Consider the following 57671-nt stretch of genomic DNA (forward strand, 5'->3'; position numbering starts at 1 on the left):
GTATTGCCATCAGCATCCGTCACAATGATCGTGCTTCCAGCTTCACCTGTACCTGACAAACTTGTGCCATTTTCTGTGATTTCTGGAACGTCAACATGTTGATCACCACCGACAAGCTCAGCTTTCCCTGACTCATTGCCATTGGTGTCTATCGCTTCGATCGTACCAAGCTCACCTTCAGTCAATGGATTTTCTGGGAAGGTCCAATGACCATTCTCATCAACCACAGTCGTAGAAGTATTGCCATCAGCATCCGTCACGATGATCGTACTTCCAGCCTCGCCTGTGCCTGACAAACTTGTGCCATTTTCTGTGATTTCTGGAATATCAACGTGTTGATCGCCACCTATTAACTCAACTTCACCAGACTCATTACCATTGATGTCTATCGCTTCAATACTTCCAACTTCACCTTCTGTTAATGGATTTTCTGGGAAGGTCCAATTGCCATTTTCATCCACCACAGTTGTAGAGGTATTGCCATCCGCATCTGTCACGATGATCGTGCTTCCTGCCTCACCTGTACCTGACAAGCTTGTGCCATTTTCAGTGATTTCTGGAAAGTCCAATGACCATTTTCATCCACCACAGTTGTAGAGGTATTGCCGTCAGCATCCGTCACACTGATCGTGCTTCCAGCCTCACCTGTACCTGACAAACTTGTGCCATTTTCTGTGATTTCTGGAACGTCAACGTGTTGATCGCCACCAACGACAGGTGCCGTTCCAGACTCATTGCCATTTGTGTCAATCGCTTCAATGCTTCCGACTTCACCTTCTGTTAATGGATTTTCTGGGAAAGTCCAATGACCATTTTCATCCACCACAGTTGTAGAGGTATTGCCATCAGCATCCGTCACAATGATCGTGCTTCCAGCCTCGCCTGTACCTGACAAACTTGTGCCATTCTCATCAACAAGAGGTTTGTTTACTTCTACAGGATCTACTGGATCAACAGGATCAATCGGGTCTACTGGATTCACGGGATCAATAGGATCCACTGGATCAACTGGATCAACTGGATCAATCGGATCCACTGGATCAATAGGGTCCACTGGTTCAATAGGGTCCACTGGATCAATTGGGTCCACTGGATCAACTGGGTCCACTGGTTCAACAGGATCAATCGGGTCTACTGGATCAATCGGATCAACTGGTTCTACAGGGTCGACTGGATCAATCGGATCAACTGGATCTACTGGTTCTACAGGATCAACTGGATCCACAGGATCGACTGGATCAATTGGGTCCACTGGATCAATAGGATCGACTGGATCAATTGGGTCCACTGGTTCTACAGGATCAATCGGATCTACTGGGTCAACAGGATCTACTGGTTCTACAGGATCAACTGGTTCTACAGGATCTACTGGTTCTACAGGGTCAACAGGATCAATCGGATCAACTGGATCTACTGGTTCTACAGGATCAACTGGTTCTACAGGATCAACTGGATCCACAGGATCTACTGGATCGACTGGATCAATTGGGTCCACTGGATCAATTGGGTCCACTGGATCAATCGGATCGACTGGATCAATTGGGTCCACTGGTTCTACAGGATCAATCGGATCTACTGGGTCAACAGGATCTACTGGATTCACTGGATCAATCGGTTCTACAGGATCAATCGGGTCTACAGGATCAACAGGATCAATCGGGTCTACTGGATCAATCGGGTCTACTGGGTCAATTGGATCAACAGGATCAATTGGGTCTACTGGGTCAATTGGATCAACTGGATCAACTGGGTCCACTGGTTCAACAGGATCTACTGGATCAATCGGATCTACTGGATCTACTGGATCAACTGGATCAACAGGATCTACTGGATCAATCGGATCTACTGGTTCTACAGGGTCGACTGGATCAATCGGATCAACAGGATCAATCGGATCTACTGGATCTACTGGATCTACTGGATCAATCGGATCAATTGGGTCCACTGGATCAACAGGATGAACAGGATCTACAGGATCAATCGGATCTACTGGGTCTACAGGATCTACTGGATCAATCGGATCTACTGGATCTACTGGGTCGACTGGATCAATCGGATCTACTGGATCAATTGGGTCTACTGGATCAACTGGGTCAACAGGATCTACTGGATCAATTGGATCTACTGGATCAATTGGATCAATTGGATCAATTGGATCAATTGGATCAATTGGATCAATTGGGTCTACTGGATCAATCGGATCTACTGGATCAATTGGGTCTACTGGTTCTACAGGGTCAACTGGATCAATAGGATCAACAGGTTCTACTGGATCAACAGGATCAACTGGATCAACTGGGTCAATTGGGTCAATTGGGTCAACAGGATCTACTGGTTCTACAGGGTCAATAGGATCAATCGGATCAACAGGGTCAATAGGATCTACTGGATCAATCGGATCAACAGGGTCTACTGGTTCTACAGGATCAATTGGGTCTACTGGGTCAATTGGATCAACAGGATCAACTGGATCAATAGGATCAACTGGATCAACTGGATCAATCGGATCGACAGGATCAATCGGATCAACAGGATCAACAGGATCAACAGGATCAACAGGATCAACAGGATCAACAGGATCAACAGGATCAACAGGATCAACAGGATCAATTGGATCAATTGGATCAATTGGATCAATCGGATCAATCGGATCAATCGGATCAATCGGATCAATCGGATCAATCGGATCAACCGGATCAATCGGATCAACAGGATCAACTGGATCAACTGGATCAACAGGATCAACAGGATCAACAGGATCAATAGGGTCAACTGGATCAATTGGATCAATTGGGTCAACAGGATCTACTGGATATACTGGATCAATCGGATCTACAGGATCAATTGGGTCCACTGGATCAACTGGATCAATCGGGTCAACTGGATCTACTGGATTCACTGGATCTACAGGTTCTACTGGATCAATAGGATCGACTGGATCAATCGGGTCAACTGGGTCCACAGGATCTACTGGATCAATCGGATCAATTGGGTCCACTGGATCAATCGGGTCTACTGGATCAATAGGATCTACTGGATCAATAGGATCTACTGGGTCAATAATTTGATCACCACCTATAATTTGCCCTTGTCCAGACTCATTACCATTCGTATCAATTGCTTCGATCGTACCAAGCTCGCCTTCGGTCAATGGATTTTCTGGGAAGGTCCAATGACCATTTTCATCAACGATTGTTGTAGCAGTATTACCATCTAAATCAGTTACGATGATCGTGCTTCCAGCCTCGCCTGTACCTGACAAACTTGTGCCATTTTCTGTGATTTCCGGGATATCAACGTGCTGATCACCACCTATAATTTGCCCTTGTCCAGACTCATTACCATTGCTATCAACCGCTTCGATGCTTCCGACTTCACCTTCTGTTAATGGATTTTCTGGGAAAGTCCATTTGCCATTCTCATCAACTACAGTTGTAGAGGTATTACCATCGGCATCTGTCACAATAATCGTGCTTCCAGCATCACCAGTGCCTGACAAGCTCGCACCATTCTCATCAACAAGAGGTTTGTTTACTTCTACAGGATCTACTGGGTCAATTGGATCAACAGGATCAACAGGATCAACAGGATCAACAGGATCAATTGGGTCTACTGGATCAACAGGGGCTATCGGATCGACTGGTTGAACTGGTTCTTCTGGAGTAATTGGATCAATGGGTTGAGATGGTTCTACTGGAACAACTGGAGTTTCAGTAGATTGCTCTTCTTTAGAGTCAGAACTACCTGAACCACCACTCGCTGCAATTGCAGCAGCTCCTAAAACACCAGCCCCGCCAGCAAACCACCAAGGATTCAGCAACATAAATCCTGAATCATCATGGTACAAAAGTGGCTCAACATCATCTAAAACTTGATATGGAATAGAGTTATCCATGACTTGCAAGTCTTCTAAATGTTGAATCCATAAAAGACGCTGATCATCATCTAGAAAAACAAGACTATTATCAGAATTTTCCTGATTATTGTAGAAATTTGTTATTTTTAGAACTTCGTCACTATCATTAAAATGGATAAATAAGTCATTACCAATTCTTTCAATTTTTTTGATTTGTTTAGTTGAAACTTCAACGAGTACAACTGAATTTTCTTGAATATCGAAGTCGTACTTTAACCCCGAATCAATAATTTGATGAGACGCTTTAGATATAATACTGACGTTATTCATGATTAATAATTACCATTGGTTACACTATTATTATTGTACTTTTATTAACCCCACACTTTTAAACTGTTTAAATGATCTAAATTTAATATATGAAAAATTATTTAAATATAAAATATAATCAATAATTTATAAAAAAAATCTTAGTTCACATTTTATTCATAATTATAGGATATTTATAAACATTCTATTTTTTTGATAAATTACGAAGACAAACATATCTGAATAAACATACAATAATAAATATATTTACAAGTGATTTACTTTGAATTAGGTATTTTGCGAATTTTTATTTATCAATTGATAAAAAATAACATGTAAAATGTATTAAAAAATTTTAAAAGTGCTATTTACCGCTCATTTTCCACTCTACAACCTTTGAACTATCACAATAGTTTTTATTTATTAATACAAAGTATTTATAAAAATAAATAAAAGAAAAACACTCATATAAATTTATGATAATTTAGATTTTATAATTATATTTTTATTGATAATTATTATAAAAATTCACATCTAAATTAACGATCATTTTTGGTTTTATTTCTCTTTGGTATCATCTGAAATAAGTAAAAACCAGTAAAAACTTTTATTTTTTACTGGTTCTATCTTTATACAATCCCAGAAATATCTTTCAATATCTTGATAAATATATCTTTTTCACTATCAGGATACTTTTTAAATACTTCATTTTGATGGCTATCGGCGATATCAAAGAGATAGTGTGCGGTCTTCTTACCTTTTTCAGTTAAATAGTAAAATCCGTCATTTTCCGTTAATAATCCATCATTTTTTAGGATACTTGCTGCTTGCTCGACTTCATGCATAGGCATCGCAATATCACGTGGTAGCTCAGATTTATTGGATGCTGTACCACTTCCTAGGACCAATAACATTCGTGCTTCGCTGGTTCTAAATCCCGTCACCAATTGTTTTGGAATATAGTCAGTTTGGTAGAATTTAAACGCTCGGCTCATCAAATAACACACATTGCTATGTAAATGCCCGTGATGCATTTGCCCTACATCCTCAACTTCTTGGCTATCTTTAAGTTGCAATAATGGATGTGGTGTGACTGCCGAATACGCACCTTGATGGTAAAGCAATGGGCTACGACCTTCATCATGAAAATTGACCACTTTTCCAATAATAATCCAGTGATCTCCACCTTCAATAATTTGATGACGTTCACACTCAAAAACTGCCGAGCAATTTTCAAGTAATGGCGCTAAACCCGCACCTTCAAGATGATTTGTACCCTCGTATTTGTCCAAGTTACGGCGAGAAAATTTGTTTGATAGTTCAATTTGTGAACCCGACAATACATTGACTGCAAAGTGTGTCGCTTGTTCAAACACTGGAAAACTTGATGATTTTTTATCAATACTCCACAAAATCAAAGGTGGGTCTAATGATACAGAGTTGAAGCTATTTGCTGTCACACCGACTTTTTCGCCCTGTTCATTTTGCGCTGTCATGATGGTCACTCCAGTCGCAAAATTACCCAAAGCTCGTCTAAATTTCATTGGATCGATCTGTACTTCATCCATGTTTTTCAATACATTCATCATTCTCTCCTGAATTTCAATCTTATCTAATTTTTGTCTTTAAAATCTCTGCCAAAACTTGTCTTGATCTCTTGCCATCTTAGATTTTTATTAGATATCAAGGACTAAACGTGCAGATTTAGAACGTGAACAACACACCAATATTTGTTCATTACTGGCTTTTTCTTCATCGGTAAAATATACATCTCGATGATCAGGTTCACCCTCAATCACATCACACATACATGTGCCACAGACACCTTGTTCACATGACATTTCAATTTCTATGCCTTCTCGTGCCAGCGCTTGTAAAATCGTTTCATCACCATTGACCATGACAATTTTGCCACTTTGCTGCGCAACGACTTCAAAAGAATCTCCACCCGTTTCCACTTCGACTTGGAAATATTCTTTGTGAATATTGGCGCTTGGAAATTGTTGAGTTTCTGCAAGATTGATCACCCAATCCATAAAACCATTTGGTCCACATGTGTAAATGTGGCTTTCTTTGTCTATGTTATGAATCGCTGTTTCAAAAAACTCGCGGTGACTTGCACCTTCTGATTTAAAGTGAAAATGACTATGTGCAGCCAGTACACCATTTTTGATTTCGTCTACAAATGCACAGCGTTCAGGGCTTGCACCGCAGTAATGCAATTCAAATGAAGCACCTTCATGATGTAACTGATATGCCATGGTAATCAGTGGTGTAATACCAATCCCGCCACCGATGAGAACACTATGTTTTGCTTTCACTAATGGAAATAAATTGCGCGGTTCACTGACTTGGATTTGCATGCCATCTTGGATGTCATTAAATGCTGAAAGTGAGCCACCTCTCGATTCAGGATCATTTAAAATCCCTAATCTAAACATCCCTTGTTTGCTTGGATCTTGGCACAGTGAATACTGGCGTATCATCCCATTGGGTAAATGCACATCAATATGTGATCCAGCTTCAATTTTTGGTAATTGCGTGCTTGTTGCAGATTCAAATTCCATTACTGCAACATTGCCGCCTTCTACATGGCGGTTTTTGACGATGACATGATAAAGTGCTGTCATTTTGCAAACTCCATTTGTTTTCTATACCACCCAAAAACTTTGAATCATAAATTGACTACGCTTTGCGTCTTTTCAAAATATTCCCAATGTCTGGATTTTCCTAAAGCCACGCCCACATATGTGATTTAAAATGCAGGCTCAAGCTAATTGTTTGATCAAATCGTTATTTAACTTAGCTCAAATAAAACGATTTGATCGTAGATCGTTGCGCCTTAGCGCATGAACAATCCACCATTAATATCCCAAGTTGCACCTGTCACAAAGGCAGCATTTGGACTTGCCAAAAGCGCACATGTTTCAGCGATGAACTCCATACTTCCCAAAGCTTTGACTGGAATGTTTTGGATAAACTGCGCCATTTTTTCATCTGACACAACGCTATGCACAATCGGCGACTCCATTGGACCTGGTGCGATTGCATTGACTGTGACACCTTTGCCAGCAAATTCTTTGGCAAAAATTTTGGTTAATATCACGATTGCGCCTTTGGTTGCAGCATAATGCGCGCCCGTTGCTGTACCGCCATTTTGACCTGCAAGCGAAGCCATATTGACGATACGGCCATTGCCTTGGTCTGCCATAAACTTACCAATGATTTGACAAGCTTGAAATGTGCCACGCTGATTGACTTGCGTTACCCAATCAAAATCACTCGCTGTAATTTCCAAGACAGGGGTTGCTTTGGTCACAGTCGCGTTATTGATCAAAACATCCAATTTTCCAAAGTTGTTTTTGATCCAATCTACTGCCGCAATAAAATCACCTTCAACTGAAATATCGAGTTTCAGCGGATAAATATTTTCAGCATGCGCACTTTTTTGCTTAGCATTTTCAGCTTTTTCTAAAGTACTTGCAGACAAAATCACTTGATGACCTTGAGCTGCAAAATTCTCAGCGATGACATTTCCAAGCCCAGATGCTGCACCTGTAACTAAAACAACTTGTTGCATATCTCGCTCCTAAAGAATGTAACTAATACCAGCCAAAGTATCGGTAGAGTTGACTAAATTGATAATTTTACGATTGATTTTGAGACCATCTTGATCACGTACCAAGTGATATGTCACGTCTGCGGTATAGTGCTTAAGATTTTCCTTACGAAACTCACGCAGGTTTTGCGCACAACGTAAAACGATTTCATTGTCTTGATCTTGAATGACTCGTACACGTGAAATGCTACGCACCGTATTGGCTTTCGGTGCAGTTGAAATCGCTTCACCATTTTGTAAACGTTCAACGCGCAGCTTACGCATATGATGATCGTCATAAGCATAGTTCAAATGATTTTCATAATCCGTCAACTTTGGATCAATCGGAATAATGTATTTACCTTGTTCATTCCAAAGATCCAGCCATTCGTTATATTCTGAATGATCCAACATATCTGCTTCAGCCCAGATGAAAGCAGTCACTTCATTGAGTAAATTCAAATTGATATTCATTGCTCTCTCCTTAAGCCGTCATCATCTTTTTCCACTGCTGATATGCACCACGCATACCCGTCTCTGCACTCACATCACTTTTTAAACCGTCTTCTGTTTTTACTTCGCCCGGCAAACCGCGATTGAGCATGATCCAGAGATCATTCCCTGCATTGGCACCATGTTGTACACGCTCCCAAGCTTCTGCATCATCTGGCGTACCAAAACCAAATGGTCCTTGGAAATGTTCATGCAAACGTAGGCGGTATTGATTTGCGATTTGTGGTCCGCCATCCATGGTAATTACGGAGTGGTGAATTTCTGTTTTATCCACTGCCAATGGTTGCATCACTCGGAAGAACGCCATTGAGCAAGCGATGTTTGGGAATATATTTAAGTTAAATCCTGAACCACCTACCGCACGAACGATACGACGAACCTCAAGTTCAGCATGACCTTCATCACGTAATGCTTGTGCCAAATCTTCGAAACGCTCTTGAATCGGACGCTCCATCAATTCTTCATCCAAATCAACCAATTCAGGAATCATCACCATTACGCTATGACCATTGCCCAAATCTTCTACAAAACCCGGTTGATTTTCAAAGTTAAATAACTCTTCTGTTTTTTCGTCAACAGAGCTTAAAAATGATTTGTGTACCAATGGGAAATGGTAAGCATCCGTTGTATTTTCAAGTTGGATTTTCCAGTTGCCTGGGAAGGTAAAGCGATGTTCACCCAACACTTTGATCGGATAACCTGCACCCTGTTTCATGAATAAATCAATCCATTTTTTTGCAGGTCCAAGAAATTCTTCTAGTGGCTGAATATCTTCTTTAAATGACGCGAAAATCATGCCGTTATATTCTTCAACACGTAGGCTAATCAGTGGAAATTCTGATTTGTCCAAACATTCACCGTAGCTTTCTGGTGAAGGTACGCCACGTAATGAACCATCCAGTGCATAGCTCCAGCCATGGTATGGGCAGACAAAACTATTGGTTTTGCCTTTTTTATGTTCACAAACAGTTGCAGCACGGTGGCGACAACGGTTTAAAAGTACGTGAACTTTCTTTTTACGGTCACGTACCGCAACAACAGGTTGCTTACCAATATTCATGGTTTTATAGCTACCTGCATCTGGGATTTCACTGGCATGTGCAACCCAGACCCATGTGTTATAAAAAATCTTTTCCATTTCATCTTCAAAGATTTTTTCGTCTTTATACAAAGACGTATGCACGCGATCATCTTGTACCAGCTGGCTATAATCCACTTCTATATTTTGCATTGGGATAAGGCTATTCATGTCCATTTTCCTTTTTCATTTTCCTTTGAACAAAACCACTCGGCTTTGCTATTTTCTTTCAATCATTTGTTAATTAATTTTCGGTACAGGCAATTCTGCATCGCTATGCCAATGATCCACTGGACGACTAAAAATATTTTCCGTTTGAAAATGTTTAATCTTCCAAGTGCCATCTTTTTGGCGTTTAAATTTGACCTGCAATTTGGCTGCATTGAGATGACTACGACCATCTCTAAATGTTGAGGTTTGCAGCATGAGCCATGAGGCTTTAGCACTATTTTTTTCAATATAAATCTGTTCAGAACTGACAAAGTGCGCATTCATCACAAAATGTGATTCTTTATGCATGTAGCTTTGAAACATCTTTCGGATCTGCTTTGATGTTTCATAGCGTCCAAAGGATTTTGCATATTTTTCACCAATGCCTTCCCAAATACTGTTTGTATCAAACAGGTTCATCAACGCATCAAGGTCAGTATTGGCATCCAGTGCATCACAGATTTCCATATAAAGATTGATGCAATTGCGGATCGCACTTTCTGCTTCGAGATGTTCGAGGCGTGTGATGATTTTTTGCATTTCCTTGTCATGCTTCATTTTCAAACATCCTTATATTGAAAATAAAATCTTATAAATAACCCGGCATTGGATCTAAACCAAAGCTCACCAAACCTGCATTTTGTAAAGTCGCCTCACCCATAAAGGCATGTTGCGTTACGACATTTGCATCATTTACAAAACGGCTAAATGGGTTCTGGGTATAAATCGCAGTCATCCCTGCTAGCATTTGCATTTTGCGAGCCACTTGAGCTGATACGCGAGCAGCATGCGTACATGACAAACGCATATCGCTGATGTGTTGTTTCGTCGGTTTTTCACCTGCCAAAATCGTATTCCAAACCACATCAATCGTGTGATAGAACCAGTTACGTGCTGCCAAAAACTCACCTTCAGCTTGTGCAAATTCATACTGAGTGACTGGACGATTGGCGATTTCATTGCCCCCAGTAATCGAAGCTTTACCCGGTGCAAGTTTTTTAAATTCTTCTAACGCTGCTGCTGCAACACCGATCCCCACTACGGTCAAAACCTGAGTTGCCAATGACAATGATGGATATTTAAAAAATGGCTCAGGCAGTTTTGATGGCTCACCACGTACAAAGGTCCATTCTTTGGTTACAAGGACATTGTCCACGACCAAATCATGACTACCTGTACCTTTCAAACCTACCGTGTCCCAAGTCATTTCAATTTTGGCTTTCTTGGCAGGCAACACAGCCAAACGTGGTAGACCCTGCGTTTCATTATCTTTACGAGGAGAAATCCCGACACCTAAAATATCTGCACCCATACAACCACTTGAAAACTTCCAGCGACCTTTTACAAGCACACCTTCATCCGTTATTTCGGCTGGTTGCGGTGGGAAAATACCTGCAGCAAAGACAATGTCAGGACTGTCTTTATAAAGTAGTTGCAAGGTTTCTTCAGGCAAACTTCCAAGATAAGCGGGGCTCATACCAAAACTTGCCACCCAGCCCACTGAACCATCAGCTTTAGAAAGGATTTCAATCAACTCACAAAATTCACGAGGTGATTTTTCATCGCCACCAAAACGCTTTGGTACAAATGCTCGGTACACGCCTAGTGTTTTTAAACGATCAATCACGTCTTGGCTAATATAAGCTTGCTTGTCAAACTCGCCCTGACATGCGCGCTCTCGAATTTCCTGACAGAACTGATCAAGATTAACTGTGTCTTGTGCAAAATCATTTGACGATAAAACATTCATGTTTTAACTCCCTGTCTATATTTTTTTAGTATCCAACTATTTATCTAAACGCGCTTACTGTGCTGCTTTGAGCAAGTCCTCAGCAAGTGCACATAACATTTCATCTGCATTTTGATTTGCAACAATTTGCAAACCTACAGGCAATCCATTTGCTGTTTCGAGTGGAATCGACATGGCTGGATGACCCGATAAGTTAAAAGGTCGTACCAATGCCGTTAAATTTAAAAATGCTGTGGTATTTTCAGCATCAACGACTTTGGGCGGAATTTGAGGAAGCGTAGGTAAAATAATCGCGTCAAATTGCTGTAAAATTTGATCAATTTCTTGACTAAATTTCTTGCGAATCTGTTCCGCATTTTCAACATCAGTCAATGTGGTTTCTGCCGCTTTTAATAAACGATTGTTGACATCAGCCGCCACTTTTCCTGTTTTGGTCAAAGCGCCATACGCTTGCCAATTTTCATAATTAATGATTTGCATACCTGCGCGATAAGCATCATTAAATGACTGCACCTCAACCTTTTCAGACACGGCTTGAGCCTGATTTAGAAAATCATGAATGCTTTGCCAAATCTCCTCATCTGCTGCAACATCTAAAATGGCAAAGCGAGGTGTTTTGCTTAGGCTAAAATCTTTTTTAAAAGTCGGATCAATAATTTGCATTGCAGTTTTGATCATGCTCACCGAGTTTGCAAAAGGTCCTACACAATCCAAAGAACTCTGTGCTGGCACTACACCGATACGGCTCACACGGGCAAACGTTGGTTTTAAACCATAAACCCCACAGCAAGCTGCTGGCATACGGATCGAACCACCTGTGTCTGTTCCTATAGAAAAATCTGCCAAACCTGCTGCAACCGCCGCAGCCGAACCACTTGAAGAACCACCTGGAATTAATTCTGGATATTTAGGATTGATCGGCGTACCAAAGTTTTTATTGATACCTGTGATACCAAAAGCCAATTCATGCAAATTGGTTTTTGCGGTGATTTGACAATCCGCATTTAAAATATGATCTACAATTTGTGCATTCTGCTCTGCAACAGGGCTGTCTTGATAAGCCAAGCTGCCTGACAATGTTTGAAAGCCTGCAATATCAATAGAGTCTTTCACCATGACTTTGAGAGAACCTGAACCTTTTGCAACGTCCTTTGCAATAATGTTCATATTTATAGAATTCATTCACTTTTCCATGTAATTTTAATCTATGCACTAAATATCGTAAAAATAAATGTAATTGTCAAGTAATTTTCATAGATGTATATCAAAGTATTTATTTCAAAGTGTGTATATAATGTTGCATCTTTTATTTCTAAGTTGTGGCTTTGAAGATGCTAACTCATTTAGAACAATTCCTACCAAATAACGAACCTGATAGTTTAAAGAACTTCCCTTTTTTCTGGGTATCGCAAGTCAATGGAAAATATTCTCAACTTATTGAAAAATCGATAAAAAAACTAGGTATAGACAATACCAAAAGAAAAATTATTTTAAGTACCAATGCTTTAGGTCAAGCAAGCATTACAGATATTGCCAATCTTTCAACAACTAAGCTCACCACAGCGACCAAAGCGGTATATCGCCTCGTTGAAGATGGGATTGTAGAAGTATTTTCATCTGAGTCCGATGAACGTATTTCGATGGTTAAATTGACCGATAAAGGTCAAGAACTGGTTGAAAAAATCAATCAGATCAGTATCGTAACCCTATCGGGTATCCTCAATTCTTTTGATGAAGACGAGTTAAAAGACCTCAATCTAAAGCTTAAAAAGCTCTATGATTTGATGTAGAAGATTCTCTTATTAAATATCATTTACTTATAAAAGAAAAAGGTGCTTAGTCACGTATAAGCACCTTTTCCGAAGACAATAAAAATCTAGTTTATTGCCATTTCAATTTTATAGAATATGTTCAAATCATATCCAACGGACTAGATTGTGATCAAACCTATTCAATAAAATCAAAAGCTTAATATAATGATTTAGAAATTTCCTAAAACATTAACCAATAAAATTTCAATCTTTTGCAATATCAAATTTCGGCTTTAATTTTGACATTTCGATACGATCTGAAAAATGGCTAAGTACTTGCAATTTATACTGTTGCACATCCATATTTTGATAATCGTAAAAGCCTTGCATCTCACGCATACCATTGCGATTGTTTTGCATATTATCCACGATGATCTGCGGAGATTCGTAACGCTGTCCGAGTTCTTTTTCTAGATACTGCGACGCATAATACAAAATATCTCCGCCCCCCCAGTCGATAAACTCAAGTAAACCCAGTACCGAAAAACGCAGTCCAAATCCGGTTCGAATCGCAATATCAATATCTTCTGCAGATGCTACACCCTCTTCAACCATTCTCGCGGCTTCGTTCATGGCAAGTGCTTGAATGCGAGGTACGATATAGCCTGCTTTGGCATTGCAGACCACTGGAACTTTGCCGATATTTTTCAGGAAGTCTTTTAAAACGTCGACGACTTGATCGGAGGTCTGTTCTGATCGGCTAAGCTCAACCAGTGGAATCAAATAAGCAGGATTGAGCCAATGTGCATTGATCACACGTTCAGGATGGGACAACATTTGAGCGATATCACTCACTAAAAATGTCGAAGTCGTTGAAGCCACGATACAGTCTTTTGAGATTTCACCATCCAGCCATGAAAATAGTGCTTGTTTTGCCTCTAAAACCTCTGGCACACCTTCCATAATCAATTGGCATTTTTGCAAATACGCTGACGAGCTTTGTTTACTCATCAATTGAATTCGATCAAAAATAACCTGTTTTTGTGTTGCTTGAATAAAGTTAATTTTCTCAAGAAGATTCAACTCTTGTAATAAATCTTGAGCCAGATTTTCCTGATATTTTTTAAATTGGTCTTCGCTTCGATCCTTGGCATCAATCAGTACAGCATCCAATCCCGCATAGGCAAAGGCAATTGCGATTGCCTTCCCCATACGTCCAGCACCAACGATCGCGATATGCTGAATTTTTTGCATATTAGATTCCTTCATTGAGCAGTGATTTGAGTTGCTGTTTGGATAAATTTGCCAAACCTAAATCTTCTAAAGTACGCCCTTCAGCATATAAATCTTTGGCTGTCACAGCCGATGCAATATTGAGCAAACCTTCGGCAACTGGTGTTTTTACGCCTGCAAAACGTCCAACCGAAACTAAAAATGATAAACCTAAACGTGTATCTTCAAGCATATAGCGATGCTTTTCTAAATCAATGTCTTCACGCCAATCGCCACTATCGGTCAATTTACCGTGTGCGCCACGACCATACATCCACTCATCACCCTCACCTTCTTTATTATAATGATCAGCCAATGGGAAATGCGGTGCGCCATAACCTAGCGCTTCTCGGACACGCATGCGCTCAGCATCAAGTTGATTAGTAACACGTCTGATCGAAGGTTGGGTTCCTTCATTATGAATATCCCATGCTTCAAAATGCTCTAAAGGTCCAGCATTCATCATAATTAATGGTGGATGAATCACAGGACCAGCATTCATCAATGCACCACTTAAACCATCTTCAATCGCTTCAACACTTGGGTATGTTTGTTTTAAAATCTTAAATGCATGCTCAGATAGCGCACTAGGAAAAACGCCTGTAGGTAAACGTGTCGCATAGCCACTCACAACGATGTCATTTACCCCATGTTTACGCACTAAATACGGTAATGTTCCAGTTTCAGCAAAAGCAACCTTGGCATTATTTCCTGCATCTTTCATTGCTTTGGCGAAAATAAAACTACCAAAAGTACCCGGTGGTAAGAACACCACTTGCCCATCTTTAAAATAAGGTGCTGTTTGTTTAGATAAATCTGTATGTGTTGTTGCTGGCAATGGAATAATAATCAGTTCAGCATGTTGAATGGCTTGCTCAAGATTTGTTTTTAAAATAATTTGTGCATTTTCAAAGCCAACAGTGACCGAGCGTGTCCCTTGATAATCTTTTACATTTAACTGAGCGGCTTGATTGAGTGCTTCAAATGCTTCACCATCACGACGCCATAAAACAACATCATGTCCTTTTTCCGCCATTTCTACTGCTGCTGCATAACAACCGTGACCACCACCGAGTACTGTAATTTTCATTAGAATTCTCCTTTATTCTATAAGAGAATATTAAAAAAATTGAATGCTCATTACTTCTCGAAAAATGCATCACTTATTCAAATTGCGCAAACAAATGCAAAATATATTAGGCAAATAGATTATGTTGATTTTTTAATGTTTGCGATGGAACACAACCATAACGCTTTTTATATTGTGCTGAAAAATGTCCTAAACTATTGATTCCATGTTTCATTAATATATCAGTAACAGAAATATTGCCCTGACTATTTTCCAGTTCAAAATGAATTTTTTCTAAACGTTTGTCCTTGATATATGCCACAGGACTTTGATTTAAATATTGTTTAAACCCCAATTGCAATGTACGTACAGCAACGCCGACTTTGTCACTGATCTCTTGTAAACTCAGCGCTTGATCCAAATTGGAATCAATGTATTTTTGCGCTTTCTTGATATAGCTTGGCAGCAACTGTTGATGTGCGGAGTTTAAAGCTTGACTAAAATTATGTGGAAGATTGAGCAAAATGAGCTTAATCAGATAATCATTAAAGCTATCAGTTAAATATTGCCAATTTTGCAAGGTATAGTAGGACTGACATAGATAATTTAAGGTTTGTATAAACACCTGTATTGCATCAGAAGAACAGCCGGAACCTGCATCAAAAATCAAAGGTTCATGCACGGTACGTCCAATCAATAACTGTAACTTTTGCTCTAAATCTTGACGGCTTATTTTCAAAATAATATTGCGGCACTTGCCGTCAGTGGTGATCTTATTTTGACTAAAAGGTGAAGAAATACTCATCAAACCCGGAACTTGTCTTATCTCTTGCTGATTCGACTCAACACTACATTGCCCCTCCAAGGTGATCCGAAACAAATAATACTGCATATTTTCGATACATATTGAGACAGGCGCGTTATAACGCAAATCTAAAAGTGCCGAATTTCCAAATTCAAAACCATTTAAAATCGTCTGGACAGGGATATATTGATCAACTTCAAACTCATGTGGGCAAAGATAATGACTGATATTGTCTTTGATAATTTTATAATCATCCGAATCCAATAACACAGAATGGTCAAGTTGATCTAAATAATCCAATTTGATATGTGTTTGATGATCGTTGTTATGTTCGGTATGGGTTGGAGATTGCGTATTTTCAGTCGATTTTTTCTGCTGATTCATGTTCATGAATAATCACTTTATCATGATCTTTTTCATACAAAATTTAAGCATAATGTTGAAAAAATTGTTCTTTTAAAATAGATAAATTCCACCTACGAATAGATGGAATTTTCAATATACACGATTATTTATTCAGTTGAATATTCACGCTTCATACTTTCACGGAATTTCTTACAACCTGCACGCAATAATAGCGCTGCCAAGACCGCAGAAATACTCGCAACAATGGTAACCGAGTAGCCAACAGCTTTTGGTGAACCAAACACTTTGTCAGTAATCAGCGCAACTAAGGTCGTACCAATACCTAAACCGATCAAATTACTAATTAACAAGAAAATTGAAGAGATTTGCGCACGTAATTGATTAGGTGCAAGGTGTTGCATCGCAGCAGTTGACGTTGGAATTGGGAAGGATGCAAAGAACATCGCAGGAACCAATAAACATACAGATAACCATAACTGATCAACCAAAGTAAAAGTCGCAATTGGAATAATCATACATGCAGCGCCGATTGCACCAACTAAGATTGATGCATCTTTACGCCCTTTTTGCATAAACCAATCTGTAAGCCAACCTGCAGTTAATGCCCCTAAAGTATTGGCAACCAATAAAACAGTACCGAGCATATAACCGACTTCTGTTGGGGATAGACCAAATTTACGGATATAAAATGCAGGTGACCAGCTGGTTAGGCAAAATAATGCCATTGCATAAAATGAGAAACCTAAATAGTGACAACTAAAAGTCCCACGATGTTTAGCGACAAATTTAAAACTATCTGAAAGATTAACTTTTTGAACTTGCCCATTGGCATCTAAGCGCTGCCCTTGACGTTTTGGATCACGAACTGTCAGGATAAACAAAATTCCAATCAGGATACCCGGCAATCCTACGATCAAAAAAGCCACCTGCCATGCTTTCATTAAACCAAATAATGGCACATCAATAAGTGCGGTATTTTTCAATAAACTAATCACATAACCGCCAACCAGAAATGCAATACCACCACCTAAGAAAGCACCTGTAGAATACACACCGACAGCTTTGCCCAGTTTTTCCTTGGAAAACAAATCACTGAAAATAGAATATGCCGCTGGAGAAAGTGCGGCTTCACCTGCACCCACGCCAATTCGACATAAAAATAATTGCACGAAGTTTTTACTTAAGCCACATGCTGCTGTTGCCAGACTCCAAAAAATAATCCCAGCAGAAATCAGTTTTGGACGCGAAAAACGGTCAGCAATATAGGCTAAAGGTAAGCCCATAAAGGCATAAAACAGTGAGAATGCCAGACCATGTAATAAACTAAATTGCGTATCAGAAAGATTTAAATCTGCTTTGATTGGCTCAATCATCAATGCCAAAATCTGCCGATCAATAAAAGAAAAAATGTAGGCAATCATGCACAACATCACAACATACCAAGCATATTTGCCTGATGTTTGATACGCGTGACTGATCACTCCTGATTTGTCATCACTCATCGAAAATTTCCTTATCTTGTTGCCTTATATAACTGTCCCAGTTAGGCAAAATACGTACCATGAGCTTAGAAAAACTGAGAAATTTTTTAAAACACTATAAAATTCAATTACTAGAAACCAAATTTTTTACTTTATTTTAAAATCTCACGCTTGCCCTAAACTATAATTTTATGAACGATCACTGTTCACTTTGAAGAAAATATGCACCATTATTTTCATAATTCAATTTAATTTTCCATTACTTTATCAATATAAATTTATTCTTTAAAGGTATAATTTACGTGAAAAGGAAAATTTTATTAAAAATAATGGACTTAAATACATACATTTTTTTGTAAAATATTCTGTGAATATTCCTGTTTATTCTGATAATCCCTACTAAATCACTAGGTTGAGTGAAAATAGAAAACTATTACAATAAAGCCCTAATCTTTTTATGCCTTTTTATAGATCATGAGCTTGAAATACACGACCGAACTCCTTTCCCCTGCTGGTTCACTAAAAAATATGCGCTATGCCTTTGCTTACGGTGCGGATGCAGTTTATGCAGGACAACCACGCTACAGTTTACGTGTCCGAAATAATGCTTTTGATCATGATAATTTGGCAATCGGGATCCAAGAAGCGCATCAACTTGGCAAGAAATTTTATGTTGTTGTAAATATCCAACCACACAATAGTAAATTGAAAAATTTCATCCGAGATTTAGAGCCTGTTATCGCGATGCAACCTGATGCCTTGATCATGTCCGATCCGGGTCTCATCATGATGGTCCGCGAAAACTTTCCTGATATGCCGATCCATCTCTCGGTACAAGCCAATGCAGTGAATTGGGCAACTGTTAAGTTCTGGAAAACAATGGGCTTAACTCGTGTGATTTTATCGCGTGAACTTTCACTTGAAGAAATCGAAGAAATAAAGCAAAACGTTCCTGATATGGAAATTGAAGTTTTTGTGCATGGCGCACTCTGTATGGCATATTCTGGACGTTGTTTACTTTCAGGTTATATGAATAAACGTGATGCCAACCAAGGCGCATGTACCAATGCATGTCGTTGGGAATACAAAATTCATGATGCTGAAGAAGATGCCACAGGTGATGTTATTCCTGTACAACAAATCGAAGATTCAGCAGATCAAGTTGATGCAGATGAACAACATGCATTAGCACAAAATGAGTTTACAGATCCAGTATTATTACAAAGAAATGATGAAGATATGTTTGCTGCCGAAGAGGATGAACATGGCACATATTTCATGAATTCTAAAGATTTGCGTGCAGTTCAACATGTCGATCGTTTAACCAAAATGGGTATACATTCACTAAAAATTGAAGGTCGTACCAAATCGTATTTCTACTGCGCCCGTACGGCTCAAATTTATCGTCAAGCCATCGATGATGCGCTTGCAGGAAAAGCATTTGATCCAGCCCTACTGACTCAATTAGAAGGTTTAGCAAATCGTGGCTATACCGAAGGTTTTTTACGTCGCCATGTGCACAGCGAATACCAAAACTATCAAACAGGTTCTTCTGTTTTTGACTATCAACAATACTGTGGTGAAGTCTTGGGAACACAAGATCATTACATGAAAATTGAAGTGAAAAATAAATTTATTGTCGGTGATTCTCTTGAGTTAATGACACCTCAAGGTAATATTCACTTTAAATTGGAACAGATGTTTGATCTAAAAATGAATCCTGTTAGCGATGCCAAAGGCTCAGGACATTTTGTGTTGATTCCAAAACCTGCTGATGTTGATTTAGATTTTGCCTTACTCATCCGAAATTTACCTGATTCTTCACAGGATATTTCAGCAAATTCTTTGGCATATCAAGCGGGTTAATTATGGCTCTTTTAATCACTGATGATTGCATCAACTGCGATATGTGTCTGCCTGAATGCCCCAATACAGCGATTTATGAAGGTGCAAAGTATTATGAAATTGATGCGGAACGCTGCACTGAATGTATAGGTTTTTATGATGCGCCAACCTGTAAAGCGGTCTGTCCAATCGATTGTATCATGCAACATCCAGAACATATCGAAGATGAAAAAGCATTGATGGTCAAATTTAAAGCTCTAAATATTGTATGACCTTGATCATCAAAAATTAAAGCTTATTCACATGAATAGGCTTTAGGGTCTGTTGACATTTCAAATTGGTTGCGACTTGAGTGTTTTTTAGATGATATGAGGCGTAGATTGAGAAATTTAGTGATCTAAATGATCAAGCTACAACAATATAGCATCAAAAAGCACTCTCGTTCCACAGGATTGTGGCTAAAACTCTCTCAGGCAAGGCAATTCAGTTATGAAATGTCAACAGACCCTAATTAATCCAAGTCGCAGATGGCTCACAATCAATCACTGAAAATAGTTTTTCTCTACACCATGCTTTGGTTTTATTCACCACTTCATCTTCATTTGATCGGCTTAAAAAATAATAATTCATCGCAGAAAGCTTAAAAGGTGAAATCACTTTTAAAGTTCCATGTTTCAAGTAATTATTGATCGCAACTGAACTCAATAAAGCGACACCTTGACCTGACAATACAGCTTGAATGGCATGATTTTCTTCATTATAAAATACTTGGCGCTGTCCTGCGCTGATCTGCATACCTTGATTTTGATACCAAACTTGCCAATTAATTTTAAGCGGACAATACTCCTCTCCCCAAGAGAAATGAATCAAAGGAACAGTTGACCAATCAAGTGTATTTTCATCAAAAAATGCATGACTTACAGCCACATATTCATCATTGACTAACAGTTCTGTATTTAGATCTCGATATGCCCCCAAGCCATAGCGAATTGCCAAATCATATTGATCAGTCAGCATATTAACGGGATCATAACTTGCATGAACCCGAAATATGACCTGTGGAAATAATGCTTGTAATTCAGGCAAATAAGGAATCAACCATTCACTTGCAAAAGGTGGTGTCGTTGTAATCGTAAACATTTTTTGCTTTTTTTGTTGTAAGTCATTCAAAGCTTTCTGAATAGTCATAAAACCATTTTGTACATGTTTATATAGATATTCACCTTCTGGGGTTAAAGAAATCGCACGAGTTTTGCGCTCAAATAATTTAATTTCTAATAACTTTTCTAATTTCGAGATACGGTGACTGAGTGCAGTTGAACTTAAATGCAACTTTTCTGCCGCCTTTTTAAAACTCATATCATCAGCAACATACTGAAATGCCAAAAGTTGCTCTAAAGAATAATGTAGATCTGACATGATAAGCACCACAGATGAATTTAATTCACTTATAGCATGTAAACTCATCATTTGTCAGTGTGTAAAATCCACTCAATAATCATATTTTAAATAAATTTGAGTATGAAAATGAGCCGAATTTTACATATTGATTCTAGTGTACGTACGGGTGTTTCGGGACAAGATGCTCATGGGTCGCTAACACGAAGACTCAGTAAAATCTTTGTAAATACATGGAAAATTAATCATGATCAATCAGAAGTCAAGGTACGAGATGTAGGTCAATTTCCACCTAAACTTATCGACCAAGACTGGATCGTTGCCGAATTTGGACATGCAGATGAAGCGTTTAAAAAGGCACGTATGCATGAAAGTGATGCATTAATTGAAGAGTTACATTGGGCTGATATTATCGTGATTGGTGTCCCTATGTATAACTTCGGTCCCCCTGCTCATCTTAAAGCCTATATTGATAATATAGTCAGAGTTAACAAGACTTACCGATTGGATCACACTTTAGAAAATCCTTATATAGGATTGTTAAACTCAAACAAGCAAGTTGTATTGTTATCATCAAGAGGGGGGCATGATTTTGATCAACCGAATGCTTTTTTCACGAATCATGTAGAAGCTTCTTTAAAAACTGCCTTTAATTTTATTGGGCTAAATCAGTTTTCAGAAATTGCCATTGAGTATCAAGAACATGGTGGTGAAGCGCTTGAAAATTCAATTTTATTGGCTGAAAAAAAGACCATTCAATTGGTTGAACATTTATTGGAAAAATCACAGTAAGTTATTAAAAAATTGCTCTTCATACTAATATTCTTCTCACAACGTCTTGTGCTGCGATCAAAGTAATACTTTGATTTTTGCGCAAGGAGAAGGAACTTCCGACTGCTATTTTTACAAAATGGAAATTATTTTTATACCTGTTAAGGATTAATTTTGAGCATTAATCTCTATCAACAACTTTACTCTTCCATTTGGCACTTCCATAAAAAAAGCAAAGTAGCTTATGCTACTTTGCTTTCATTTTCAGATCATTACTGACCAGAACGAATCATATAATCAAAAGCGGATAATGATGCTTTCGCGCCTTCACCTGCTGCGATAATGATTTGTTTATATGGTACAGTTGTACAGTCACCTGCTGCAAAAACACCTGCAACATTGGTTTCATTACGTTCATTGACTACGATTTCATTGCGGTTTGAAAGTGCAACTTTGCTCTCTTTTAAGAAATCTGTATTTGGTAACAAACCAATTTGTACAAAGATCCCTGCAAGTTCTAAGCTATGTTCTGCATCTGTTGCACGATCTTTATATTTAAGTGCAGTCACTTGTGAACCGTCACCGACAACTTCAGTTGAAAGAGCATTTAAGATCACTGTGGTATTTGGTAAGCTGTTCAATTTATCTTGAAGCACTTGGTCCGCACGCAATTTAGTATCAAATTCAACCAAAGTTACATGCTCAACAATACCCGCAAGATCAATTGCTGCTTCTACACCAGAGTTACCACCACCGATCACGGCAACTTTTTTACCTTTGAAAAGTGGACCATCACAGTGAGGGCAATACGCTACACCACGTGTTTTGTATTCTTTCTCACCCGGCACATTCATTTCTCTCCAACGTGCACCAGTAGATAAAATCACAGTTTTTGATTCTAATTTAGCGCCATTTTCAAGTTCAATTTCAACTAATCCATTGGTAGTTTCATCAGCACCACGGAGATGTTTAACACGTTGCAAGTTCATGATATCAACTTCATATTCACGAACATGAGTTTCCATGTCTGCACCAAAGCGTGGACCTTGAGTTTTTACCACAGAAATAAAGTTTTCAATATCCATCGTATCCATCACCTGACCGCCGAAACGCTCAGAAACAATACCGGTTTTGATCCCTTTACGTGATGCATACATCGCTGCTGTTGCACCTGCAGGTCCACCACCAATCACCAATACATCAAATGCATCTTTTGCATTTAATTTTTCAGCTTCTTTCGCAGCAGAGTTGGTATCCAATTTTGCGACAATTTCTTCCAAAGTCATACGACCTTGACCCACATGCTCACCGTCTTGGAACAACATCGGTACAGCCATGATTTTGCGTTCTTCAACTTCGTCTTGGAAGAATGCACCATCAATCATGGTTGCTGTTGTTTCAGGATTATTGATCGCAATTAAGTTCAAAGCCTGAACAACATCAGGACAGTTATGACAGCTTAAAGAAACAAATACATCAAAATTTGCTTTTAAATTTAAGCCTTTAATTTGCGCTAAAATTTCATCAGACACTTTTGGTGCATAGCCAGAAACTTGCAATAAAGCCAAAATTAAAGAGGTAAATTCGTGCCCCATCGGTAAGCCAGCAAAGAATACACGTGGTTGTTCACCGACTTTTGCTACACCGAAACTTGGACGACGGCTATTGTTACCATCAAAACGAGCAGTGACTTGGTCAGAAAGTTCAGCGATTTCTGTGACAAGTTCTTTGATTTTAGATGCTTTATCAGAATCATCTAAGGCTGCGACCAATTCAATCGGGCTTTCTAGACGTTCTAAATAAGCTTTGAGTTGGGCTTTAATATTTTGATCTAACATTTTCCGTTCTCCAAAGGAGTTAATTTCTTATCTTGAAAGCAATATTACGCCATATTTATAAATAGGTAAAACAGTTTGTAATTATAAATGTGATCGGTTTAGCAAATCTAAAAAGACGATTTATAGGACAATCATTCCTAAAAGCGTATATATCTCAATTTCCTAATCAATTGTAAGGTTTAACTCACAAATGATAGGAAATAAAATATATGAAAGCTATACAATTTGATCACTATGGTGATGTCGATGTGTTGGAAATTAACGAAGTCGCAATGCCTATTCCAAATGATGAGCAAGTACTCATCAAAATTAAAGCTTTTGGGATCAATCCTCTAGATTGGAAGCTCAGAGCTGGAATCATGCAGCATTTTTTCACGTTAAATTTCCCACATCTACTCGGGGCTGAATTTGCTGGAGTAATCAGCAAAATTGGAAAAAATGTAACACAATTCAAAGTGGGCGATCACGTTTATGGACGTGCCAATCATACTTATGCTCAATATAGTGTGGCTCATCCAAGTAGTCTGCAAATTATTCCAGAGTTTCTTGATTTTGCTCAAGCGGCAAGCTTACCGAGTGGTTCACAAATTGCCTATTCAGCATTGAGCGTCATTGGTCAAATCAAAAAAGGGCAAGATGTTTTAATCCATGCAGGGGCTGGTAGTGTCGGTTCTAATGCGATTCAAATAGCCAAAAAATTTGGGGCAAATATTACAACCACAGTTTCTGAAAATAACCTTAATTTAGCCAAAAAACTCGGTGCTGATCACATAATTGATTATAAAAAAACAAAACTACAGCATATAGATCAAAGGTTTGATCTTATCTTAGATACTGTAGGTGGACAAACACAGATTGATTCTTGGGAGTTATTAAAAGACCAAGGAACTTTGGTGACTCTGGTTTCTGATGAACGAGAACACTTTAAAACACCGAAAAAAGATCAAAACTATTATTTTATGCACGGTATTCAGGGAAATATTTTCAATACTGTCCATCAAATGATTGTTGATCGAGATATCCAGCCTGTGATTGACCACATTTATGACTTTAAACATATCGCTGATGCGCAAAAAAGAAGTCAAAATGGTCATCTTTCAGGGAAAATTGTCGTCACAATTTAAGAGAGGCTTCACATGAAAATAGAATTTGTTTTCGATATTGTTTATCCGATGAGTTATGTTGCCTTTGAAAAGCTAAAACAACATTGGAATGAACCGACTGCTCGAAAGATCGAATTACTGCCAGTTCAAGTGTTGCCTGAAATTCCTGAAGAAGGATTGGATGTGGTTGAATATCTAACAAAAAGATATGGTTCAGCTGAAGCATATCGTAAATTGGATATGGCAAAATCAGCAGCTTATGGTGAAAATATTGAAGTTAACTTAGAACATATGCGTCGTATGCCAAATAGCCAGCTTGCTCACCAAGCGATTTTGGCTTTGGATAATACCTTTGATCAATATGCGCTAACTCAAGCAATTTTTCACGCAATTTTTGCCCATGGTAAAGATATTTCCAATCCTGACGTTTTACGTGATGTAATCGAAGGCGCAGGGTTAAATGGCAGTAAAGTATTGCGTTCGATTCAACACAAAGAAATTGTGGATAAACAACGTGATATTACACAGTATGTCCAAAACTTTGGGAAACACCCAACACCATATTATATCGTTGATGGTGAAATCTGGGATAAAACATTTGATACCCTTGAATTGAAACAATTGATTTTGGATCATGCACAATCTCTTGCTGAGACCTAATCCATAGACTGATTTTAGGTGATCAATCTTTATAACCCTCTTTTAAAAAGAGGGTTTTTTATAACCATTTTACTTTTGCTAACTAGTATACTTTTAATCTATTTTCTCGCTAATTCAGCAAGCATATAAACCAAATCTAGTTCAGGGCCGTCATATCCTAAATGCGTCATGGCAGCACTCACCTGCCCGCGGTGATGGGTTCCGTGGTTAAAAACATGAATCAAAGTGGCTTCAAAAGGCAAAGTCATTTGCTGTCCATTGGCACGGTTATAAGTTAAATTTTCTGGTATTTTAGAATGCTCTAAGCTTTCTACATAATCTACCCAATGTAATGATTTTTCTTTTAATTCGTTTAAAAGTAAATTTTTATCTTGATGAATCTGTGTATCGAGTGGAATCAGAGGAGATACGCCCGCATTAAAGCGTTGATACCAAAGATAATGCTCACCCAACAATAAATGGTTTAATGTTCCAGCAATACTTTGGAAAAATAAACCGATATTTTTATGAAAATCTTCATGTGAAACTGCTTCTAGTGAATGCACCAGTTTTGTCGTTGCCCAAATATTGTATCGGGCTAGAAGCTGTAAATTTTCTTTTGACATCAACATCCACCCAAAATGTTATAACAAAAATATTCACTGATACTTTCTGTTTGACGCGCCCCTGCTGACTTATTGAGTCTCCAATAAATTTACATGTTCAGTCTGTACATCACTCAAAATATGACCTTGATCAAGTAATTGATCAAAATATGCTTCTACGACTTTAGCTTGATCGGCTGTATTTTCCACTTTATACATGCTTTGGCGAAACTCATTACTTGATCTTAAACCTTTGGTATACCAAGCAATATGTTTTCGTGCAATTCTACAGCCAGAATATTCACCATAAAACTGATACAACTCAGCTAAATGTCCAAGTAAAACTTGTTTAATTTCAGCTATCTCAGGCGCAGCTAAATGCTCACCTGTCGTTAAATAATGTGCCATTTCACGAAAAATCCATGGACGCCCTTGTGCAGCTCGACCGATCATCACAGCATCTGCACCTGTATATTCCAAGACATATTTGGCTTTTTCTGGACTATCAATATCTCCGTTGGCAATCAAAGGGATATTGATCAATTGTTTTACTTCTTTGATCAAACTATATCGTGCAGTATTTAAATACATGTCTTCACGAGTTCGTCCATGTAAAGCTAAGGCTGCAATTCCTGCTTGTTCTGCCCTTTTTGCAACTCGGAGGATATTTTCATGTCCATTGAGATACCCCAATCGGGTTTTCAACGTAACAGGTACATCCACAGCAGCAACGACTGTATCGAGTATTCGAGCGACCAAATCCTCATCTTGTAAAAGTGCTGATCCAGCCAGTTTATTGCAGACTTTTTTGGCAGGACACCCCATATTGATATCAACAATTTGCGCACCATTGGCGACTTGGAAACGAGCCGCTTCAGCCAATTGCTCAGGCTCTGATCCTGCGATTTGGGCAGAAATTGGTGCGAGCTCACCGTCAAAATTTGCACGGTATAAACTTTTTTTGGTCATACGCAAAGTTTTATCTGCGGTCATCATTTCACTGACAGCATGCCCTGCACCAAAATACTTGCATAGTGTTCTAAATGGACGATCCGTAACGCCTGCCATAGGTGCGACCCAAAGTTTCTTACTTATTGGTTTATCAAACAATTCTTTAATTACATTGTTTTGACTCAATTTATTTAACCTCATTTAACTTCTTTGGATCACTACATCTTGACTTTAAATGTAGTTTGGTGCGCCCTATTTGTGCTACAGAATAATGATAGTACAAATTGTATAGCAATGACTAAACGCCAAGAAAAAATTGGGATCAGCCAACTTTCAACTGTAGATATAACGTGAAAACTACTCAATATTGACAACATCAAAGGCATCAATAGCATTTAGCAAAATAATCTTGAGCAAATAGATAAATTAAATGCTTAGGCACTGAAATGATGAATAAATATTTGAATAAAGCAGAAAGCTTTGCTCGTAAAAAGCAACAGGGGTAAAAATTCACATCGCTAGTTTAGTGATTTCTGAACAAAATATCTATTCTTTAACAACCTTAGATTTTGTAAATCATACTACAGTCCGCTGCAAAGGTGATGCACTTAAAAGTTTTGATAATGCTGTACCTTCCTCAGCTTTGAAAGCTCTAAGCTATATGACTCGTGTAAGTCTAATTTTCAGCATGAATCCCAATATCGTTATTTTCCTTTCAAATCTCCAAATACAATATATACAAACTGATTATTGTCCTATCCTCAAATGTCTCTACTGATTTTCAATAGGTATCTAATTTTATTAAAAATATAAAATTTCTTATGCCAACTCCATCTATAACCAACGTCAACCCAATTAATTTATGGATCCAAAATTTAATAAAAACCTTAAATTTATATTGCAAAATTCACATTTTAAAAATATATTGGATCCAATGAAAAGATATGGATATCTAAAATGTTTGTAAAAAATGCTTGGTATGTCGCTAGCCGTATTGAAGATATTGCTGAAAAACCACTCGCTCGAACGATCTGTAATGAAAAAATGGTTTTTTACCGTGCTAAAGAAAATAAGGTCGCGGCTGTAGAGGATTTTTGTCCACATCGTGGCGCGCCTCTATCTTTAGGCTTTGTTGAAAATGGTGAATTGGTCTGCGGTTATCACGGTTTGGTCATGGGACAAGATGGCAAAGTGATCTCTATGCCATCACAGCGTGTACGTGGTTTCCCCTGCAACAAAACCTATGCAACCATCGAAAAATATGGCTTTGTCTGGGTCTGGCCAGGTGATCAATCCCTTGCTACTGAAGCACAATTGCCTGCTCTTGAATGGGCAGATAACCCTGAATGGGCATACGATGGCGGCTTATTTCATATCAACTGCGACTATAAATTAATGATCGATAATTTAATGGATTTAACACATGAAACTTATGTGCATTCATCCAGTATTGGTCAAAAAGAAATTGATGATGCTTTGCCAAAAACACTCATCGAAGGTGACAAAGTGATCACTGAACGTTTTATGGAAAATGTCGAAGCCCCACCTTTTTGGAAAATGGCACTTCGTGGCAATCAATTGGCTGATGATGTCTTGGTTGATCGCTGGCAGCGTTGTCATTTTTTTGCTCCGAGTAATGTTCATATCGAAGTGGGTGTCGCGCATGCAGGCAAAGGTGGCTATCAAGCAGAGCCTCAAAACAAAGTATCATCAATCGTTGTTGATTTTATTACCCCTGAAACTGAAACTTCTCATTGGTATTTTTGGGGAATGGCTCGCAACTTTCAAGCGCAAAATCACGAACTAACTCAACAAATCAAAGCGGGTCAAAATACCATTTTTAGTGAAGATTTAGACATGCTAGAACAACAGCAACAAAATATTCTTGATCATCCAAATAGAAAGTTACTCATGTTGAATATTGATGCTGGTGGGGTTCAATCTCGCAAAGTCATTGATCGACTGATCGAGAAAGAAAAAACCAATACTCAACATATCAGCCATCTCAATATCAGCTAAAGGAGATCAACAAACATGGACGTTATTATTCGAAATATCACACAACATTGTGACAATATCTCAGCTTATGAATTGGTACATCAAGATGGTTTGGAGCTCGCTAAATTTAGTGCTGGCGCACATATTGATGTCAAATTGGCAAATGGACTGATCCGTCAATACTCTATCGCCAACTGTAGTTCTGAACAAAATCGCTATGTGATTGGCGTATTAAAAGATGAAAATTCTCGTGGTGGTTCACATTATATTCATGAAAATTTTAAAATTGGCGATCACATAGAAATCAGTGAACCACGCAATTTATTTCCGATACACCCTGAAACCCAAAAGGCCATTTTATTTGCGGGTGGTATAGGTATCACTCCTATTTACGCGATGGCTCAAGAGTTATTGGCTCAAGATATTGAATTTGAATTGCATTATTTTGCTAGAAGTCAAAATGCCTTAGCTTTTAAAAATGATCTGGATGCCAAGTTTAAAAATCAGCTGCATTTTCATTTAGATGAACAAACTGAATCCAAAGCTGACATGCAGGACATTTTAAAAAATCCACACAACAACACGCATCTATATGTCTGCGGTCCAAATGGGTTTATGAATTATGTGATTCAATCTGCTGTGGAAAGTCAGTGGCATTCTACACAAATTCATCAAGAACATTTTGTCGCTGAACAAATCGATTCGTCTGAGGATAAAGCCTTTAGTATCGAAATCAAATCGACTGGGCAAAAGATTCAAGTTGAAGCCAATCAAACTGCGCTTTCTGCGCTGGAAACAAATGGAATTTCGATTCCAGTTTCATGTGAACAAGGTATTTGTGGAACTTGTCTGACCAGTGTTTTATCGGGTGAGCCTGATCATCGTGATTTATTTTTGACGGAAGAAGAACAGGCAGAAAATAAACTTTTTGCACCTTGTTGCTCTCGATCTAAGAGTGAAATTTTAGTCTTAGACTTATAAAGTTCTTCGCTTTAGCGATAATATTCTTCGCATTAACAATTGAATGAAAAGCAATGCCTATCTCAGTATAGACATTGCTTTTTAGACTTTAAGCACTGTAATACCAAATATCATCATGCTTTGTTTTTTACAAAATAATGCTCAGAAACAACGCATCATTAAATAAAACCTCAGCCGATCATTTCTCGTAATTTTTCACCTAAAATCACCACACTACTGTGCTCACGCATCAAACTTTCCGCTCGCCCAGATTGTCTCTGTAATAAGGCATCATATATCGAGCAATGCTGTAAATGTGCATAGTGCAAACGGCGGTATTCTGAAAGTGATTGTGATTTGTCAAATGTCAGTGCTTGCGCTGAAGCCATTGGCAATTGGTTATTTTTCTCCAACGCTTGAATCAGGGCTAAATTGTTGGAAGCTTGGATAATTGTATTGTGAAAAATCACATTATAATGGTGATATTTTTCGATTCCATCATCATCAAAATCATGACCTTGAAACAGTTTTTCACATTCATTTAAACATTCTAATAATATGCTTTTTTGTTCTTCACTCATACCCTTTTCTGCAAGGTATTTTGCCGCCAAGCCCTCCAAAACACCACGTACTTCGAGTGCATCATGGATCAATTGATTGGAAAGTTCACGTACGATATAACCTCGTGTCGGCTTTTTGATCAACAACCCTTCTTGTTCTAATAATTGAAAAGCCATTCTGACAGGTTGTCTTGATACGCCGAGTAATTCAGCGGTCGGGATTTCTGCAATACGAGAGCCTGCAGCAAATTCACCTGAAATAATCATTTTTCTAAGTTGTATCAGTACTTGTTGTCCTGAAGACATGATCAAACCGTTCATCTAAATTTATTTTTCGATGCTACATTGAACCATGCAATTTGGCAATTTCCTATCCGTTTAAGCACTACAAGATCAATGGATATATCGAACTCAAATACAAGATTTGCTTTAATCAAACCATCTCAGCATCAATTTTAGATGTATGCTTTTAATTGATCATTCATCTTTGACGTTATTGACCATAATATCTAGATTATTTCGGATCAGATAAGCCAAATTAATATCAATATTTTTGAGCATTTTTTGTTCTAATTGCTCCACAATTTGATTACATTCAGCCAATTTTTCATGTCCTGAATCGGTCAATTGAACCAATATGCGACGACCATGAGTAGGATCAGAGTGCTTCTCGATCCAACCTGCACTAAGTAGATCTTGCAATATTTTATTTGCGGATTGAGGTTTGATAAATGATCTTTCCGCCAATTTTGCATTTGACAAACCACCACGCGCAGCCAAAACAGACAATGCGGTGTACTGGGGTAAACTGATTTCGAGTTGTTTTAATTGTTCTGTCAATCTTCGACTGATCAAACGGTCAATCCGCGCAATCATATAGCTAATCGTTGGCGCAGTCGGTGTTTTAAGTTTTTCCAAGTGTTGTTCCATTTTAATTTTTTCTACATCAGTAAACGAAGTATGATTATAAAAATCATACTTCGAGCTTATATCTTAAACAGATGACTCTAACATTTGTGTCTGAGGCTTCGCTTTACGACGTACGAGCAGTAAGGCAGAAATTGCAGCGATCAAAATCATTGGAATACTTGAACCAATCACCATCGTTGAGCTTGAACCAAAAGATAATAATAATCCTGCCAATAATGGACCAGCAAAAGAACCCAATCGACCAATGGCTACGGCTGCACCAACGCCTGTACCACGCATTTCTGTTGGATAGAACATCGCAGCCAATCCATAAAGCGCAGATTGTCCTCCAACAATGAATACACCACATCCCACAGCTGAAAGTGCCAATAAACCTACGCTTGGCGAGATAGCTAAGCAGCATAATGAAAATAATATACCAGCATAAATCAGTTTAACAACAAAACTCATGCGCAGTCTATCGAGCATAACACCCATCATAATCGAACCAATGATGCCGCCGACGTTATAACCAATTTGTACATAATTTGCCTCTACTTTTGACAAGCCCTGTGCACCCATCAGTAATGGCAACCAGTTGAGTAAGAAGTACAAAACAACCAGTGTGCAGAAGAAACTGACCCAAATCTGTATCGTTAAGAAACGGCGTTCTTTAGCAAAAAGCACTTCAAAATAGGGAACGGTCATTTTATTTGACTTATTGATATAAGCATTTGATTCTGGCAACATTTTCATCAAAAGTGGAATTAAAAATATCGGTGCTAATCCCCCGATATAAAAAATATGTCGCCACTCACTATCGCCAGCCAACGCCATGGCTACAAATGAAGTCAGCATTCCACCAAAAGGAATACCACTATACATCACACTCACTGCAGTACCTTTGTATTTCTCACTTACAGCTTCAGATGCCAAAGTAATCATCATTGGCAATGCCCCGCCCATTCCCAATCCTGTTAGAAAACGGATCAACAATAACAGTGAATAATCACTTGCAAATGCTGTAAGCACAGACATGATGCCAAATAATAAAATACTGAAAATCAGTACTGATTTACGTCCAATTTTGTCTGCAAAACGCCCGCCAAGCAACGCGCCTGGGAGTGTTCCTAATGTCGCAGCACTAAATGCCCAAGCCATTTGTGCATTGTTTAAACCAAACTCAGCCCGCATACGTGGTGCGGCTACACCCATTGATTGAAGATCAAATCCTTCAAAAATAGCAATTGCAAAACATAAAGCTAGGGTTATTGCTACTTGTCCTCTGTAGCGCATTGTTTTTTCCATCACTTAAATTCCTTGTTATGAACATTGCATTCAATTTCCTGTTCTTTACAGAATGAAAAACAGCCAAATTAATATCAGTTAAACTTAGATATAAATCAACATTTTTTTATATTTTTTTTATTAAATAATATTTAATATTTTTAAAAACAATATTTTATAAAATAATTGCAAAAAAAGCTTGTATATCAGTTTAACTGACATTAAATTGAATTACAGCGAATAACACAGAACATAACGGAGTTTGTAAATGAGCTATCAAAATCGATGGACTACAGTGGATGTTAAAGTTGAAGCAGGTATTGCATGGGTAACTTTTAATCGCCCAGAAAAAAAGAATGCAATGAGCCCAACACTCAACAAAGAAATGATCGATGTATTGGAAGTTTTAGAATTAGATGCTGAAGCGAAAGTACTTGTGTTCACTGGTGCTGGTGATTCGTGGACAGCAGGAATGGATTTAAAAGAATATTTCCGTGAAGTGGATGCACAACCTGAAATTTATAATGAACGTATCCGCCGCGATTCTTGCCGTTGGCAATGGCAACTGCTTCGTATGTACTCAAAACCTACGATTGCAATGGTTAATGGCTGGTGTTTTGGTGGCGGTTTCTCTCCTCTCGTTGCTTGTGACTTAGCCATTGCAGCAGATGAGGCAACATTTGGTTTATCTGAAATCAACTGGGGAATCCCACCGGGTAACTTAGTTAGCAAAGCAATGGCGGATACTGTAGGACACCGCACTTCTCTTTATTACATCATGACGGGTAAAACCTTTGATGGTAAAGAAGCTGAAAATATGGGATTGGTCAACAAAAGTGTCCCACTTGCTGAACTCAAAGATGAAGTTACAGAACTGGCTAATATTTTGATCGAGAAAAACCCAGTTGTTTTACGTACTGCTAAAAATGGCTTTAAACGCTGTCGTGAACTGACTTGGGATCAAAATGAAGACTATTTATATGCCAAACTAGACCAATGTATCCACCGTGATACTGAAGGTGGTCGTCAAGAAGGTTTAAAACAATTTTTAGATGAAAAATCAATTAAACCAGGACTACAAACATATAAACGTACAGGCTAAGATGAAAGTGGCATTTACCTAGAAAACATTCTCATTTAGATACTGTTTGTAAATGCCATTCACATCATTTCCTGTTAAAAATGGCCATGTAAGGAAACATACCCATGCACCCGATTCAATTACTTATCAATGGTAAATCCCTCAACTCAAGTTCAGGTAAAACATTTGAGCGAATTAGCCCCATTGATGGTTCAGTCGCTTCAGTCTCGGCAGCAGCAAGTTTGGATGATGTTGATCAGGCAATTCAATCAGCACATCAAGCATTTGCGGTTTGGTCAAAACTTTCACCGACTGAACGTCGCTTACGCCTTTTAAAAGCAGCCGACATCATAGATTCTAAAACAGAAGAATTCATTAAAGTGGGGATGCAAGAAACTGGCTCTAGTGCGACGTGGTATGGATTCAATGTGCACCTTGCAGCCAATATGCTACGTGAAGCAGCTGCCATGACGACACAAATTGATGGCAGTTTGATTCCCTCTGATGTTCCGGGCAATCTTGCTATGGGCGTTCGAGTGCCTTGCGGTGTAATTGTGGGTATGGCACCTTGGAATGCACCGATTATCTTGGCAACACGTGCCCTCGCTATGCCACTTGCTTGCGGTAATACAGTTGTTCTAAAAGCATCAGAAGCCTGTCCAGCAACGCATCGTCTCATCGGTCAAGTTCTACATGAGGCTGGTTTAGGTGATGGCGTGGTGAACATCATTACCCATGCTGGTGAAGATGCACCGCAAATCGTAGAACGCTTGGTTTCTCATCCTTTAACCAAACGTATCAATTTCACAGGCTCTACACGTGTTGGAAAAATTATTGCTGAAACTGCAGCGAAATATTTAAAACCTGTACTCCTTGAGCTTGGCGGTAAAGCCCCTGTCATCGTCCTTGATAAAGCCAATATAGATGATGCTGTAAATGCGATTGCTTTTGGCGCATTTTTCAATCAAGGACAAATCTGTATGTCCACAGAACGTGTTTTAGTGGATGAAAAAATTGCAGATCAATTCATTGAAAAACTGACAGAAAAAGCCCGCCAAATCCAAGCAGGCGATCCAACAAGCCAACAATTTCCTTTAGGGGTTTTGGAAAGCACACGTGCAGCACAACGCGTTCAAGCGCTACTCGAAGATGCGCAAAATCTGGGAGCAAAACTTCCTTTAGGCATCAAAATCGAAAATACGGTAATGCAACCGACCATTATCGTTGATGTAAACAAACAGATGAAACTTTATGCTGAAGAATCATTTGCCCCTGTTTGCACAGTACAACGCTTTAAAACTGAAGATGAAGCGATCGCTTTGGCAAATGACAGTGAGTTTGGTTTGTCATCAGCGGTATTTAGCCAAGATCTTGCTCAAGCTTTAGCTGTTGCACAGCGCATTGAATCAGGCATATGCCATATCAACGGCGCAACTGTGCATGATGAAGCGCAAATGCCTTTTGGTGGCGTAAAGCAAAGTGGTTATGGACGTTTTGGTAGTAAAGTTTCAGTAGCAGAATTTACAGAATTGCGCTGGATCACGATACAAACTACGCCACGACACTATCCGATCTAAAATCATTTAATTTCAATGAGTAAGTCAAACTTACTCATTCATTATCAAGCTATATATGAAATGGCCTAGCCAAACATTGCCTAAGAATTTCTAAAAATTTTACATGGAGTAATAAAAATGGCGCAAATGAATGCAGCCCATCAAGATTTTCCAGAACGGTTCGTCAAGCTAGGTGGGCATGAAATCAACTATCATTATGATGGTCAAAAACTTTATATTTCACCTAAAGAACAGTTAAAAGCGTATCCACAAAAGTTAACTGATCGCCTACTTGAACATGCAGAAAATCATCCTGATCGCCTATTTGCTGCAAAGCGTGGTCAAGATGGTGAATGGATCAGACTGAGTTATTCTGAGGTTGCAAAACGTGCATGGCATATTGCGCAAGCCTTGCATAACCGTAAAGATCTAAGTACAGAACATCCGCTTCTAATCTTATCTGGCAATGATTTAGAGCATTTAGTTTTGTCGATGGCAGCTATGCTTGCGGGCGTTCCATTTTCAGCCATTTCACCAGCCTATTCTCTTATTTCTCAAGATTTTGCCAAACTTAAGCATGTCTTTGATGTACTCACCCCTTCAATGGTCTATGCCAATGATGGCAATGCCTTTGCTGCAGCAATTCAAACCTGCGCAAATGAAAAAGTGGAAATCGTGACCAATTCTGGTTTGATTGGCGATCAACCTGCAACAACATTTTCAAGCCTATTGGACACACCAATTAGTGACATCAAAACTCATTATGCAAGTTTAGATGAACATCAAATTGCGAAATTTTTGTTTACTTCAGGCTCAACCAAACTGCCTAAAGCTGTTCCAACTACTCATTTAATGCTGTGTTCTAATCAGCAAATGTTGCTACAAACTTTCCCAGAATTTGAAGATACACCGCCTATCTTACTTGATTGGTTGTCATGGCATCACACTTTTGGCGGTAGCCATAATGTTGGGATTGCACTTTATAACGGCGGTTCTATCTATATCGATGATGGAAAACCTGTTACAGGCAAATTTGAAGAAACCATTCGCAATTTAAAAGAGATCTCACCAACGGTATATCTCAATGTTCCCAAAGGTTGGGAAGAGTTAACTGTTGCTTTAGAAAATGATGCAGAGCTTCGCGAGCATTTCTTTAAAGATGTCAAAATTCTATTTTTTGCAGGCGCTGCGCTTTCAGATGCAGGTTGGAAAAGACTGGATAATATTGCACAAAAACATTGTGGCGAGCGCATTCGCATCATGTCTGGACTCGGCATGACAGAGACTGCCCCATCCTGTTCATTTTCTACTGGTCCACGGGTCATGGCTGGATTTATTGGATATCCTGCACCGGGCTGTGAAATCAAATTGGAGCCAATCGGCGACAAATTAGAATTTTGTGTCCGTGGCAAAAATGTCATGAAGGGATATTGGCGATTAAACGCAGATCAACAATCCAACATTTTCGATGATGAAGGCTATTTCCATACAGGTGATGCTGTACGTTTGGTTGACTTAGAACGACCTGAAATGGGGCTCATGTATGATGGACGCATCGCTGAAGACTTTAAATTAAATACTGGAACATTTGTCAATGTCGGCACATTGAGAAATAAAGTTTTAATTCAAGGCAATCAATTGATTCAAGATGTTTGTATCACGGGGTCAAATCTAAACGCGATTGGTTTCCTTATTTTCCCAAAAATCGATGCTTGTGCCCAGCTCTCAGGACTTGATCCAAAGCAAAATTCAAATGAGCAGATTTTACAACATCCTAAAATCACGGAATGGTTTAAAAAATTTCTCATCGAATTTAACAAAGATGCTACTGGCAGTTCAAATACCGTCTCTATGCTGTATTTGATGCAAAATCCTCCGCAACTGGATGCAGGCGAAATCACCGATAAAGGTAATCTCAATCAAGGGAATATCTTAAAAAAACGTGCTGAACTTGTAGATAAACTCTATTCAAAACAAACAGAAGATTCGCTGATCATACGAATTCCTGTACTGAAAAAATAATTTAAGTGACTAAAAACATAGCGTTTTTATAACGCTATGCGGCCCCTTTTTGTCCAAATTTATGCAATGAGAATAACGATATGATGCAACAAGATAGTGATTTTGAACTGTTTCGTGACAATTTTAAGCGTTTTTTAGCCGAGCACGTTGCTCCCTTTTATGAGTCATGGGAAGAACAAGGGCTTATTCCACGTGATTTATGGAATAAATTGGGTGAGAACGGATTTTTATGTGTTGATGTTCCAGAAGAATATGGTGGATATGGCGCACCGATCGAATATTCTTTGATGCTGGTTCAAGAAACCGCCAAAGCAGGTTATGCCTCTCTTGCGGTAGCAATCGGTGGACAAAATGAACTGGTTTCTCCATATATCCAAAATATTGGAACTGAAGCGCAAAAAAAATACTGGTTACCGAAAATGGTTTCAGGCGAGGTCGTTACAGCGATTGCCATGACTGAAGCCAATGCAGGCTCAGATTTACAGGCGATCCGTACTCAAGCCATTCTTGATCAAGAGCATTATATTGTTGATGGTTCAAAAACCTTTATTTCCAATGGACTTAATGCCGACTTAATCGTATTGGTCGCAAAAACTGATCCACAAGCACGAGCCAAAGGTATTTCGATTTTACTGGTTGATGCACAGCTTGAAGGAGTCAAAAAAGGTCGCTCACTCAAAAAAATAGGTCTACATGCACAAGACACACTGGAATTATTTTTTGACCAAGTACGTGTACCAAAACATGAATTATTAGGTGAAGAAGGCAAAGGTTTTTCTTATTTAATGCAGGAATTACCACGTGAACGATTAAGTATTTCTATGACTGCTTTAGGTTCGATCTTTGGAGCAATTGAACTCACCGCACAATATGTCCAAGAGCGCAAAGCTTTTGGTCAGTACCTAAGCCAAATGCAAAATACCCGTTTTGTACTCGCCAATGCACAGATCAAAGCCAAAGCAGCACAAGCTTTTGTCCAGCAATGTGCTGAATTGTATAGCAAAGATCAACTTAGCGTATCTGAAGTCGCAGCACTTAAATGTTTTATCACAGACACCCAATGTGAAATCGTAGATGCGCTTTTACAACTATTTGGTGGATACGGCTATATGCAGGAATATCCAATTTCACGTTTTTATGTAGATGCACGTGTGCAAAAAATTTATGGCGGAAGCAACGAAATAATGAAAGAAATCGTTGCCCGTGAATTACTTGGAAAATAACAACATTGCTGTATTGAGTCTTAATCAATTTCTCAGCAATAGATGGGGCGGCAATACAACCTGTATTGCCACAAAACAACAAAATCATTTCAGGAAGAAATGTTATGCGTCAAATATGGTTAATATCGACTGCGGTCTTGTCATCTTCGGTGATTTCTACATCAGTGATTGCCAGTGACTTTATAGATAAAAGTTCTGTAGAATTGACAGCAAGAAATTTTTATTTTGATCGGGATTATCAAGAACAATCCGCCTATCCTGCCGCTAAAGACTGGACACAAGGCTTTATTTTAAAAGCAAATTCTGGTTATACCGAAGGCAAAGTTGGACTTGGATTAGATATTTTGGCTATGGCGGGATTTAAGCTCTATGCTAATGATCATGATGCAGGTACAGGAAATTTACCTCGCGATGCCACGACCAACAAAGCTGCTTCTAGTTATGGAAAAGTTGGTGTAACAGCTAAAGCGAAAATGAGTGAAACAGAGTTAAAAGTCGGGACATTATTGCCGATGAATCCTGTCTTGGTTGCCTCACCTGCCCGTTTATTGCCACAAACCTATGAAGGGATTTCGCTTCGATCCAAAGACCTCAAAAACTTTGATTTGCAAGCTGCCTACATAGATAAAGTCAAACATCGTGACTCTACCAATTGGGAAAATATCAAAATCTCTGGCGTGAATGGTCGCTTTAAAGCCGCAGAAACAGATGGATTGTATTATGCAGGAGGCTTTTATAATTATAGTCCAGCACTCAGATTGGGACTGTTTTATCTCAATGTCAACGATTTGTATGATCAAGCAACAGCTGGATTTTCATACAAATGGGATATCGACCCACGCACAAAATTGAGTACCTATTTCCACTATTATCGAAGTCGAGATGAAGGTTCTGCTAAAGCAGGCGTAGTAGATAATGATTTATATCATGCGCACTTAGAACTGAAACGGGATAACCACAAATTTATCTTTGGTACATTCCAACATCATGGCGATACAGCATTTCCATATTTGTCTGGTGGTGAAACAGGTTTGCTGATTGATACATGGCCGGGCGAATTTTTAAATGCCAAGGAAAAAGTCTATAGCTATCGTTATGAATATGATTTTAAAGATTATGTTCCTGGATTACGCTTTATGACCCGCTATACTCGCGGCAGTAATATCTACGCACCAAACTTAGGTGGAACCAATCTCAAAGAAGATGAACTCGATTTTGATCTTGGTTATACCGTACAAACAGGCTGGTTAAAAAATTTAGGGCTCAGAGCTCGCTATGCAATTTATGATAACAACATGTTATCTACTGCAAATATTAAACCCGTCAATGAAACACGTATAAATATCGATTATACATGGAAATTTAAATAATTTTTTATGCCTTATTCATACGAATAAGGCTATTTTTTTGAGACATAAATATGGATATATTACAGCAAATAGAGCTGCCTCCAATTCATAAAACACTCGCTGGTCATGACTTAAAATGGGATGCCCAAACCCAGACATTTAACGTGAAATATATCGGGATCGAGGCATTTACAAATCCTAGAGGACATATCGAAGGTGGTATGTTGTGTGCCATGTTAGATGATGCCATGGGGCTTTTTGCGGTGCTTTCAAATGATGGACATCCAGCGACGACGATCAATTTGACGATGGATTTTTTAAGACCATGTGCGGTCGGTGAAATCTCCGTCACATGCCAATATTTAAGACAAGGCAATAAAATTTTAAATATAGATGCTGTGGCATTGCAAAATAACAAGATCGTAGCGAGATCAACAGCTAACTTTTTGGTTCTCAATAAATAAGCACCCTCAGAGTGGTATTTATTTAAGTGCAATAGAGTTCTGCATATTAAATCATTATAAATCAGCCTCTTAATCAATATTGAGAATGATAATTACATTCTCAATCGATCAATTCATCTTAAAAATTTGTTCAATCAGCCATAAATGAAATAAAAGGATTATTTTCATGAATGATATATTGCCAAACAAAAGATTCACTTCAAAAATCTTGATACTGAGTTGTATTTTATCCTTAGCAGCCTGCAATGATGGCTCCTCGAATGATTCATCAAATGATTCATCACAATCAACCAGCACTATTCCTCAGCAAACCCCTGCTACTGCGGCTGAGATGCAATCGAGTTGTGAAGATATTTTAAATTTTAAATATGATAAAACCGTGATTTCATCGGCAGAGCTACAAAAAGCTGGAACCATCAAAGTAGGTAATAATCCGATTCCCGCGCATTGTCTCGTCACGGGGTATATGGAGCAACGCGTTAGCCCTGTAGATGGACAAAGCTACCAGATCGGTTTTGAAATGCGTTTGCCTATCCAATGGAATGGTCGTTTTCTCTATCAAGGCAATGGCGGAACAGATGGCAATATCGTGAGTGCTGTCGGAAATATTGGCAGTGGTGGTCCGATTTCCAATGCACTTTATACAGGATTTGCAGTGATCTCCTCTGATGCAGGACATAACGCTTCGCAAAATCCATTATTTGGCATCGACCCTGAAGCACGGATCAACTATGGCTACGGTGCAACTGAGAAATTGACGCCAATGGCAAAAAACTTGATCAAGTTTTCCTATGGTAAATATCCTGATCGCTCTTATGCAGGAGGTTCATCCAATGGTGGGCGACATGCAATGGTTGCAGCGACTCGTTTTGCCGATCAATTTGATGGCATTATCGCCAATGCTCCGGGCTTTCATTTGCCACGTGCGGCAGCTGCTCAGCTTTATACCGCACAACAACTACGTCGTGTTGCGACTGATGAAAATGATTTAAGTACGGCATTTACCCTCGCTGAGCGAAAAGTTTTTGCAAATGCAATTTTAAAACAATGTGATGCTTTGGATGGAATAAGCGATGGAATGGTTCAAGATATCGAAGCTTGCCGTACAGCATTTGATATCCACCGAGATGTCCCTCTATGTCCTGACAATAAACGTGATGGAACTTGTCTAAGCGCAGAACAAATTGATGTGATTGATAAAATATATAAAGGACCAACCAATTCTCAAGGTGAACAACTTTACGCAACCCAACCTTATGATCCGGGTCTAATCGGAAGTAACTGGGCCAGTTGGAAGTTTTCATCCTCTGTCGGCAATCAACGCGACCCTGTTGCTGTCGGTATCATTTTCCAAGTACCGCCTGATAAAACGGTTATGGATGATTCACGCACATTTGCATTTAATTATAATTTTGACACCGATTATTTAAAGTTATCTCAAACGAATGATGTCTATACTGAAAGTGCCATGTCCTTTATGTTGCCACCTGACGAACTCAATCTCGATGCGCTTCTTTATAAAGGGGGTAAAATGATCGTCGTACAAGGGGTCTCTGACGGTGTTTTTTCTGTAGATGACACACAAAAATGGTATGACAATCTAACAGCCACCTATGCAACAAAATCAATCAATACAGCAAATTTTGTCCGATTTTTTAGAGTACCCGGTATGAATCACACTTCTGCGGGTATTGCCACAGACCAATTTGATGCGCTCACAGCATTGGTTCGCTGGGTTGAATATGGCGAAAAGCCAGATCAAATCATTGCAACCGCACGTGGCACAGGCAATGCGAGTGGTGTGATTAACGCCGAACTACCAAGTGATTGGTCACCTAATCGTACACGACCACTATGCCCCTACCCATTGATCGCACGCTACAATGGCCAAGGCGATAGCGAAAAATCTGAAAATTTTAGCTGTAAATAACTTTTTTAAATGCAGATAGCGTATATAAAATATTCTCTATCTGCTTCCAGCATCGTCTTTCGTCACTGAAAAATAATTTATTTTATAATTATCTTTAGCTGAAATTTTATATAAATCATCAGCATCAACCTTGTTTTTATTTTCGATTTGATTCATCCACTCTGGCATTTTCCGATATTTTAAACAAACCCTTCTTCCCAAAAAATGTAAAATATCAAAGGGTAAAGAAAGTATTTCAAAAAAGGGATTTCGATCATGTAACAATCTTATTCTTTTCCAGCTATCACTCGCTTTAGGCTCGATATTGATCACATCATTACAATAGACTAAATGTGATTTCCTAACATAATACACTGAATTTTATATAATTTTTTTAAAATTAGTATCGAAAGTTCCTTCTCCATTTAGGGAGAAGGCTAGGATGAGGGTGAATTTCAATCTAAATTTTATTTATGCATGATATCTTGATATCTTGATATCTTGATATCTTGATATCTTGATATCTTGATATCTTGATATCCCATATACAAGAAAAACAGTTACAATCAAACAAATATAATGATTATTTACATTTTTCAAATGCTTCTTCTTTGGAAATATTGAATATAAATGAATCTTTTGAAATACATGAATAGTTCACTAGATTATATTCTTTTGTATATGAACCATATTCAACCTCCACACCGATACTCGTTCTAATCGCTCCATTTTTTATTTTCTCTCTTAGCTTATTTATATCAGTGGGCGGATTCAAGCAGCAAGTGCAACAGTATAAAAACCAGCCATAACTTCACTTGGCGTATACCAGCCTAGTGTTTTTCTAGGACGATGGTTGAGTGAAAATTCTATCTGCTCTATTTCATCGTTTGACACGTCATCAAACGATGATGATTTTGGCAGATATTGCCGGATTAAACCATTCGTATTTTCATTTCTAGCTCGCTGAATAGACTTGTAAGGATCAGCAAAATAAGTATCTATGCCGACATCAGTAATTCTTTTGTGTTCGGCAAATTCCTTTCCATTATCAAATGTTACACTATAAGCATGGCTCATTCGTAAACGATCTAATGCACAAGTAATCGTTTTAGAGGATGCTCTCGTTGACCCTAAATGAACAATATGTACGTACAGGCTCTTTCGATCAACGAGGGTTAATAAAGCTCCTTTATGATGTTTACCAATCACCGTATCACCTTCGAAATCTCCTAAACGTTGTCGCTGATCAATGACCTGGTCTCGGCAATGAATACTTGTTTTATCAATGATTTGCCCTCTACGATCCGTGTTTTTGTAACCTCGTTTTCGATATTTCTTCTGATGCCTTAAGTGTAGATGGAGGTTACCTCCTTGTGATTTATCTTGATAAATGTGCTGGTAAATCCACTCATGTGAAGGTACATCCAGCCAACCGCGTTGTGTTAAAGCACCTGAAATTTGTTCTGGTGACCAGTCTAAGCCAATTAAGTAATCAATATAAGCGAAGGCAAATGCTGTCATGGATGATGAAGGATGGTACCGTCTTTGACTTGCAAATTTCGCTGCCTGTTGAGCTCTATATCCACGTTGCCCAGTATTTCTTTTTAACTCACGGTAGATGGTTGATCGTGAACGCCCTAACTCCCGAGCAAGGCTAGCGATTGAACTTTTACTTTTCAAAGTAGCATAAATTTCGTATCTTTCATCTTGAGAAAGTTGGGTGTATTTCTTCATTGTGTGCTTTCCAATTGCGAGTTGAAAAAGTCTAATGATTCTATGAATACACCTAACTTTTTCAACTAACTACAAGTGTGTTGCACTTGGGATTTGAATCTGCGGTGCAAATTAAAAATCCATCTCGATCTTTATCAAAATTTAAATCGGAGCTAATCACTGTGTCTGCAAGATTTTTGATTTCAGGATAGATCCAATTCATTCTTTTTGCTTTTACAATTTGCTCATTTTTAATCGCACACAAATCATTTCCTTGAATGACATAATCAAATTTATCTTGATCCGTTTTTTTACAACCAGTGATCAATACCGATACACCTATGATTAAAAAAATTTTAGCTATTATTGTCATTGCTATGACTCTACATTATTGATATTTATTTTGATGAAGCTAAGGGTTGTAGGTCTATCCTCCCAACATTCATTTCAGCATTGCTTGAATAAGCATAACTCTCTGGGACAAGCCCTGTATATGTAAAAGTTTTATGTTTAAAATTTTCAAAATCTATATAAATTTCAGCTGGATATCCAACACTTTCTTTTGATGGTCTAAATAAATAATAGGTATATGTTATACCATGAATATTAAACTCTCCTCTATTGTTGGTTGTGATCAAATCCTTTTTAGATTTTCCTGGTGAAAAACTTATATATCCAGAAACATTTCTGAGAGGCTGCTTAGTTTCTGCATCATATAGCACTCCTTTTGCATCGGGAGTGAGATACATCGTCTTTTCACTACACAACATTAAAGACAGCGCTTGCCCGATCGCCAAAATGCCAATCTTTGCATTTTTCAAAGTCAGCATAATTTCACCAAAAAACACATGTGTTCACAAATACTCATTTAACATCTCATCGTGATTTTGATAAAGTTCTACTTAACTTAAATAAAACAAAAGCTAAATAATGACTAAACCTTTAATCACCCTTGGTAGCGTGACAACACATGGCGGTGTTGTCACCGAAGTTGATTCACATTTAACCCTAAATGGTATTCCTGTACATCTTGAGGGTATGTCGCATGCTTGCCCAAAATGTAAAACTGTTGTGACCGCTATTGCCAGTGGAAAAACCCCAAAACTCAATGGCAGAACCGTGATTTTACAAGGAGATAAAGCTTCTTGTGGCGCAACTTTTATGGCAAGTCAAGGCACAGTGACTTCTACGGGATAATCCTGTGACATTTATTCCTTGCAACATTTGATCTTTACAGCATTTATTGCTGATAAAAAATGCATCATCTTTTCGGCTCAAAGATGATGCATTTTAGGTTTTAAAGACTACAATTTACGCGTTATATGAATAACTAAAGTCCGTCTCATTTACATCAATATCGATTGAGCTGATCTTATTTTCAGTACCCATTCTCGATAAAATTTCTAAACTCAATTCTGGCAATATCGTATTGGTGATGATTGCATCAATCATTCGTCCACCAGACTCCAGTTCTGTGCAACGATCTACGATTAATTTTAAAACATCATCCGTATAATTCAGCTCGATTTCATGGTTCGCATAGATACGTTTCACCACTCGATTTAACTGCAATTTGACGATTTCAGAGAGCATTGCATTTGATAATGGATAATATGGAATGGTTTGGATTCGCCCTAACAAAGCGGCAGGAAATACTTTAAGTAAAGGTTCTCTGAGTGCACCTTGCAAGCCTTCTACAGAAGGTTTTAAATCCTCATCTTGACATAAATCCATGATCAATTCGGAACCGACATTGGTTGTGAGAATAATCACGGTATTTTTAAAATCAATATAACGTCCTTCTCCATCTTCCATCCAGCCTTTATCAAAGACTTGGAAAAATATTTCATGGACATCTGGATGTGCTTTTTCCACCTCATCCAGCAAAATAACGCTATAAGGTTTACGTCGCACAGCTTCGGTTAAAACACCGCCCTCACCATAACCCACATAACCCGGAGGAGCACCTTTTAATGTTGAAACTGTATGTGGTTCTTGATATTCACTCATATTGATCGTGATTAAATTATGTTCACCGCCATATAAAGTATCAGCAAGCGTCAGCGCGGTTTCAGTTTTACCAACACCCGATGGACCTGCCAACATAAACACACCGATCGGTTTATTTGGATCATCGAGTAATGCTCTTGATGTTCTTACGCGTTTACTGATCGCTTCAATACCATGATTCTGACCAATCACGCGCTGATTAAGGACTTCTGCGAGATTTAATACACGTTGAACTTCATCACCCAGCATTTTCCCGATCGGAATACCGGTCCAATCAGCAACAACTTGCGCCACCAACTCCGAATCAACCACAGGGAAAACCAAAGCATTTTCTTGTTGTAATTGGCGTAATTCGGTTAAAAGTTGCGTTTGCTGCTGTTTTAATTGTTCAGTTTCTTCTGGGCTACGTTGCTGAGCCAGTTCAGTTGTTGAGTTTAATTTCTCACGCACTTCAATCAATTGATCAACTAATTTGCTTTCATTTTCATATTGCTGTTCGATCTGATTTTTTTCAGATTCAAACAATGCAATTTGTTCTTCAATTTTTTCAAGCTGCTTTTTATTTAAGCTATAACCTAGATTTTGCTGTTTCAATAAATGTTGCTTTTCTACCTCAGCAGCATTTATCTTTTGCGTCAATTCAGTCAAACGAATGGGTAAAGCACTCAAGCTCACAGAAACTCGTGCACATGCAGTATCAAGTATGCCGATCGCCTTATCTGGTAACTGACGCGCAGGTATATAACGCTTAGACAATTTTACCGCAGCCACGATTGCTTCATCTAAAATTTGAACTTGGTGATGTTTCTCTAAACGTTCACTTAAAGCACGTAGCATCGCGCCTGCATCTTCTTCAGACGGTTCTGCAACTTGCACAGTTTGAAAACGTCTCGTTAATGCGGGATCTTTCTCAAAATATTTTTTATATTCTGCCCATGTTGTCGCACCAATCGTTCTTAATTCACCACGTGCCAGTGCAGGTTTAAGTAAATTTGCTGCATCCCCTGTCCCAGCCGCACCACCCGCACCAATTAATGTATGAATTTCATCAATAAATAAAATAATCGGTTTAGGGCTTTCATTGACTTCTTTGATAATCGATTTAAGACGATTTTCAAATTCACCAGTCACGCTTGCACCTGCTTTTAAAGCACCGATATCGAGTAAAAATATTTCAACATCTTGCAGTGCTGGTGGCACATTTCCTTCAGCGATTTGTATAGCCAAACCTTCAACAACTGCCGTTTTACCGACACCTGCTTCACCTGTCAAAAGTGGATTGTTCTGTCTTTTACGCAACAATATATTGATCATTTGGCGGATTTCATCGTCACGCGCCGTCACAGGATCCAACTTCCCATCTCGGGCTTGTTGAGTCAGATGTGTACCATATTTATGCAGCGATGTTTGCCCCTGAGCAGCATCACCAGTTGCATTTGGATCAACACTAATACTTTCTTTTTGCTCAAATGATTCACTGCAAATTTTATTAAATTCGGCTTCCAAAAGTTCAGGATTTATTTTTGCAAATTCATCTGAAATATTTAACAAATGACGACGATAATGATTTGATTTCAATAAGGTATAGATCAAATAACCACTACGAATATTTGCTTTTGAAAATTTTAAAGAGCTGTATAACCATGCTTCTTCAATCAGCTGAATGATATCTTCCGAAAAGTCATTTACAGAACTATGCCCAGCTTTTAATTGATTCAGCTGTGTTTCTATTTCTTTTAAAATTTTGCTGTGATCTAACTGAAAATATTTTTCAATAAAAAATAAATCATTATTTTCTTGCTGTTCTAACTGAAATATCCAATGAATGATTTCGACATAACGATTTTCACGTAATTTTGCGAAGAAGAAGGCATTCTCTAAACTTTTATAAAGTGTTTTATTTAACTTGGCGAACAATGCCGAACGGCTAACATCTGACATTATGAATATCCTCTCATTTTAATATTGTATGATGACTTTAGGGTTATGTTTTGGCGTACCAATCCAAGATGTAAAACCGAGTGCTAAACCTTCACCAAGTTTTTGCCGGGCAATCTTTTTCTTATCTACGATATATTCAGCATCCCACTGATATTGGTGCCGAGTGTAATGATCGAGCCAAGAAATCAGTTTTTTGGCATTTTCAGAACCACGTAAAAATTTTAAATACTTCGTCGGTGCTATCGGCCCAATCACCACGCGAAACTTTTGTGTTGCATCAAAGATCTTATCGCCAAGCAAAATTCCCTGACCCAATCGAACTTTTTTTGTATTTGAAAGATGTGTGCTAAATTCGCTTGCATCTACCCATTGACCAATATTTTCTTTAATTTCCACAGGTGTATTAAAATAATTTTCTAGTAAAATTTTAATATTGGCACTCGGCATATTTTGATTTAACAACAAATTTGCATAGTGAAATTTTGAATAATGTGCAACATCTGGTTGGATGTGTTGCTGATTTGCCAAACCAACTAAACTTGCAATAAAACGACTAAAATGCCAGTCATCACGCCCTTCTAAAGAGATAATATCTTGGGCATCACGCCATGATTTATAAAATAAAGCGATCAGTCTATTTTGGAAAATATCGACAAAATCATTGAATGTTTGATCTTTTTGATGCAGTTTTCTTTCGTAAATTTGTTCACTGATATGAATCGGTAATGCGCCATTGGGACCAAACACCCCAAAGCCTTTAATATTTACTTTGAGATATTTATCTTTTAAAACCAAAGCATGAATTTGTTTATCTTGAAATGCCAAAAAAGCAGACTGCCCAAAACGCACTTTGCTGGCATGAAAACTTTTTTCATCCCCGATTTTGCTTTCCAAATCACACAAGCTTTCAAGTGATCTCAACAATGCAAATAGCTGCATTTGTCCTAAATAAACACTTTGGTTCACCTGTTTAAAGCTTGAAAAATCAGTTTCTAATTGATCCATAACACATCCTTAAAAACTGGTGAAATCAGCAATAACAGCATTATTTTTATTTTTTAAACAAATCTCGACAAAATGGTTAATCGGTGCAAATGATTTAAAATATTCCAACAATACACGCCCCCAAAGATAAGGGTGAACATGGCTCATCAGCATTTCATCGATAATAATTTCAAAGTTCAAACCACTTACCGCAGTTAAATGCTGTTCCACACGTTTAACTTTTCGCACATTTGTAGCTTTGATATTTTGAATGGCATTAATTTGCGTTCTAAATGAAACATTTGAAGTAATTTCATAAAAAATATAAAGATTATTTTTGATTTGCTGTGTCAGTGCCTTACTATCACTTAAACTCAGCGGCACGAAATTGGAAGTCACCAAATTCATCAAACGCCACAAAGATGAGCTTTCAAAAGGTGCTGAAATCGGTTGGGTAAAACTAGTTTTACGTTTTAATTTACGAATTTTATAAGTATCGTTGGACATTTTTAGATCTTTATCCAAAGTCCAACTGATTTCACTTGGCAGTGAACGATTACTACACCATGCCGATACTGAAAGTTGATTGAGATCATCTTCCACGATTGATTTTAATTGATTGGTCAGCAAGACATAGCATTCACTGCCTTTATATGAATTCTTTTTAGAAGACATTTGCGACTGCTGATGCGTCTCTGAAAAAAAGCCATAACTCGAATCATCAAAATGGTCGGTATCATTATCTAACTTATAGATTGGCTCAAAAACTTTTACCTTGTGATTTAGTTTGCTATAACCTTCAATTCGATCAATCTGTAAAACTTCAAAATCAATCGGACGAAGTTTATCCATGACCACATGCTGTTCATTTTTAAATTGATCGACAATAATTCGCGCACGTTTTTTAAATGCATTATTAATAATCATACAATTTAGATTTAAAGCATCTTCATCTAAAAAACGATCTAATAAATCAGAAGTATCATTGAAGACATAACTAAATTTTATAATCAAAGGATTTACGATACTATGATCAGTATCATTTATCACGATAGCATCTTTATTTTTCTTGAAAATATCTTGAAATAAACTCGATAAATTTTTAATTTTAAAAAATAAATATTTCTCAGGCAGTATCGCATATTCTAAAATATGCTTGAGATGATTTGAACTGCGTTGATTATAAAAAGTCAGATATTCATCAAAACCAACAAAATTAAGCTCAGGTTTAAACTGATAATTCCAAGCATCAAGCCCTTCTATTTCTGCACGAATAAACTCTGTTTTTTCGGCGAGAAAATACATCAACTCTGAACTCACTTTTAAATCTGAAGCATTGATATGCCAACGCATTTCATCATAATTTAACTTATCAAATGAAAATCCCGCAGGTATATGTAAATTGAAATTTAAAACAGACTTTGATTTCTTGTTGTTTAATTTATTGGAAAGAATATGTGAAACTTCATGGCTATAACTTAACTTTTCAATATTAAATGGCACGATTTGTAAACCATTACATAAAGAAAATTCACAGGTGGCTGAACCTTTTGCATGATCAAAAGTAGATACTTGTGCAAGTCGAGGTATTTTAATGGTTTTATTTTGCTCAGAAAAAAACTCTACGATTCCCGCACTAGGAATAGATTGCGTCAGTACTGGGTGAATCACTTTTAAAATATGCTGCACAAAATTGGGGTATTCTGCATCTATTTTTAAATTGACCCGTGCTGTCAAAAAGCTGACTGCTTCAATCAATCGTTCGACATAGGGATCTTCAATTTCTGGTGCAGCTAGACCTAAACGTGTTGCAGCTTTTGGATGTTCTTCCGCAAAAGCTTTAGAAGCATCACGGAAAAATTTTAATTCTTGATGATATTTATCTAAAAAGACCTTATCCATGATTCCCCCTTAATTTGTTAATCTAAAGTTTCCAGTTTCTACATCTAAATGTGTTTGCAATATAAATCGTTCAGGGAATGGCGTTGATTTGATAAAACCTTTAATTTCTATATTCATCTGATTATATTTAGCTTTTATATCAGTACCTAATATACATTTGACATCCAAACTTTCTGATAATATTCGTGGCTCAAAATACTGTATAGCCGACATAATATTTCTTTCTACCGCTGCCCAATCAATCTCAGAAACGTTTTTACCTGATATAGGCTTAATCCCAAAATTGATCACAGATGACTCATATTCTTGGGTTTCACTATCATCTTTGGAATAATAAAAACTCGATGTATTTAATAAGTAAAGTAAATCTCGGATAACCATATTTTTCATTTTCTGGTTATCTATTCCTAGTACAGCATCTTGATGATTTTCTTCAATCAATCGATCAAAAATAGATGCTGTATTTTTTATATTCTGACGTTTAGACATATTTAATATATCGTTAAAGTGCTTTTATACTTTCAATATCCAATATTGAGATATCGATATCACCATTTGAAAATGTTTTTTGACCGATGCCTATTTCTAACTCACCCACTTCAGTCCACTTGGTTAAGGCTGAATATTTGCATTGATCATCTAGCTCTAGCTTGTCAGTAAATGGATAACGTACTGGGAAAAAACAGGCCAGATGTCGCTGATTTTTTAACAAAACTTCGCCACGTCGCCAGATAAGATCAGTCAAAAACTCAGTCTTTTTAAATTTCACTTCTTGGATATCATTGATATCAATCCAAAAATATTGATTTTGTTCAAAGACTTCTAAAACAAATGCTGTACGGCAATCGGTATCTAGGAATTGACTTGTGGTTTCTTGCTGATCGTTACTTGTGATTGATAATGTATCCAGAGATTCACATTTTTCAAAAAACAATGCAGAAAGCTTTTCGGTATCTTGTGCCAGATATGCTGCAAGTAAATCATGCTGTGAACTTGAGTCTACGGCAGTTTTTCCCCAATAGTTTGGAGCATCAATCTGTCCTTTAAACACTTGCTCACGAATGATTTCGCATTCGATATTTCCTAAAAATAATGCTTTGGTTTGATTATCATTTGGATTCAGTTTAATAAATTGTTGCGCTATTTTTAAAGCACGATCCCACTGTCCATCAATACAATAAAGTTGTAATAACTCCAATCGTAAATTATGGTTTAAAGGTTGATTTCTAATTAAATCAGTTGTTTGTTGGATTTTATCTTCTAATGACATAGTGTTCTTATAATGAAAAACTTAGCGTAGTGATCTACGCTAAGTTTTTTGAAGTTAATATTAACCAGTAGACTTATTAAGTTTAATATCGTAAGCCATTTGGGTTTCAGGACCACGTCCACCACGCTCTGTTTGTTCCCAATATTGGTTTTTAACTTTCACTGCTTGGAATGAATAGTTAACAAACAAGACTTCGTTGGTTTTAGAACCTTCAAACTCAACACCAGTCACAATTACATCTTCTAATGTAATACGTGAATATTCAATTTGTTCACCACCAGCTTTACATACTGAAATTTCTAATTTCGGTATATGACGACCAATTGCACTGTGTTTTAAAATAATTGGTGCTGCTTTATCAATCGCTGCAGTGACTTGTAGATCCTGGAAATTAACTTTACCTGCACCACCACCACCGCCACTTGTTAAAGTCGCTGGTTGGCTTGCGCCCCAAGTAAAATCTTGAACATCAATCCACTCTTTATGATTCGAGTCTTTTGATTCTCCATTAATTCCATCAATTTTTAAAAAAATATCAATAGCCATATTAGTGCCTTATATTCATTCAAGTTTTGTATTTGTACAACTGTTTATAATTTAAAATAATTAATACCAATTGTTAAAATTGCTTATTAATTACTCTAGAAACGTATCACAATTTAATCAAATCCAGCAAATTTAATCACATTTTCTATACAGAAAAATGACTATTCCGCCTTCAGCGAAGGTAATTTTGAAACTAAACGTAAAGAAACAGTCAAGCCTTCTAATTGGTAATGTGGGCGTAAGAAGAACTTAGAGGTATAAAAACCAGGATTGTCTTCCACTTCTTCTACAATCACTTCTGCGGCTGCAAGTGGCTTTCTCGCTTTAGTTTCTTGAGATGAGTTCAATGGATCACCATCAACATAATTCATTAACCAATCATTCAACCAACGCTCCATTTCTTCACGTTCTCTAAATGAACCGATCTTGTCTCGTACGATACATTTCAAGTAATGTGCGAAACGACAGCAAGCAAATAGATACGGTAAACGTGCAGAAAGTTTGGCATTTGCCGTTGCATCTGCATCATGGTATTCGGTTGGTTGTTGCAATGATTGCGCACCAATAAATGCCGCAAGATTCGAGTTTTTACGATAAATTAATGGCATCAAACCGTTATTTGACAGTTCTGCTTCACGACGGTCACTGATCGCAATTTCTGTAGGGCATTTTAAGTCCACCCCACCATCATCCGTTTCAAAGGTATGTGTAGGCAACTCATCAACTATACCGCCTGATTCAACACCACGGATCGACGTACACCAGCCAAACTCATTAAATGAGCGATTAATGTTGACTGCCATCGCGTATGCAGCGTTAACCCAAGAAAAATCTTCATGACCGTTGGTCACTTCTTCAAAGTTAAAATCATCGACTGGATTTTGTTTTGAGCTATACGGTAAACGCACCATAAAACGTGGCAATGCCAAACCTAAATAACGTGCATCATCACTTTGGCGTAAGCTTCTCCATGCTGCATATTCAGTATTTTGGAAGATTTTTGTGATATCACGTGGGTTTGATAACTCTTCCCAAGATTCCATTTGCATCAAACTTGGGTTAGCACCCGTGATAAATGGACAATGTGAAGAAGCTGAAATTTTCGCCATTTCAGTTAAGATTTCAACATCTTGAGCGCCATGATCAAAATGATAATCGCCCACTAAACAGCCAAATGGTTCACCACCAAATTGCCCATATTCTTCTTCATAGATTTTTTTGAAAATAGGGCTTTGATCCCACATCACACCTTTATATTTCTTTAAGTTTTTGCTGAGCTCTTTTTTGCTGAGTGGCATAAACTTAATTTTTAAAAGATGATTTGTTTCAGTATTATTCACCAAATAATGCAGACCTTGCCAAGCACTTTCTAGCTCTTTGAATTCTGCATTATGGATAATTTTATTGATCTGATCTGAGAGTTTCTTATCAATTTCAGCGATGATCGCTTCAATGGTTTGATAAGTATCATTTGAATGCTGTACCACGCTTTGCAAAGCTTGGCGTGCCAAAGTTTTCACAGCATCTTGAACAGCAGATTCAGCTTGTTGAGATTTGGGCTTAAATTCTTTATTGATAAGCTGTTCAAATTCATTGCTTTGTAAAAGCTCAGTACTCTGCTGATTTTCTAATTGGGTAGATGACATTAAGCTTATTCCTTTTTATTCCTTAGAGTCTTCTGCTTTCTTAGCGACACTTGCTAAAGACTTCAACATATCGTTATCTGACAATACTTTACTAATCAGCTCTTCTGCGCCAGTTTTACCATCCATATAAGACAGTAAATTTGACAACTCAGTACGGGCATCCAAAAGTTCTTTTAATGGTTCTACTTTTTGCGCAATACGATTTGGCGAAAAGTCTTCCATGCTTTCAAACTCTAAATCTACATTGAGGAAGCCTTCATTTGTGAGTGTGTTTTCTACATTGAATGCGGCACGTGGCTTAATTGATTTGATACGATCATCAAAATTATCCACGTCAATTTCCATAAATGTACGATCATTGATATTTGGAAGCTCTACTTTGGATTTACCAGCCAAATCAGAGAAAACCCCCATCACAAATGGTAGTTCTACTTTTTTTTCCACACCATAAATTTCAACATCATATTCAATTTGAACACGTGGTGAACGGTTGCGGGCGATGAATTTTTGTCCAGAATTTTTGCTCATATCACACCTTTATTCAATTTAATCATCTATATTATTTTCAAAGGGTTGTCCAACCAGAGTTTCAAGTCTGTCTAAAGAATCCGGACTTATATCTTTCATAATTTCATAAAAATTATAATTCATTAATCGCTGTATTCGCCTTATAAATAATGGCGCAGGATGTGAAGGTTCATGTCTTTCAAAATACATATATATTTTTTCAAGCAGTAAATCCACATCATGACGCGAAGTTATCTGATAGTTTGACCAACTTTGCTGTTGATTTACAACAGTTTTATCTTCATTTTTTGTAACAGTATCTGAAGATGCCTGAGCTTCACTTGTCGTGGATACAGCAGCGCCCGCTTGGATCAAGCTTTTAATTTTCAATAATAATTTTTCGATATTATCAAATTTAATCTCATAGTCATCAAGTTTTTGAATGAAAAGAGATTTTATTTTATCAATTAATTCTAAAGAATTAAGCACTGCTTTAATCGCTGAATCTGATTGATCAAGTGCAATCTGTAGATCAATATTCAAACGTTCGGTTCCACCCGGATAAAGCTCATGACTGGTATTTGGATTATCGATGACTTGTTCTATTTCTTTGACGCTAAAGTTGCTTTGCGACAAGCTATTTTTAACGATAAATGAATTGCGAACTAATTTGATGATGCCATCGTTAGCATTAAATACCGATAAAGCATTGGCTCGATAATCTGGATCAAAATCGCCATCTTCATCATGCAATTTTGGATAAATATCTTGCCAATATTGCTCTAAATTTAGATAAATAATTTCTAAGCCCTGTGCCAAAGCATTTAAGCCATGACTCATGATGCCACTTTGGGTAAAGATACTCATCACATTGATATCTTTACTTTTAGTCTGCAAGATTTCACTCGCCAGATCATGGATTTTTTCCCAATCTGGACCTTGTGCTTCGATAATCAAATCACCAAACTGCTGCTCAGGCTTTTCCTGAAGCATATTCATCAGTTTTAAATAATCATCATCATATTCAATACTGATCCCAGCAGGTTGATCCGAGCCAATGGCTCCAATATATTTCTCTGTAGTAATCATTTTTCTACTACCTTATTAATAACTTTCTATAAATCACGTGATTTGTAGATTCAATTTTAAAATTTAAATTAAACGCTTTTGGATATAACTCATACCAACTATCCATATCTTCAATATAAGCCGTCTTGCTATTTAAATGAGAAAGTGGCTCAACCAGACTACTTAGAAAAGTTTCATCTAACTGTGTAGATAAACTCTCCCATTTCAGCCCTAAGGCTTGCAATTTTTCAGAAAAAAGCAAAATCATATCAACAGGTTGAAGATTTAAGTTGTGTGAAAATATGATGAATGGACATTTCCGACCACGACTATCATGGCTTGAAAACAATATGCCTTGGATCCGTTTATTATCCGAAATGAAACTTTCTAAAAAAAAATAATAAACGTAAAGCTGTCCATCCACTTGGCCAGTTTTGATGAATTGTTCACCGATATGATCTTGCCCACGGCTCAACCAATTCATCAAAGACCGCTGTATCGAACCCAAATTTTTTGATTGAATAAAATCAGCATAATTGGGTAATTTCCCTATCCAACCAATTGCCTCTTCTAGCATTTAAACTCCTTTAATGAAGTTAAATTGAATGGGTTTTGTCCAGAAACGGCTTTAAACTCGATATAAACTTTGTTCTGTCCCAATTCAAATGTCGCCAATACACCTCGACCATCTGGGGTCGCAATGACTTTCGAAGCTTTATCAATTAAACGGAATACAGACCAGTCACCATTGACTTCTATACGTTCAGGTTTTGCATCTGCTGAGGTTGCTTCAAGCACAAAACGATTGTCTTTTGCAGGCCAAGTCATCACTACATCTTTTAAAGGACCGTGAAAATACTGAATTTTTTTACTGTCATAATAAATATTTAAATTATCAATGTTTTTATCCATCGCTTTAATATTCATGATCAGATCAATTTTCGGTACATTTTTTCCTGCAAAAAGTTGAGCATTAATTGCTTCTGCATTGCTATACGTTTTTGTGGTTTTGACTACCCCACCATCGAGAAGGCTACGAAATGGAACTTGACCATTTTCACTCACCATCACATTACTCGATAAAGTTTTCAAATAGGTTCCATCTGTACCAAACAACTGCGCCAACTCTTGAATTGAAATATCTTGCTGTGATGACTTCACAAATGGATATTTATTTGCAATCAAGTTCTTGCATGTGTTTTGTACGACTTGGTCCTGTTGTTTAGCAAGAGCGCTCACTTGGGAATCTTTATACGCCTGACTTGAGGCGGTGATCTTTCCCACAAAAACGTCCAGCATCGGTCTAAATGGATCAGGTAAACGATTGACCTGAGCTTTATAGTTCACCAAAGGTCGAACATCAGGCATCAATTGATCTTCACTTTGGATACTGAGTTCCAAAGCAACCAAATAAACATATAGATCATTGATTGATTTGATAATTTCATCGAGCTGAGCACCTGATTCACTGGTCGTTTGTGTCAAACTTTGAAATTGTGAAAAATTATTTGAAATACTTTCTAAATAACCTTGCACTTTGCTTTCATCAATCATTTTA

52 protein-coding genes (1 of these 52 only partly in view) are annotated in these 57671 nt (G+C 37.9%); 16 read left to right on the forward strand and 36 right to left on the reverse strand.

Translation table 11 applies throughout. From position 1 onward, the window contains the following. From F960_RS07750 to F960_RS07805, 10 genes are all read right to left on the reverse strand, one after another. The coding region (locus tag F960_RS07750; protein WP_228681421.1) for an Ig-like domain-containing protein at nt 1–569 on the reverse strand (569 nt) is incomplete at its 3' end. Beyond that, nucleotides 494–4186: an Ig-like domain-containing protein gene (locus F960_RS22760; protein WP_004861734.1), complete on the reverse strand. Its 3693-nt coding sequence runs from the start codon at nt 4184–4186 to the stop codon at nt 494–496. The genes F960_RS07750 and F960_RS22760, both read right to left, overlap by 76 nt. A 608-nt stretch (nt 4187–4794) precedes the next feature. Beyond that, nucleotides 4795–5751: a p-hydroxyphenylacetate 3-hydroxylase reductase component gene (locus F960_RS07770; RefSeq protein WP_004861736.1), complete on the reverse strand. Its 957-nt coding sequence runs from the start codon at nt 5749–5751 to the stop codon at nt 4795–4797. A 90-nt stretch (nt 5752–5841) separates the two neighbouring features. Continuing rightward, nucleotides 5842–6795 (reverse strand): PDR/VanB family oxidoreductase, encoded by a 954-nt coding sequence (locus tag F960_RS07775; RefSeq protein WP_004861739.1) that lies wholly within the window; start codon nt 6793–6795, stop codon nt 5842–5844. Nucleotides 6796–7007: 212 nt separating this feature from the next. After that, a complete protein-coding gene (locus tag F960_RS07780; RefSeq protein ID WP_004861742.1) occupies nt 7008–7745 on the reverse strand; it encodes an SDR family NAD(P)-dependent oxidoreductase in 738 nt (245 codons plus the stop codon). A 9-nt stretch (nt 7746–7754) separates the two neighbouring features. Further along, the gene (locus F960_RS07785) at nt 7755–8237 is read right to left on the reverse strand and encodes an aromatic-ring-hydroxylating dioxygenase subunit beta (protein ID WP_004861745.1); all 483 of its coding nucleotides are present in this window, start codon (nt 8235–8237) and stop codon (nt 7755–7757) included. Between the two features lie 10 nt (nt 8238–8247). Beyond that, entirely contained in the window at nt 8248–9525 is a 1278-nt protein-coding gene (locus F960_RS07790; protein ID WP_004861749.1) for an aromatic ring-hydroxylating oxygenase subunit alpha, read from the reverse strand. Nucleotides 9526–9594: 69 nt separating this feature from the next. Further along, the gene (locus tag F960_RS07795; RefSeq protein ID WP_004861750.1) at nt 9595–10122 is read right to left on the reverse strand and encodes a nuclear transport factor 2 family protein; all 528 of its coding nucleotides are present in this window, start codon (nt 10120–10122) and stop codon (nt 9595–9597) included. A 31-nt stretch (nt 10123–10153) separates the two neighbouring features. After that, entirely contained in the window at nt 10154–11314 is a 1161-nt protein-coding gene (locus tag F960_RS07800; RefSeq protein WP_004861754.1) for an acyl-CoA dehydrogenase family protein, read from the reverse strand. Nucleotides 11315–11368: 54 nt separating this feature from the next. Then, entirely contained in the window at nt 11369–12481 is a 1113-nt protein-coding gene (locus F960_RS07805; protein ID WP_020846976.1) for an amidase, read from the reverse strand. A gap of 164 nt (nt 12482–12645) precedes the next feature. Here F960_RS07805 and F960_RS07810 point away from each other — a divergent pair, with 164 nt between their 5' ends. Further along, nucleotides 12646–13104 carry a MarR family winged helix-turn-helix transcriptional regulator gene (locus tag F960_RS07810; protein ID WP_004861760.1) on the forward strand — a complete coding sequence of 153 codons (459 nt, stop codon included), beginning with the start codon at nt 12646–12648 and terminating at the stop codon, nt 13102–13104. A gap of 225 nt (nt 13105–13329) precedes the next feature. Here F960_RS07810 and F960_RS07815 read toward each other — a convergent pair whose 3' ends face one another. The 4 genes from F960_RS07815 to F960_RS07830 all read right to left on the reverse strand — a co-directional run bounded on the left by F960_RS07815 (nt 13330) and on the right by F960_RS07830 (nt 18079). After that, nucleotides 13330–14319 (reverse strand): 3-hydroxybutyryl-CoA dehydrogenase, encoded by a 990-nt coding sequence (locus F960_RS07815; RefSeq protein WP_004861764.1) that lies wholly within the window; start codon nt 14317–14319, stop codon nt 13330–13332. 1 nt (nt 14320) lies between these two features. Then, the gene (locus F960_RS07820) at nt 14321–15427 is read right to left on the reverse strand and encodes an NAD/NADP-dependent octopine/nopaline dehydrogenase family protein (protein ID WP_004861765.1); all 1107 of its coding nucleotides are present in this window, start codon (nt 15425–15427) and stop codon (nt 14321–14323) included. Between the two features lie 106 nt (nt 15428–15533). Further along, nucleotides 15534–16595: an AraC family transcriptional regulator gene (locus F960_RS07825; protein WP_004861770.1), complete on the reverse strand. Its 1062-nt coding sequence runs from the start codon at nt 16593–16595 to the stop codon at nt 15534–15536. A 128-nt stretch (nt 16596–16723) separates the two neighbouring features. Continuing rightward, nucleotides 16724–18079, reverse strand: a complete 1356-nt coding sequence (locus F960_RS07830) for a spinster family MFS transporter (protein ID WP_004861773.1) — start codon at nt 18077–18079, stop codon at nt 16724–16726. Between the two features lie 453 nt (nt 18080–18532). Between F960_RS07830 and trhP the strand changes: the two genes are divergently transcribed. Continuing rightward, nucleotides 18533–19924 (forward strand): prephenate-dependent tRNA uridine(34) hydroxylase TrhP, encoded by a 1392-nt coding sequence (gene trhP, locus F960_RS07835; RefSeq protein ID WP_004861776.1) that lies wholly within the window; start codon nt 18533–18535, stop codon nt 19922–19924. 2 nt (nt 19925–19926) lie between these two features. Then, entirely contained in the window at nt 19927–20175 is a 249-nt protein-coding gene (locus F960_RS07840) for a YfhL family 4Fe-4S dicluster ferredoxin (protein ID WP_020846974.1), read from the forward strand. Nucleotides 20176–20410: 235 nt separating this feature from the next. Here the strand turns inward: F960_RS07840 and F960_RS07845 are convergent, their stop codons facing one another. Next, the gene (locus F960_RS07845) at nt 20411–21322 is read right to left on the reverse strand and encodes a LysR family transcriptional regulator (RefSeq protein WP_020846973.1); all 912 of its coding nucleotides are present in this window, start codon (nt 21320–21322) and stop codon (nt 20411–20413) included. 108 nt (nt 21323–21430) lie between these two features. Between F960_RS07845 and F960_RS07850 the strand changes: the two genes are divergently transcribed. Continuing rightward, entirely contained in the window at nt 21431–22093 is a 663-nt protein-coding gene (locus tag F960_RS07850) for an FMN-dependent NADH-azoreductase (protein ID WP_004861786.1), read from the forward strand. Between the two features lie 251 nt (nt 22094–22344). Here F960_RS07850 and ahpF read toward each other — a convergent pair whose 3' ends face one another. Further along, nucleotides 22345–23910 carry an alkyl hydroperoxide reductase subunit F gene (gene ahpF / locus F960_RS07855; RefSeq protein ID WP_004861788.1) on the reverse strand — a complete coding sequence of 522 codons (1566 nt, stop codon included), beginning with the start codon at nt 23908–23910 and terminating at the stop codon, nt 22345–22347. 209 nt (nt 23911–24119) lie between these two features. On the opposite strand from ahpF, the gene F960_RS07860 reads away from it, so the two are divergent. Together F960_RS07860 and F960_RS07865 are read left to right on the forward strand one after the other, a co-directional pair. After that, entirely contained in the window at nt 24120–25034 is a 915-nt protein-coding gene (locus F960_RS07860; protein ID WP_004861791.1) for an NADP-dependent oxidoreductase, read from the forward strand. A 12-nt stretch (nt 25035–25046) separates the two neighbouring features. Further along, a complete protein-coding gene (locus F960_RS07865) occupies nt 25047–25673 on the forward strand; it encodes a DsbA family protein (protein ID WP_004861795.1) in 627 nt (208 codons plus the stop codon). 98 nt (nt 25674–25771) lie between these two features. Here the strand turns inward: F960_RS07865 and F960_RS07870 are convergent, their stop codons facing one another. Both F960_RS07870 and dusB read right to left on the reverse strand, forming a co-directional pair. Further along, a complete protein-coding gene (locus F960_RS07870) occupies nt 25772–26278 on the reverse strand; it encodes a DinB family protein (RefSeq protein ID WP_004861798.1) in 507 nt (168 codons plus the stop codon). Between the two features lie 69 nt (nt 26279–26347). Next, complete coding sequence (gene dusB / locus F960_RS07875) at nt 26348–27409, reverse strand: tRNA dihydrouridine synthase DusB (RefSeq protein WP_373855012.1); 1062 nt, start codon at nt 27407–27409, stop codon at nt 26348–26350. A gap of 756 nt (nt 27410–28165) precedes the next feature. Between dusB and F960_RS07880 the strand changes: the two genes are divergently transcribed. Then, the gene (locus F960_RS07880; RefSeq protein ID WP_004861804.1) at nt 28166–29227 is read left to right on the forward strand and encodes an aromatic ring-hydroxylating dioxygenase subunit alpha; all 1062 of its coding nucleotides are present in this window, start codon (nt 28166–28168) and stop codon (nt 29225–29227) included. A gap of 15 nt (nt 29228–29242) precedes the next feature. Next, nucleotides 29243–30187 carry a PDR/VanB family oxidoreductase gene (locus tag F960_RS07885; protein ID WP_004861806.1) on the forward strand — a complete coding sequence of 315 codons (945 nt, stop codon included), beginning with the start codon at nt 29243–29245 and terminating at the stop codon, nt 30185–30187. 170 nt (nt 30188–30357) lie between these two features. On the opposite strand, the gene F960_RS07890 is transcribed toward F960_RS07885, so the two are convergent. The 3 genes from F960_RS07890 to mhpT all read right to left on the reverse strand — a co-directional run bounded on the left by F960_RS07890 (nt 30358) and on the right by mhpT (nt 32943). Then, nucleotides 30358–31032 (reverse strand): GntR family transcriptional regulator, encoded by a 675-nt coding sequence (locus F960_RS07890; RefSeq protein ID WP_004861808.1) that lies wholly within the window; start codon nt 31030–31032, stop codon nt 30358–30360. Between the two features lie 171 nt (nt 31033–31203). Continuing rightward, nucleotides 31204–31656 (reverse strand): MarR family winged helix-turn-helix transcriptional regulator, encoded by a 453-nt coding sequence (locus tag F960_RS07895; RefSeq protein WP_004861812.1) that lies wholly within the window; start codon nt 31654–31656, stop codon nt 31204–31206. A 63-nt stretch (nt 31657–31719) separates the two neighbouring features. After that, nucleotides 31720–32943, reverse strand: a complete 1224-nt coding sequence (gene mhpT, locus F960_RS07900; protein WP_004861816.1) for a 3-(3-hydroxy-phenyl)propionate transporter MhpT — start codon at nt 32941–32943, stop codon at nt 31720–31722. 247 nt (nt 32944–33190) lie between these two features. Here mhpT and F960_RS07905 point away from each other — a divergent pair, with 247 nt between their 5' ends. The 7 genes from F960_RS07905 (at nt 33191) to F960_RS07935 (ending at nt 42547) form a co-directional block, all read left to right on the forward strand. Then, on the forward strand, nt 33191–34024 hold the full coding sequence (locus tag F960_RS07905) for a p-hydroxycinnamoyl CoA hydratase/lyase (protein ID WP_004861820.1): 834 nt from the start codon (nt 33191–33193) through the stop codon (nt 34022–34024). Between the two features lie 104 nt (nt 34025–34128). Further along, nucleotides 34129–35580 carry an aldehyde dehydrogenase gene (locus F960_RS07910; RefSeq protein ID WP_004861824.1) on the forward strand — a complete coding sequence of 484 codons (1452 nt, stop codon included), beginning with the start codon at nt 34129–34131 and terminating at the stop codon, nt 35578–35580. 111 nt (nt 35581–35691) lie between these two features. Then, nucleotides 35692–37581, forward strand: coding sequence for a feruloyl-CoA synthase (locus F960_RS07915; RefSeq protein ID WP_373855019.1), 1890 nt, complete (start codon nt 35692–35694; stop codon nt 37579–37581). An 83-nt stretch (nt 37582–37664) separates the two neighbouring features. Then, entirely contained in the window at nt 37665–38804 is a 1140-nt protein-coding gene (locus F960_RS07920; RefSeq protein WP_035374185.1) for an acyl-CoA dehydrogenase family protein, read from the forward strand. Between the two features lie 104 nt (nt 38805–38908). Beyond that, on the forward strand, nt 38909–40174 hold the full coding sequence (locus F960_RS07925) for an OprD family porin (protein WP_004861832.1): 1266 nt from the start codon (nt 38909–38911) through the stop codon (nt 40172–40174). 50 nt (nt 40175–40224) lie between these two features. Beyond that, nucleotides 40225–40617, forward strand: coding sequence for a PaaI family thioesterase (locus F960_RS07930; protein ID WP_004861834.1), 393 nt, complete (start codon nt 40225–40227; stop codon nt 40615–40617). A 166-nt stretch (nt 40618–40783) separates the two neighbouring features. Beyond that, nucleotides 40784–42547: a tannase/feruloyl esterase family alpha/beta hydrolase gene (locus tag F960_RS07935; protein ID WP_004861837.1), complete on the forward strand. Its 1764-nt coding sequence runs from the start codon at nt 40784–40786 to the stop codon at nt 42545–42547. A gap of 36 nt (nt 42548–42583) precedes the next feature. Here the strand turns inward: F960_RS07935 and F960_RS07940 are convergent, their stop codons facing one another. The 4 genes from F960_RS07940 to F960_RS07955 all read right to left on the reverse strand — a co-directional run bounded on the left by F960_RS07940 (nt 42584) and on the right by F960_RS07955 (nt 45069). After that, on the reverse strand, nt 42584–42859 hold the full coding sequence (locus F960_RS07940) for a hypothetical protein (protein ID WP_035374182.1): 276 nt from the start codon (nt 42857–42859) through the stop codon (nt 42584–42586). Nucleotides 42860–43297: 438 nt separating this feature from the next. Then, the gene (locus tag F960_RS07945; RefSeq protein ID WP_004854881.1) at nt 43298–44260 is read right to left on the reverse strand and encodes an IS30 family transposase; all 963 of its coding nucleotides are present in this window, start codon (nt 44258–44260) and stop codon (nt 43298–43300) included. 61 nt (nt 44261–44321) lie between these two features. Then, nucleotides 44322–44612, reverse strand: a complete 291-nt coding sequence (locus F960_RS07950; protein ID WP_004861841.1) for a hypothetical protein — start codon at nt 44610–44612, stop codon at nt 44322–44324. A 25-nt stretch (nt 44613–44637) separates the two neighbouring features. Next, complete coding sequence (locus tag F960_RS07955) at nt 44638–45069, reverse strand: hypothetical protein (protein ID WP_004861843.1); 432 nt, start codon at nt 45067–45069, stop codon at nt 44638–44640. 100 nt (nt 45070–45169) lie between these two features. Here F960_RS07955 and F960_RS07960 point away from each other — a divergent pair, with 100 nt between their 5' ends. Next, complete coding sequence (locus tag F960_RS07960) at nt 45170–45436, forward strand: PAAR domain-containing protein (protein ID WP_004861846.1); 267 nt, start codon at nt 45170–45172, stop codon at nt 45434–45436. A 114-nt stretch (nt 45437–45550) separates the two neighbouring features. Here the strand turns inward: F960_RS07960 and tssH are convergent, their stop codons facing one another. From tssH to tssM, 11 genes are all read right to left on the reverse strand, one after another. Next, complete coding sequence (gene tssH / locus F960_RS07965; protein WP_004861847.1) at nt 45551–48190, reverse strand: type VI secretion system ATPase TssH; 2640 nt, start codon at nt 48188–48190, stop codon at nt 45551–45553. Nucleotides 48191–48208: 18 nt separating this feature from the next. Next, complete coding sequence (gene tssG, locus F960_RS07970; protein ID WP_004861852.1) at nt 48209–49195, reverse strand: type VI secretion system baseplate subunit TssG; 987 nt, start codon at nt 49193–49195, stop codon at nt 48209–48211. A gap of 9 nt (nt 49196–49204) precedes the next feature. Then, on the reverse strand, nt 49205–51076 hold the full coding sequence (tssF, locus tag F960_RS07975; RefSeq protein WP_004861855.1) for a type VI secretion system baseplate subunit TssF: 1872 nt from the start codon (nt 51074–51076) through the stop codon (nt 49205–49207). A 9-nt stretch (nt 51077–51085) separates the two neighbouring features. Beyond that, complete coding sequence (gene tssE, locus F960_RS07980) at nt 51086–51565, reverse strand: type VI secretion system baseplate subunit TssE (RefSeq protein WP_004861861.1); 480 nt, start codon at nt 51563–51565, stop codon at nt 51086–51088. A 13-nt stretch (nt 51566–51578) separates the two neighbouring features. Then, complete coding sequence (locus tag F960_RS07985; protein ID WP_004861865.1) at nt 51579–52346, reverse strand: type VI secretion system accessory protein TagJ; 768 nt, start codon at nt 52344–52346, stop codon at nt 51579–51581. Between the two features lie 60 nt (nt 52347–52406). Then, on the reverse strand, nt 52407–52892 hold the full coding sequence (locus F960_RS07990) for an Hcp family type VI secretion system effector (RefSeq protein WP_004861869.1): 486 nt from the start codon (nt 52890–52892) through the stop codon (nt 52407–52409). 161 nt (nt 52893–53053) lie between these two features. Then, nucleotides 53054–54538: a type VI secretion system contractile sheath large subunit gene (gene tssC / locus F960_RS07995; protein ID WP_004861872.1), complete on the reverse strand. Its 1485-nt coding sequence runs from the start codon at nt 54536–54538 to the stop codon at nt 53054–53056. Nucleotides 54539–54553: 15 nt separating this feature from the next. Further along, the gene (gene tssB, locus F960_RS08000; RefSeq protein ID WP_004861876.1) at nt 54554–55066 is read right to left on the reverse strand and encodes a type VI secretion system contractile sheath small subunit; all 513 of its coding nucleotides are present in this window, start codon (nt 55064–55066) and stop codon (nt 54554–54556) included. Between the two features lie 18 nt (nt 55067–55084). After that, on the reverse strand, nt 55085–56134 hold the full coding sequence (tssA, locus tag F960_RS08005) for a type VI secretion system protein TssA (protein ID WP_004861879.1): 1050 nt from the start codon (nt 56132–56134) through the stop codon (nt 55085–55087). A gap of 7 nt (nt 56135–56141) precedes the next feature. Further along, nucleotides 56142–56690, reverse strand: a complete 549-nt coding sequence (tagF, locus tag F960_RS08010) for a type VI secretion system-associated protein TagF (RefSeq protein ID WP_004861882.1) — start codon at nt 56688–56690, stop codon at nt 56142–56144. Beyond that, nucleotides 56684–57671 carry the 3' end of a type VI secretion system membrane subunit TssM gene (gene tssM, locus F960_RS08015; RefSeq protein WP_004861885.1) on the reverse strand. Its footprint extends 2543 nt past the window's final position, so only the last 988 of its 3531 coding nucleotides appear in the window; its start codon lies beyond the right edge, outside the window; its stop codon occupies nt 56684–56686. The genes tagF and tssM overlap by 7 nt, the downstream gene beginning before the upstream one ends.

The sequence above is a fragment of the Acinetobacter gerneri DSM 14967 = CIP 107464 = MTCC 9824 genome, from assembly GCF_000368565.1.
Classification (GTDB): domain Bacteria; phylum Pseudomonadota; class Gammaproteobacteria; order Pseudomonadales; family Moraxellaceae; genus Acinetobacter; species Acinetobacter gerneri.

Coding starts and splice junctions, on each gene's coding strand:
- F960_RS22760 (WP_004861734.1), bottom strand. CDS start 4,186: ATGAATAACGTCAGTATTATATCTAAAGCGTCTCATCAAATTATTGAT.
- F960_RS07770 (WP_004861736.1), bottom strand. CDS start 5,751: ATGAATGTATTGAAAAACATGGATGAAGTACAGATCGATCCAATGAAA.
- F960_RS07775 (WP_004861739.1), bottom strand. CDS start 6,795: ATGACAGCACTTTATCATGTCATCGTCAAAAACCGCCATGTAGAAGGC.
- F960_RS07780 (WP_004861742.1), bottom strand. CDS start 7,745: ATGCAACAAGTTGTTTTAGTTACAGGTGCAGCATCTGGGCTTGGAAAT.
- F960_RS07785 (WP_004861745.1), bottom strand. CDS start 8,237: ATGAATATCAATTTGAATTTACTCAATGAAGTGACTGCTTTCATCTGG.
- F960_RS07790 (WP_004861749.1), bottom strand. CDS start 9,525: ATGAATAGCCTTATCCCAATGCAAAATATAGAAGTGGATTATAGCCAG.
- F960_RS07795 (WP_004861750.1), bottom strand. CDS start 10,122: ATGAAGCATGACAAGGAAATGCAAAAAATCATCACACGCCTCGAACAT.
- F960_RS07800 (WP_004861754.1), bottom strand. CDS start 11,314: ATGAATGTTTTATCGTCAAATGATTTTGCACAAGACACAGTTAATCTT.
- F960_RS07805 (WP_020846976.1), bottom strand. CDS start 12,481: ATGAACATTATTGCAAAGGACGTTGCAAAAGGTTCAGGTTCTCTCAAA.
- F960_RS07810 (WP_004861760.1), top strand. CDS start 12,646: ATGCTAACTCATTTAGAACAATTCCTACCAAATAACGAACCTGATAGT.
- F960_RS07815 (WP_004861764.1), bottom strand. CDS start 14,319: ATGCAAAAAATTCAGCATATCGCGATCGTTGGTGCTGGACGTATGGGG.
- F960_RS07820 (WP_004861765.1), bottom strand. CDS start 15,427: ATGAAAATTACAGTACTCGGTGGTGGTCACGGTTGTTATGCAGCAGCA.
- F960_RS07825 (WP_004861770.1), bottom strand. CDS start 16,595: ATGAATCAGCAGAAAAAATCGACTGAAAATACGCAATCTCCAACCCAT.
- F960_RS07830 (WP_004861773.1), bottom strand. CDS start 18,079: ATGAGTGATGACAAATCAGGAGTGATCAGTCACGCGTATCAAACATCA.
- trhP (WP_004861776.1), top strand. CDS start 18,533: ATGAGCTTGAAATACACGACCGAACTCCTTTCCCCTGCTGGTTCACTA.
- F960_RS07840 (WP_020846974.1), top strand. CDS start 19,927: ATGGCTCTTTTAATCACTGATGATTGCATCAACTGCGATATGTGTCTG.
- F960_RS07845 (WP_020846973.1), bottom strand. CDS start 21,322: ATGTCAGATCTACATTATTCTTTAGAGCAACTTTTGGCATTTCAGTAT.
- F960_RS07850 (WP_004861786.1), top strand. CDS start 21,431: ATGAGCCGAATTTTACATATTGATTCTAGTGTACGTACGGGTGTTTCG.
- ahpF (WP_004861788.1), bottom strand. CDS start 23,910: ATGTTAGATCAAAATATTAAAGCCCAACTCAAAGCTTATTTAGAACGT.
- F960_RS07860 (WP_004861791.1), top strand. CDS start 24,120: ATGAAAGCTATACAATTTGATCACTATGGTGATGTCGATGTGTTGGAA.
- F960_RS07865 (WP_004861795.1), top strand. CDS start 25,047: ATGAAAATAGAATTTGTTTTCGATATTGTTTATCCGATGAGTTATGTT.
- F960_RS07870 (WP_004861798.1), bottom strand. CDS start 26,278: ATGTCAAAAGAAAATTTACAGCTTCTAGCCCGATACAATATTTGGGCA.
- dusB (WP_373855012.1), bottom strand. CDS start 27,409: ATGAGGTTAAATAAATTGAGTCAAAACAATGTAATTAAAGAATTGTTT.
- F960_RS07880 (WP_004861804.1), top strand. CDS start 28,166: ATGTTTGTAAAAAATGCTTGGTATGTCGCTAGCCGTATTGAAGATATT.
- F960_RS07885 (WP_004861806.1), top strand. CDS start 29,243: ATGGACGTTATTATTCGAAATATCACACAACATTGTGACAATATCTCA.
- F960_RS07890 (WP_004861808.1), bottom strand. CDS start 31,032: ATGTCTTCAGGACAACAAGTACTGATACAACTTAGAAAAATGATTATT.
- F960_RS07895 (WP_004861812.1), bottom strand. CDS start 31,656: ATGGAACAACACTTGGAAAAACTTAAAACACCGACTGCGCCAACGATT.
- mhpT (WP_004861816.1), bottom strand. CDS start 32,943: ATGGAAAAAACAATGCGCTACAGAGGACAAGTAGCAATAACCCTAGCT.
- F960_RS07905 (WP_004861820.1), top strand. CDS start 33,191: ATGAGCTATCAAAATCGATGGACTACAGTGGATGTTAAAGTTGAAGCA.
- F960_RS07910 (WP_004861824.1), top strand. CDS start 34,129: ATGCACCCGATTCAATTACTTATCAATGGTAAATCCCTCAACTCAAGT.
- F960_RS07920 (WP_035374185.1), top strand. CDS start 37,665: ATGCAACAAGATAGTGATTTTGAACTGTTTCGTGACAATTTTAAGCGT.
- F960_RS07925 (WP_004861832.1), top strand. CDS start 38,909: ATGCGTCAAATATGGTTAATATCGACTGCGGTCTTGTCATCTTCGGTG.
- F960_RS07930 (WP_004861834.1), top strand. CDS start 40,225: ATGGATATATTACAGCAAATAGAGCTGCCTCCAATTCATAAAACACTC.
- F960_RS07935 (WP_004861837.1), top strand. CDS start 40,784: ATGAATGATATATTGCCAAACAAAAGATTCACTTCAAAAATCTTGATA.
- F960_RS07945 (WP_004854881.1), bottom strand. CDS start 44,260: ATGAAGAAATACACCCAACTTTCTCAAGATGAAAGATACGAAATTTAT.
- F960_RS07950 (WP_004861841.1), bottom strand. CDS start 44,612: ATGACAATAATAGCTAAAATTTTTTTAATCATAGGTGTATCGGTATTG.
- F960_RS07955 (WP_004861843.1), bottom strand. CDS start 45,069: ATGCTGACTTTGAAAAATGCAAAGATTGGCATTTTGGCGATCGGGCAA.
- F960_RS07960 (WP_004861846.1), top strand. CDS start 45,170: ATGACTAAACCTTTAATCACCCTTGGTAGCGTGACAACACATGGCGGT.
- tssH (WP_004861847.1), bottom strand. CDS start 48,190: ATGTCAGATGTTAGCCGTTCGGCATTGTTCGCCAAGTTAAATAAAACA.
- tssG (WP_004861852.1), bottom strand. CDS start 49,195: ATGGATCAATTAGAAACTGATTTTTCAAGCTTTAAACAGGTGAACCAA.
- tssF (WP_004861855.1), bottom strand. CDS start 51,076: ATGGATAAGGTCTTTTTAGATAAATATCATCAAGAATTAAAATTTTTC.
- tssE (WP_004861861.1), bottom strand. CDS start 51,565: ATGTCTAAACGTCAGAATATAAAAAATACAGCATCTATTTTTGATCGA.
- F960_RS07985 (WP_004861865.1), bottom strand. CDS start 52,346: ATGTCATTAGAAGATAAAATCCAACAAACAACTGATTTAATTAGAAAT.
- F960_RS07990 (WP_004861869.1), bottom strand. CDS start 52,892: ATGGCTATTGATATTTTTTTAAAAATTGATGGAATTAATGGAGAATCA.
- tssC (WP_004861872.1), bottom strand. CDS start 54,538: ATGTCATCTACCCAATTAGAAAATCAGCAGAGTACTGAGCTTTTACAA.
- tssB (WP_004861876.1), bottom strand. CDS start 55,066: ATGAGCAAAAATTCTGGACAAAAATTCATCGCCCGCAACCGTTCACCA.
- tssA (WP_004861879.1), bottom strand. CDS start 56,134: ATGATTACTACAGAGAAATATATTGGAGCCATTGGCTCGGATCAACCT.
- tagF (WP_004861882.1), bottom strand. CDS start 56,690: ATGCTAGAAGAGGCAATTGGTTGGATAGGGAAATTACCCAATTATGCT.